This window comes from Microcella sp., assembly GCF_046293215.1.
In the GTDB taxonomy this organism is placed as follows: Bacteria; Actinomycetota; Actinomycetes; order Actinomycetales; family Microbacteriaceae; genus Microcella.
The window spans coordinates 169180-224702 of the sequence record NZ_JBKBPI010000002.1 but is presented as its reverse complement, the minus strand read 5'-3'; the positions used below and the strand labels follow the sequence as shown (position 1 = coordinate 224702).

At 67.9% G+C, this 55523-nt stretch carries 59 protein-coding genes, 2 tRNA genes and 1 riboswitch (2 of these 62 only partly in view); of the genes, 45 read left to right on the top strand and 16 right to left on the bottom strand.

The window, feature by feature from the left end; all coding sequences use genetic code 11:
• From ACK4SC_RS03105 to heR, 3 genes are all read left to right on the top strand, one after another.
• Window positions 1-107, top strand: the final stretch of a protein-coding gene (locus ACK4SC_RS03105; RefSeq protein WP_409614707.1) for a VOC family protein. It extends 277 nt beyond the left edge of the window; only the last 107 of its 384 coding nucleotides appear in the window; its start codon lies beyond the left edge, outside the window; the stop codon is at window positions 105-107.
• On the top strand, window positions 104-580 hold the full coding sequence (locus tag ACK4SC_RS03100; protein ID WP_409614705.1) for a luciferase family protein: 477 nt from the start codon (window positions 104-106) through the stop codon (window positions 578-580). Before ACK4SC_RS03105 ends, ACK4SC_RS03100 begins: the two co-directional genes overlap by 4 nt.
• Before the next feature lie 276 nt (window positions 581-856).
• Window positions 857-1678, top strand: coding sequence for a heliorhodopsin HeR (gene heR, locus ACK4SC_RS03095; protein WP_409614703.1), 822 nt, complete (start codon window positions 857-859; stop codon window positions 1676-1678).
• Window positions 1679-1690: 12 nt separating this feature from the next.
• Here the strand turns inward: heR and ACK4SC_RS03090 are convergent, their stop codons facing one another.
• Entirely contained in the window at window positions 1691-2452 is a 762-nt protein-coding gene (locus tag ACK4SC_RS03090; RefSeq protein WP_409614702.1) for a class I SAM-dependent methyltransferase, read from the bottom strand.
• 207 nt (window positions 2453-2659) lie between these two features.
• On the opposite strand from ACK4SC_RS03090, the gene ACK4SC_RS03085 reads away from it, so the two are divergent.
• The 3 genes from ACK4SC_RS03085 to ACK4SC_RS03075 are packed head-to-tail and all read left to right on the top strand — an operon-like array spanning window position 2660 to window position 4339.
• The gene (locus ACK4SC_RS03085; RefSeq protein ID WP_409614700.1) at window positions 2660-3088 is read left to right on the top strand and encodes a DUF1761 family protein; all 429 of its coding nucleotides are present in this window, start codon (window positions 2660-2662) and stop codon (window positions 3086-3088) included.
• A gap of 10 nt (window positions 3089-3098) precedes the next feature.
• Window positions 3099-3683 (top strand): hypothetical protein, encoded by a 585-nt coding sequence (locus ACK4SC_RS03080; RefSeq protein WP_409614698.1) that lies wholly within the window; start codon window positions 3099-3101, stop codon window positions 3681-3683.
• Window positions 3680-4339: a DUF2461 domain-containing protein gene (locus ACK4SC_RS03075; RefSeq protein ID WP_409614696.1), complete on the top strand. Its 660-nt coding sequence runs from the start codon at window positions 3680-3682 to the stop codon at window positions 4337-4339. Before ACK4SC_RS03080 ends, ACK4SC_RS03075 begins: the two co-directional genes overlap by 4 nt.
• Here the strand turns inward: ACK4SC_RS03075 and ACK4SC_RS03070 are convergent.
• Complete coding sequence (locus ACK4SC_RS03070; RefSeq protein ID WP_409614694.1) at window positions 4241-5224, bottom strand: EamA family transporter; 984 nt, start codon at window positions 5222-5224, stop codon at window positions 4241-4243. The two genes, ACK4SC_RS03075 and ACK4SC_RS03070, sit on opposite strands and share 99 nt — an antisense overlap.
• A gap of 40 nt (window positions 5225-5264) precedes the next feature.
• On the opposite strand from ACK4SC_RS03070, the gene ACK4SC_RS03065 reads away from it, so the two are divergent.
• Together ACK4SC_RS03065 and ACK4SC_RS03060 are read left to right on the top strand one after the other, a co-directional pair.
• The gene (locus tag ACK4SC_RS03065) at window positions 5265-5825 is read left to right on the top strand and encodes a MarR family winged helix-turn-helix transcriptional regulator (RefSeq protein WP_409614692.1); all 561 of its coding nucleotides are present in this window, start codon (window positions 5265-5267) and stop codon (window positions 5823-5825) included.
• Between the two features lie 67 nt (window positions 5826-5892).
• Window positions 5893-7014, top strand: a complete 1122-nt coding sequence (locus ACK4SC_RS03060) for a calcium/sodium antiporter (RefSeq protein WP_409614690.1) — start codon at window positions 5893-5895, stop codon at window positions 7012-7014.
• Here the strand turns inward: ACK4SC_RS03060 and ACK4SC_RS03055 are convergent.
• Both ACK4SC_RS03055 and ACK4SC_RS03050 read right to left on the bottom strand, forming a co-directional pair.
• The gene (locus tag ACK4SC_RS03055) at window positions 6980-7798 is read right to left on the bottom strand and encodes an SDR family NAD(P)-dependent oxidoreductase (RefSeq protein ID WP_409614689.1); all 819 of its coding nucleotides are present in this window, start codon (window positions 7796-7798) and stop codon (window positions 6980-6982) included. The two genes, ACK4SC_RS03060 and ACK4SC_RS03055, sit on opposite strands and share 35 nt — an antisense overlap.
• Window positions 7799-7869: 71 nt before the next feature.
• Entirely contained in the window at window positions 7870-8472 is a 603-nt protein-coding gene (locus ACK4SC_RS03050) for a DUF4395 domain-containing protein (RefSeq protein WP_409614687.1), read from the bottom strand.
• Window positions 8473-8626: 154 nt separating this feature from the next.
• Between ACK4SC_RS03050 and ACK4SC_RS03045 the strand changes: the two genes are divergently transcribed.
• Window positions 8627-9502 (top strand): Gmad2 immunoglobulin-like domain-containing protein, encoded by an 876-nt coding sequence (locus ACK4SC_RS03045; RefSeq protein ID WP_409614685.1) that lies wholly within the window; start codon window positions 8627-8629, stop codon window positions 9500-9502.
• Here the strand turns inward: ACK4SC_RS03045 and ACK4SC_RS03040 are convergent.
• Window positions 9486-10094, bottom strand: a complete 609-nt coding sequence (locus ACK4SC_RS03040; RefSeq protein WP_409614683.1) for a hypothetical protein — start codon at window positions 10092-10094, stop codon at window positions 9486-9488. The genes ACK4SC_RS03045 and ACK4SC_RS03040 overlap by 17 nt on opposite strands.
• Window positions 10095-10147: 53 nt before the next feature.
• Between ACK4SC_RS03040 and ACK4SC_RS03035 the strand changes: the two genes are divergently transcribed.
• The 6 genes from ACK4SC_RS03035 to gcvP all read left to right on the top strand — a co-directional run bounded on the left by ACK4SC_RS03035 (window position 10148) and on the right by gcvP (window position 16290).
• Window positions 10148-10777, top strand: coding sequence for an LON peptidase substrate-binding domain-containing protein (locus ACK4SC_RS03035; RefSeq protein ID WP_409614681.1), 630 nt, complete (start codon window positions 10148-10150; stop codon window positions 10775-10777).
• 12 nt (window positions 10778-10789) lie between these two features.
• A complete protein-coding gene (locus ACK4SC_RS03030; RefSeq protein ID WP_409614680.1) occupies window positions 10790-11359 on the top strand; it encodes a GNAT family N-acetyltransferase in 570 nt (189 codons plus the stop codon).
• Window positions 11356-11508, top strand: coding sequence for a hypothetical protein (locus ACK4SC_RS03025; protein ID WP_409614678.1), 153 nt, complete (start codon window positions 11356-11358; stop codon window positions 11506-11508). The genes ACK4SC_RS03030 and ACK4SC_RS03025 overlap by 4 nt, the downstream gene beginning before the upstream one ends.
• A gap of 53 nt (window positions 11509-11561) precedes the next feature.
• Window positions 11562-11654, top strand: a riboswitch (glycine riboswitch).
• Window positions 11655-11812: 158 nt separating this feature from the next.
• Window positions 11813-12952 (top strand): glycine cleavage system aminomethyltransferase GcvT, encoded by a 1140-nt coding sequence (gene gcvT / locus ACK4SC_RS03020; protein WP_409614676.1) that lies wholly within the window; start codon window positions 11813-11815, stop codon window positions 12950-12952.
• Between the two features lie 3 nt (window positions 12953-12955).
• Window positions 12956-13327, top strand: a complete 372-nt coding sequence (gene gcvH / locus ACK4SC_RS03015; RefSeq protein WP_096420965.1) for a glycine cleavage system protein GcvH — start codon at window positions 12956-12958, stop codon at window positions 13325-13327.
• Window positions 13328-13353: 26 nt separating this feature from the next.
• Window positions 13354-16290, top strand: coding sequence for an aminomethyl-transferring glycine dehydrogenase (gcvP, locus tag ACK4SC_RS03010; protein WP_409614674.1), 2937 nt, complete (start codon window positions 13354-13356; stop codon window positions 16288-16290).
• A 22-nt stretch (window positions 16291-16312) separates the two neighbouring features.
• On the opposite strand, the gene ACK4SC_RS03005 is transcribed toward gcvP, so the two are convergent.
• Together ACK4SC_RS03005 and ACK4SC_RS03000 are read right to left on the bottom strand one after the other, a co-directional pair.
• Window positions 16313-16831: a peroxiredoxin gene (locus ACK4SC_RS03005; protein WP_409614673.1), complete on the bottom strand. Its 519-nt coding sequence runs from the start codon at window positions 16829-16831 to the stop codon at window positions 16313-16315.
• 10 nt (window positions 16832-16841) lie between these two features.
• Window positions 16842-17621 carry a CPBP family intramembrane glutamic endopeptidase gene (locus tag ACK4SC_RS03000; protein ID WP_409614671.1) on the bottom strand — a complete coding sequence of 260 codons (780 nt, stop codon included), beginning with the start codon at window positions 17619-17621 and terminating at the stop codon, window positions 16842-16844.
• 370 nt (window positions 17622-17991) lie between these two features.
• Here ACK4SC_RS03000 and ACK4SC_RS02995 point away from each other — a divergent pair, with 370 nt between their 5' ends.
• The 3 genes from ACK4SC_RS02995 (at window position 17992) to ACK4SC_RS02985 (ending at window position 22499) form a co-directional block, all read left to right on the top strand.
• Window positions 17992-19767 (top strand): ABC transporter family substrate-binding protein, encoded by a 1776-nt coding sequence (locus ACK4SC_RS02995; protein WP_409614669.1) that lies wholly within the window; start codon window positions 17992-17994, stop codon window positions 19765-19767.
• A gap of 123 nt (window positions 19768-19890) precedes the next feature.
• Window positions 19891-21414: an ABC transporter permease gene (locus tag ACK4SC_RS02990; protein ID WP_409614667.1), complete on the top strand. Its 1524-nt coding sequence runs from the start codon at window positions 19891-19893 to the stop codon at window positions 21412-21414.
• A gap of 2 nt (window positions 21415-21416) precedes the next feature.
• Window positions 21417-22499, top strand: coding sequence for an ABC transporter permease (locus ACK4SC_RS02985; RefSeq protein WP_409614665.1), 1083 nt, complete (start codon window positions 21417-21419; stop codon window positions 22497-22499).
• A gap of 8 nt (window positions 22500-22507) precedes the next feature.
• Here ACK4SC_RS02985 and ACK4SC_RS02980 read toward each other — a convergent pair whose 3' ends face one another.
• A complete protein-coding gene (locus tag ACK4SC_RS02980; protein WP_409614663.1) occupies window positions 22508-23107 on the bottom strand; it encodes a PH domain-containing protein in 600 nt (199 codons plus the stop codon).
• 53 nt (window positions 23108-23160) lie between these two features.
• Between ACK4SC_RS02980 and ACK4SC_RS02975 the strand changes: the two genes are divergently transcribed.
• From ACK4SC_RS02975 to gltX, 6 genes are read left to right on the top strand one after another with little or no spacing between them, the layout of a single operon-like run.
• A complete protein-coding gene (locus tag ACK4SC_RS02975; protein ID WP_409614661.1) occupies window positions 23161-24840 on the top strand; it encodes a dipeptide ABC transporter ATP-binding protein in 1680 nt (559 codons plus the stop codon).
• A gap of 5 nt (window positions 24841-24845) precedes the next feature.
• Window positions 24846-26753 (top strand): translational GTPase TypA, encoded by a 1908-nt coding sequence (gene typA, locus ACK4SC_RS02970; protein WP_409614659.1) that lies wholly within the window; start codon window positions 24846-24848, stop codon window positions 26751-26753.
• Between the two features lie 34 nt (window positions 26754-26787).
• The gene (locus tag ACK4SC_RS02965; protein ID WP_409614657.1) at window positions 26788-27297 is read left to right on the top strand and encodes a hypothetical protein; all 510 of its coding nucleotides are present in this window, start codon (window positions 26788-26790) and stop codon (window positions 27295-27297) included.
• A 49-nt stretch (window positions 27298-27346) separates the two neighbouring features.
• Complete coding sequence (locus ACK4SC_RS02960; RefSeq protein WP_409614655.1) at window positions 27347-28135, top strand: fumarylacetoacetate hydrolase family protein; 789 nt, start codon at window positions 27347-27349, stop codon at window positions 28133-28135.
• Between the two features lie 48 nt (window positions 28136-28183).
• Complete coding sequence (locus tag ACK4SC_RS02955) at window positions 28184-29482, top strand: MFS transporter (protein WP_409614653.1); 1299 nt, start codon at window positions 28184-28186, stop codon at window positions 29480-29482.
• A complete protein-coding gene (gene gltX, locus ACK4SC_RS02950; protein ID WP_409614651.1) occupies window positions 29479-30978 on the top strand; it encodes a glutamate--tRNA ligase in 1500 nt (499 codons plus the stop codon). The genes ACK4SC_RS02955 and gltX overlap by 4 nt, the downstream gene beginning before the upstream one ends.
• A 9-nt stretch (window positions 30979-30987) precedes the next feature.
• Here gltX and ACK4SC_RS02945 read toward each other — a convergent pair whose 3' ends face one another.
• Entirely contained in the window at window positions 30988-31917 is a 930-nt protein-coding gene (locus tag ACK4SC_RS02945) for a hypothetical protein (protein ID WP_409614649.1), read from the bottom strand.
• A 72-nt stretch (window positions 31918-31989) separates the two neighbouring features.
• Between ACK4SC_RS02945 and ACK4SC_RS02940 the strand changes: the two genes are divergently transcribed.
• The 6 genes from ACK4SC_RS02940 (at window position 31990) to ACK4SC_RS02915 (ending at window position 36194) form a co-directional block, all read left to right on the top strand.
• Window positions 31990-32676, top strand: a complete 687-nt coding sequence (locus ACK4SC_RS02940; RefSeq protein WP_409614647.1) for a hypothetical protein — start codon at window positions 31990-31992, stop codon at window positions 32674-32676.
• A 58-nt stretch (window positions 32677-32734) separates the two neighbouring features.
• A tRNA-Gln gene (locus tag ACK4SC_RS02935) sits at window positions 32735-32806 on the top strand.
• Between the two features lie 68 nt (window positions 32807-32874).
• The gene (locus tag ACK4SC_RS02930) at window positions 32875-33822 is read left to right on the top strand and encodes a Ppx/GppA phosphatase family protein (protein ID WP_409614646.1); all 948 of its coding nucleotides are present in this window, start codon (window positions 32875-32877) and stop codon (window positions 33820-33822) included.
• Window positions 33819-34322: an ASCH domain-containing protein gene (locus ACK4SC_RS02925; RefSeq protein WP_409614644.1), complete on the top strand. Its 504-nt coding sequence runs from the start codon at window positions 33819-33821 to the stop codon at window positions 34320-34322. The genes ACK4SC_RS02930 and ACK4SC_RS02925 overlap by 4 nt, the downstream gene beginning before the upstream one ends.
• Window positions 34323-34392: 70 nt before the next feature.
• Complete coding sequence (locus ACK4SC_RS02920) at window positions 34393-35118, top strand: MerR family transcriptional regulator (RefSeq protein ID WP_409614642.1); 726 nt, start codon at window positions 34393-34395, stop codon at window positions 35116-35118.
• Complete coding sequence (locus tag ACK4SC_RS02915) at window positions 35112-36194, top strand: hypothetical protein (RefSeq protein ID WP_409614640.1); 1083 nt, start codon at window positions 35112-35114, stop codon at window positions 36192-36194. Before ACK4SC_RS02920 ends, ACK4SC_RS02915 begins: the two co-directional genes overlap by 7 nt.
• Here the strand turns inward: ACK4SC_RS02915 and ACK4SC_RS02910 are convergent.
• From ACK4SC_RS02910 to ACK4SC_RS02900, 3 genes are read right to left on the bottom strand one after another with little or no spacing between them, the layout of a single operon-like run.
• Entirely contained in the window at window positions 36088-36921 is an 834-nt protein-coding gene (locus tag ACK4SC_RS02910; RefSeq protein WP_409614638.1) for an NADPH-dependent oxidoreductase, read from the bottom strand. The two genes, ACK4SC_RS02915 and ACK4SC_RS02910, sit on opposite strands and share 107 nt — an antisense overlap.
• Before the next feature lie 25 nt (window positions 36922-36946).
• Complete coding sequence (locus tag ACK4SC_RS02905; RefSeq protein ID WP_409614637.1) at window positions 36947-37228, bottom strand: hypothetical protein; 282 nt, start codon at window positions 37226-37228, stop codon at window positions 36947-36949.
• Window positions 37225-37872 carry an MBL fold metallo-hydrolase gene (locus ACK4SC_RS02900; protein WP_409614635.1) on the bottom strand — a complete coding sequence of 216 codons (648 nt, stop codon included), beginning with the start codon at window positions 37870-37872 and terminating at the stop codon, window positions 37225-37227. The genes ACK4SC_RS02905 and ACK4SC_RS02900 overlap by 4 nt, the downstream gene beginning before the upstream one ends.
• Before the next feature lie 218 nt (window positions 37873-38090).
• Here ACK4SC_RS02900 and ACK4SC_RS02895 point away from each other — a divergent pair, with 218 nt between their 5' ends.
• The 5 genes from ACK4SC_RS02895 to ACK4SC_RS02875 all read left to right on the top strand — a co-directional run bounded on the left by ACK4SC_RS02895 (window position 38091) and on the right by ACK4SC_RS02875 (window position 41400).
• Window positions 38091-39086, top strand: coding sequence for a hypothetical protein (locus ACK4SC_RS02895; protein ID WP_409614633.1), 996 nt, complete (start codon window positions 38091-38093; stop codon window positions 39084-39086).
• Window positions 39087-39332: 246 nt separating this feature from the next.
• On the top strand, window positions 39333-39977 hold the full coding sequence (locus tag ACK4SC_RS02890; protein ID WP_409614631.1) for a L,D-transpeptidase: 645 nt from the start codon (window positions 39333-39335) through the stop codon (window positions 39975-39977).
• 55 nt (window positions 39978-40032) lie between these two features.
• Window positions 40033-40314: a metal-sensitive transcriptional regulator gene (locus ACK4SC_RS02885; RefSeq protein WP_130281523.1), complete on the top strand. Its 282-nt coding sequence runs from the start codon at window positions 40033-40035 to the stop codon at window positions 40312-40314.
• A gap of 4 nt (window positions 40315-40318) precedes the next feature.
• Window positions 40319-41227 (top strand): diacylglycerol/lipid kinase family protein, encoded by a 909-nt coding sequence (locus tag ACK4SC_RS02880; RefSeq protein ID WP_409614630.1) that lies wholly within the window; start codon window positions 40319-40321, stop codon window positions 41225-41227.
• 100 nt (window positions 41228-41327) lie between these two features.
• Window positions 41328-41400 (top strand) — tRNA-Glu (locus tag ACK4SC_RS02875).
• A 40-nt stretch (window positions 41401-41440) separates the two neighbouring features.
• Here ACK4SC_RS02875 and ACK4SC_RS02870 read toward each other — a convergent pair.
• Together ACK4SC_RS02870 and ACK4SC_RS02865 are read right to left on the bottom strand one after the other, a co-directional pair.
• Window positions 41441-42133, bottom strand: coding sequence for a hypothetical protein (locus ACK4SC_RS02870; RefSeq protein WP_409614628.1), 693 nt, complete (start codon window positions 42131-42133; stop codon window positions 41441-41443).
• The gene (locus ACK4SC_RS02865; protein ID WP_409614626.1) at window positions 42130-42471 is read right to left on the bottom strand and encodes a DUF2200 domain-containing protein; all 342 of its coding nucleotides are present in this window, start codon (window positions 42469-42471) and stop codon (window positions 42130-42132) included. Before ACK4SC_RS02865 ends, ACK4SC_RS02870 begins: the two co-directional genes overlap by 4 nt.
• Before the next feature lie 141 nt (window positions 42472-42612).
• Between ACK4SC_RS02865 and leuC the strand changes: the two genes are divergently transcribed.
• The 8 genes from leuC to ACK4SC_RS02825 all read left to right on the top strand — a co-directional run bounded on the left by leuC (window position 42613) and on the right by ACK4SC_RS02825 (window position 51576).
• Entirely contained in the window at window positions 42613-44097 is a 1485-nt protein-coding gene (leuC, locus tag ACK4SC_RS02860) for a 3-isopropylmalate dehydratase large subunit (protein ID WP_409614624.1), read from the top strand.
• The gene (gene leuD, locus ACK4SC_RS02855) at window positions 44097-44693 is read left to right on the top strand and encodes a 3-isopropylmalate dehydratase small subunit (protein WP_409614622.1); all 597 of its coding nucleotides are present in this window, start codon (window positions 44097-44099) and stop codon (window positions 44691-44693) included. Before leuC ends, leuD begins: the two co-directional genes overlap by 1 nt.
• A gap of 22 nt (window positions 44694-44715) precedes the next feature.
• On the top strand, window positions 44716-46092 hold the full coding sequence (murA, locus tag ACK4SC_RS02850; RefSeq protein ID WP_409614620.1) for a UDP-N-acetylglucosamine 1-carboxyvinyltransferase: 1377 nt from the start codon (window positions 44716-44718) through the stop codon (window positions 46090-46092).
• Between the two features lie 85 nt (window positions 46093-46177).
• Window positions 46178-46948 (top strand): lysophospholipid acyltransferase family protein, encoded by a 771-nt coding sequence (locus ACK4SC_RS02845; RefSeq protein WP_409614618.1) that lies wholly within the window; start codon window positions 46178-46180, stop codon window positions 46946-46948.
• A gap of 52 nt (window positions 46949-47000) precedes the next feature.
• Entirely contained in the window at window positions 47001-48029 is a 1029-nt protein-coding gene (locus ACK4SC_RS02840) for an NAD(P)H-dependent glycerol-3-phosphate dehydrogenase (RefSeq protein WP_409614852.1), read from the top strand.
• 47 nt (window positions 48030-48076) lie between these two features.
• Window positions 48077-48820: an alpha/beta fold hydrolase gene (locus tag ACK4SC_RS02835; protein ID WP_409614616.1), complete on the top strand. Its 744-nt coding sequence runs from the start codon at window positions 48077-48079 to the stop codon at window positions 48818-48820.
• Window positions 48817-50370 (top strand): Mur ligase family protein, encoded by a 1554-nt coding sequence (locus ACK4SC_RS02830; RefSeq protein ID WP_409614614.1) that lies wholly within the window; start codon window positions 48817-48819, stop codon window positions 50368-50370. Before ACK4SC_RS02835 ends, ACK4SC_RS02830 begins: the two co-directional genes overlap by 4 nt.
• 42 nt (window positions 50371-50412) lie before the next feature.
• Window positions 50413-51576 (top strand): hypothetical protein, encoded by a 1164-nt coding sequence (locus ACK4SC_RS02825; protein WP_409614613.1) that lies wholly within the window; start codon window positions 50413-50415, stop codon window positions 51574-51576.
• Between the two features lie 451 nt (window positions 51577-52027).
• Here the strand turns inward: ACK4SC_RS02825 and ACK4SC_RS02820 are convergent, their stop codons facing one another.
• Window positions 52028-52606 carry a DUF3515 family protein gene (locus ACK4SC_RS02820; RefSeq protein ID WP_409614611.1) on the bottom strand — a complete coding sequence of 193 codons (579 nt, stop codon included), beginning with the start codon at window positions 52604-52606 and terminating at the stop codon, window positions 52028-52030.
• 62 nt (window positions 52607-52668) lie between these two features.
• Between ACK4SC_RS02820 and thiL the strand changes: the two genes are divergently transcribed.
• The gene (gene thiL, locus ACK4SC_RS02815; protein WP_409614610.1) at window positions 52669-53703 is read left to right on the top strand and encodes a thiamine-phosphate kinase; all 1035 of its coding nucleotides are present in this window, start codon (window positions 52669-52671) and stop codon (window positions 53701-53703) included.
• Between the two features lie 34 nt (window positions 53704-53737).
• Here thiL and ACK4SC_RS02810 read toward each other — a convergent pair whose 3' ends face one another.
• Window positions 53738-54325 (bottom strand): RsmD family RNA methyltransferase, encoded by a 588-nt coding sequence (locus tag ACK4SC_RS02810; RefSeq protein ID WP_409614608.1) that lies wholly within the window; start codon window positions 54323-54325, stop codon window positions 53738-53740.
• A gap of 32 nt (window positions 54326-54357) precedes the next feature.
• On the opposite strand from ACK4SC_RS02810, the gene ACK4SC_RS02805 reads away from it, so the two are divergent.
• Window positions 54358-55523, top strand: the 5' portion of a protein-coding gene (locus tag ACK4SC_RS02805; RefSeq protein ID WP_409614606.1) for an ATP-dependent DNA helicase RecG. 1051 nt of this gene lie beyond the right edge of the window; only the first 1166 of its 2217 coding nucleotides appear in the window; the start codon lies at window positions 54358-54360; the stop codon falls past the right edge of the window.

Genomic DNA, 55523 nt, shown 5'->3' with positions numbered 1-55523 from the left:
AGCGCGAATACGGGCGAGGCCTCAGCATCGCGGTTCCCGGCATCGGACGAGTGATGCTCTACGAGCCGAGCTACGAGCCTGCGTGGGAGGGGGCAGCAAGGCGGTGACGCCGACGCCAGCGCGCCCGGGAACTCGCCCACGCGTCTCGACCGAGGGCCCGCAGCGGCAGCTGGAGCAGCACTCGCCACCCGCCATCTGGGGCGAATTCGTCGCGGCGGTGTTCGCGCTACCCGGCGTCGTCGAGGGGCACAGCGCGGTCTCTCCCGCGTCGAGCCGTGCGGTGCATGTCGATGGGGTCGACGCCCCCAGTGAACCTGGCCGCTCGCTGGCGCCGATGGGGGAGAGGTTCGAGCCGGTGCACCTCCACGGCGTCGAGGACACGTCGGTGCATCTTGTGTTGCCGCCTATCCGAGGCGCTGAACTGGTGGACCTCGGCTGGGCCGAACCGCATCAATATGAGGATCACGGCACGGAGTTCCTCATTTACGGCCCACGAGACGCGGCCGAGCTACGGATCATTGTCGACATCGTGAGGGAGTCGCTCGCCTGGAGCGTCAATCGCCTGGGCCGGGAGGCATGAGCGACATCCTTCGCGAGCCGGCGGAGGCGGACGTGGCGGCCATGACGCGCCTCGTCCACGCCGCCCATTCCAAACACGACACTGCGGCTCCTGCGCACCACCTTCGTGCGCTCTCTACGCGCGCTGGGGATCCCTCGACCGTAAAGCCGCGCACTGACCACGGAAGACCTACGACAGCGTCGTGATGGCGCGAGAACTCCGCAGTACGAATGACCGTCGCTTTCACGACCCGGACTGCTAGCGTTCGCCTCACCCACTGAACGAGGGAGATTCAGCATGGCCCGTGCATCCCGATCAGCGCCCGAACGCACCGCCGACCAGAAGATTGGCCGCCTGCGCATCTACAACGTCGTCGCCGGCAGCCTGCACCTCGTGCAGGCGATCGGCTTCGCGATTGTGCTGACCATGCTCAGCACGCAGGTGACCTTCGCGGTCACGGCTGACTACCTTGCCGGCCCTCCCGGGTTCCCGATCCCGCCCGAGCGGGTCGAGCTGTTCGACGTGAACGTTGGCGTCGGCGTCGTGGCCTTCCTCGCGCTCAGCGCCTTCTTCCACTTCCTCATCTCGTCGCCGGTGTTCTACGGCCGCTACAAGGCCGGGCTGATGCAGAACCGCAACTACTTCCGGTGGATCGAGTATTCGCTGAGCTCATCGATCATGATCTGGCTCATTCTCGCCATCAACGGCGTGACCGACATCGGCGCCCTCTTTGCGCTGTTCAGCGCGAATGCGGCGATGATTTTGTTCGGCGCGCTGCAGGAGAAGTATGAGCAGCCCGGATCCGGCGGCCTGCTGCCGTTCATCTTCGGGTCGATGGTCGGCATCGTTCCGTGGATCGTCGTCGTTATCTACTTCCTGCGCATCGGCAGCGAGTCCGACGTCGAGACCCCGGCCTTCGTCGTCGGCATCGTCATCTCACTGTTCGCCTTCTTCAACACCTTCGCTGTCAACCAGTGGCTGCAGTACAAGCAGGTCGGCAAGTGGAGGGACTACCTCGTCGGCGAGCGCGCCTACATCACGCTGAGCCTCGTCGCGAAGACGGCGTTGGCCTGGCAGGTGTTCTCGGGCGCGATCATTCCGGTGCTCACCGAGGGGTAGACGACTGCCGCACTAGCTCCTGCGGTAGATGAAGATTTCGGTTCGCTGGGGCAACGTCAGCGTCTCTAACCCTCTAATGGAGGGATTGGCGTCCAACATTGATTCGATGTCCGTGAGCATCGCTGAACGAGCCGACTCGTTGGCCGCAAGATACGTACTCACGGTCGTCCAACGTGCCATGTAGTCCGCTCGCGAGATCAGTTCCTGCCACGGGACGACATGCTGAGACTCGAACGCGAATCCGGGTAGCCGGGGCGGCTCGCGACCTACGGACTGCGAATCACCCTCCCGATCTCCATCGGCGTCGGACGCTTGACCGCTGTGCGCGATCTTGTAGGCCTCGACATCCCAGACGCAGGTGGGGTCGGGGGTGTTCCAGAGCAGACCGAGTCGACCACCGGGAATCAGAACGCGACGGAACTCTGCGCAGGCGGCGTCAGCGTCAAACCAATGAAACGCTTGTGCCACAGTGATGAGGTCGAAGACCTCATCCTCGATAGGCAGATCCTCGGCGCTTCCGCTTCTGCAGTCGACGCTCGGAAGGTTTTTCGCGAGCTCGCGCAACATGGAGGCAGACGGGTCAACAGCGACCACGGTCCGTGCGCGGTCGACAAGCAACCTCGTGAACTTTCCAGTGCCCGCGCCGACATCGAGAGCGCGTTTCAGGGGCACGGGTGCAAGCAGTGTCGCCGCCTCGGCTGGGAATCCTGGCCTGTGGGCGTCGTAGTTAGCGCCGCCGATTTCGAAACTTCGCGCAAGTTCGGACTCGGTCACCACGACACCGTAAAGGACGAGGTCGACCGGCGCGGAGCGGCCCGCGGCCTGGCGCGTATGTGCTGCCGGCGGCATGTGCCGTCAGGGGCACATACGCGAAACGCACACACCTCCTCCCGCGCGACCGTCAACGACCGTTGACGATCCGACCCCCACCGACCCCTCACCCCTCGCACAACCCACCCCCGCGGGTCTACGCTCACGCTCATGGAGCTCATCCCGATCAACTGGCTCGCCGTCGGCGTTGCCTTCGTCGTCGTCTTCATCGCCGGCGCCGTCTGGTTCGGTCCGAAGACTTTCTTTCCCGTGTGGTGGCGCGCGCTCGGCAAAGACCCCGACGACATGGGCAGCTCGGGCGCCAACATGGCCGTGATCTTCGGCGGAACCGCCGTTGCCGCGGCCGTGCAGGTCATCGGCATTGCCGTCGCCATCGGCGTTGCCACCCTCGCCTTTGGGCCGGTCGGTCCGCTAGGCGGGCTGCTCATCGGCCTCACCCTCGGCGTCGTCTTCACCGCAGCCGGGTCGCTCTCGCACCGGCTGTTCGGGCTGCAGGGCTTCCGGGTGTGGCTGATCGAGGTCGGCAGCGACGTGCTCAACTACGCCCTCGCCGGGCTGATCATCGGGCTGTTCGGCTAACCTGCCCGGCGTGACGCCGCAGCCACCCGCCGCCTCCGCCGATCCGGCCGAATGGATGCACGCTGACGACCGCGCGGCCGTCACCGACGCGATCGCGCGGCTCACCGCCGCCGCACACCCCCACGATTACTTCGGCACGACGATCGGCCCCCGCAAGACGCTGGGGATCATCCCGCGCCGCCAGACCTACCGACGGGCCGGGGTCGGCTGGCGTCTCGGCGTCGTCGCCGTCGACACCGCGGGTGGGCTGTACGCGGTTGGTCAGATCGTGCGCGCCACGCGCCAGGTGCTGCCCGGCCACCAGGCCGAGTCGGCGCGCGAGCGCCGCGCGCTGAAAGAGCAGCTCGTCGACGTGGGCTTCCCCGACGGCGCCACGGTGCTGCTCGACGCGACGCTGATCACCGGCGAGGCGCCGACCGCCCCCGGCCCGACCGTCGTGCGCGACGGCCGCGTCCTGGTGCGCTGGATGCCCACTGCCCCCGACAGCGCCCTGATGCCCTTGCCCACGTACCTGGCCGAGCGGACAACCCTCGCCCTCACACCGGGCGACCCCGACCGCGCCCAAGCCGCCGGCCACGAGACGGAGACCCCGTGACCTTCACCGGCTTCGACCCGGACGCGCCGCGCTTCTACGCTGAGCTCGCCCAGAACAACACGCGCGAGTGGTGGCAGCAGAACAGGGAGCGCTACGCCGAGACGGTGCGCGGCCCCGTTGAGCGACTCGCCGACGTGCTCGGCGCCGAATTCGGCCCGGTCAAGATCTTCCGACCGCACCGCGACGTGCGCTTCAGCGCCGACAAGCGACCCATCAAAGACCACATCGGCTTCGTGACCACGCCCGCCGACGGCACCGCCCACTACGGCCAGCTGAACGAGCACGGGTTGATGCTCGCCGGCGGTGTCTACCAGCCGAGCCGCGACCAGCTGCGCCGCTTCCGTGCCCTCGTCGACGACAACCGCCTCGTCGGCGACCTCGAAGCCACGCTCGACGAGCTCGAGGAGCACGGCTTCACGATCATGACCGACGGTGCCCTTGCGACCGCGCCCCGCGGCTACCCGCGCGACCACCCCAAGATCGAGCTGCTGCGCCTGACGAGTCTGGCGATCGCGCAGACGCACCCCATCGACGACTGGATGTTCGGTGACGACGCGCTACGCCGCATCCTTCAATCGTGGCGTCTCGTCTCGACGTGGAATGCGTGGCTGATCGACAACATCGGCCCCGCCGTCAACCCGGCGGCGGCGCGATAGCGGGCGACGCGCTCGGCGCAGACCGGCCACCACGGCGGCCCGCACGGGCGCCTGGCCGATCAGGATGCCCGCGAACACGAGTCCGATGCCGCCCAGCTGCAGCGCCGTGAGCGTCTCGCCCGCGAGGGCGACCCCGAGCAGCACCCCGGTGACGGGGTTCAGCAGTCCGATGAGCCCGACGGCCCCGGCGGGCAGCTTCCGCAGCCCGAGGTTCCAGCCGACGTAAGCGGCGAGCGTCGCCACGAGCGACAGGTAGGCGAAGGCGCCGACTTCGCTCGCCGTGACGGGCTGCGGCGCCCCCTCGACGATCAGGGCAACAGGGATGATCGCGACCGCTCCCATGGTCAACTGCCAGGCCGTCATCGGCAGCAGGGGAGCGCTGCCGCTCCAGCGCTTCGTGAAGATGAACCCAACCGACGACATCAGCATGGCGGCAAGCGACGCGAGCACGCCGCCGATGTTGACGCCGCCCGAGCCGGTGGCCAGCAGCGCGACGACCCCGGCGAAGCCGAGGCCGGCCCCAACGAGCGAGAACAGCTGGGGCTTTTCGCGAATGACGCCCCAGGCGACGAGCATCATCGCCACGGGCGCCATCGCCATGATCATCGACGCGATCGACGAGGGAAGCAGCTGCGCCGCGACGTAGATCAGTACGAAGAAGGCACCGATGTTGAGCACGCCGAGCACGAGCGACCGCCACCACCAGGCGCCGCGCGGCAGCACGCGCACGATGAGCAAGAGCAGCAGGCCGGCGGGCAGGGCGCGCCAGACGGCGCCCCAGAGCGGCGAGTCGGCGGGCAGCCACGTCGAGGTGACGACGTAGGTCGAGCCCCACGCGACGGGCGCGATCGCCGTGATGAGCATCCAGCGCCAAATATTTTCCATGGAAGACATAATATCTTCCGGGGAAGGTAATATTCCCGGGGTGAGCAAACTCCCAGCCACCGGCGCCCGGCCACACGACGATGCCCGCTCCCACGACCGCGTGGCGAGCATCCAGGCCGAGTGGCGCCGCGAGCGCCCCGACATTGATCCGAGCCCGCAGGGGCTGATCGGCCGACTTCACCGCCTCGCCGCGCACCTCACGGTCGAGCTCGACAGCGTCTACCGCGAGTTCGGGCTGTCGACCGGAGAGTTTGACGTGCTCGCCGCCCTTCGTCGTGCTGGCGAGCCGTATGAGCGCACCCCCGGCGAACTGGCCGAGCGAACGATGATCACCAGCGGCGGGCTCACGAAGCGCTGCGACCGGCTCGAGGTGGCCGGGCTCATCGAGCGTCGCGTCGCGGAAACCGACCGCCGCGGTCGCGTCGTTGCGCTCACTCCCGACGGGCTCGACCTCATCGACCGCGCCTACGAGGCGCACATGCGTAACGAGCACCGTCTCGTCGCCGCCCTCGACCCAGATGACCGAGACGCGCTCGCCGGGACCCTTGCGCACTGGCTCGCGCAGTTCGAGGCGCCCGAGTCCGGTACGCCGGAGCCGTGATGCGGGGGCGAGTGCGCCCCCTGTATTTCTGAGACACGCGCCCTGCCGCCACCCCTAGACTCCGGGCGTGGATCTTCTCGACGTTGGCCGAGTCGTGCTCGGTCTCGCCCTGCTGGTCGGTGGAGGCGAAGCGCTCGTGCGCGGCGCATCAACCCTCGCAACCCGGCTGGGCATCGCCCCCCTCATCGTTGGCCTGGTGATCGTGTCGGCGGCGACGAGCGCACCCGAACTCTCGGTGACGGTCGGGGCGGTTCTCGCCGGCGATCCCAGCCTGGCCGTCGGCAACGTCGTCGGGTCGAACATCGCCAACGTGCTGCTCATCCTCGGCATCTCGGCGCTGGTTTTGCCACTCATCGTCAAGCGGCAGCTCGTTCGCTTCGATCTGCCCGTCATGGTCGGCATCTCGATCCTCTTTCTCGCTCTCGTGATCGACGGCGAGATCAGTCAGCTCGACGGGGTGATTCTGTTCCTCGCGGCAGCGGTGCATGTCGGCGCGAGCTTCTGGTTCAGCAAGCGCGACCCTGAGCTGGCGGCAACCGTCGACGTGCCATCGGCGCCCTCGAAGCTCTCACCGCTCGCGCAGACCCTCGTGGCGATTGTTCTCGTGCTCGTCGGCATCGGACTGCTCGTGCTGGGGGCGCAATTCCTCGTCACGGGTGCGTCGAACATCGCGGCGAGCTTCGGCGTTTCCAGCCTCGTGATCGGCTTGACCGTCGTCGCCATCGGCACGTCGCTACCCGAATTGGCGACGTCCATCGTCGCGGTGCGTCGCGGTGAGCGCGACATCGCGGTCGGCAACATCGTGGGCAGCAACATCTTCAACATCGGCGTAGTGCTCGGGATCCCGGCCATGATTTTCCCGGCCGGAATCCCCGTCGCGCCGGCAGCAATCGCGCTCGACATTCCGCTCGCGCTCGCCGCCGCGATCGCTCTCGTACCGATCGCCTTCACGGGCTTCGCGATCGCCCGCTGGGAGGGCGGCGTCTTTCTCGCGCTCTACGTCGCGTACGTCGCCTACCTGGTGCTGGATGCTGTCGGTCACGATGCGCTGACCGGCTTCACCGCCGTCATGGTCTACTTCGTGCTGCCGCTGCTTGCCACAACCCTCGTGGCCGTCACGGCCTACGAACTCGGATTGCGGCGCGGCAGGCGCGCTAGCCCAACAGATTCTTCATCTGCGAGTAGATAAGGCCGGCGGCCCTCTTCGGGTTCAGCCGCGACAGGCGAGACATGATGCGCGCATCCTGGCCGATGAAGATCTCGTAGCTGCCCTTTTCGATCGCCTCGATGATCTGGCGACCCGCTTCGACGGGGGTGGTCGTCTTGCGCGCCTTGTCACCCGCGGCCGCCATCATCTTCTTCATCTCGTCTTCGGTCATCACGCCGGAGTTCATGCTGATGTTCGTGCCGATCGCGCCGGGGAAGACACCGGTCACACGCACCCCGGTCTCCATGAGTTCCGAGTGCAGGGCACGACTCAACTGCGCGACAGCGGCCTTGGTCGCGCCGTACACGCCCTGGCCGGGCACGGGTGCGTACGCCCCCATGCTCGCCACGTTGACGAGGGTCGCCTCGGGGCGGGCGATCAGGTGCGGCAAGAACGCCTTGACGGTGTTGAGAACCCCGTACAGGTTCACGTCGATGACGCGCTCGATCTGGTCCCACGCCAGGTCGTTGATGGGCACGAACTTCTGGATGATGCCGGCAATGTTCAGCAGACCATCGATGTGGTGGTGTTCGGCGATGATCGCCGCGGGCAGGGCGGCGACGGCGTCGCGGTCGGCGATGTTCACGACGTGCGTCGTCACGCGCCCGGGAAGCCCGACGGCGAGCGCAGCCGTCTGCTCGAGGCCCTCCTCGCTCACATCGAGGGCCGCGACGTGACCACCCTTCCGGGCGATGCCGAGCGCTACCTCGCGGGCGATGCCGTTGCCCGCGCCCGTGATGACGAAGACTTTGCCGCTGATCTGCATGATGCTCCTTGACGGTGAAGCGGCACGTGGTCGCGCCTACGAGTCAGGCTATGCGGCATTCGGTGACCGGGTCAGGGTCCAACGTCCCGACTGTGGAGCGTGGCGGAGGGGGCGCCGATTCGGTGCGGCTCACCGCGGCGCGGGGGGCTGTACGTGCAGGTGTCGCCCGAGCAGAGCGTCGGCTTCTCGCGAGCGAAGCGGCGAGCGAGCTCGCAACCGAGGCAGAATCCGAAGGCTGCCTCGGCGAAGAGCAGCGCAAGGCAGATCGCACAGATTGTCTGCGCAACGACCGGAGCGAGGCCCAGCCAGCCGAGCGCGACGCAGCCGCTGAGCGCCATCCCAAAGCCGAGCATCCACGCGACCGTCTTCGAACGCGCGTCGACCCATTCGGGGCGCTGTCGTCGTGTGATCAGACTGCCGATCGCCAGGGTTGGGGTCCAGCGGGTTCCGACGAACACGCGCAGGTACATCTCGAGCGCGAAGACGATCCCGAACGCCTGCAGGGACCGCAGGTCACCGGTGAGCACGCTGTAGTGCCACGCGCTGAATCCGGCGAGGAAGAGGATGCCCGCCGACGCGCGCACCGCGCGCTCGTTGACGACGGGAACATCGATTCCGATGACCCACTGGCCGATCACGGGGTGCGGGCGCCGGTCAGGGAGGGGTGTGGACACGCATCCAGTATACCCCTAGGGGTATAGGGCCGTGCGGGTTGCGCGCCGCACGGTCGGGACCTTTGACCCTGGATCCCGGCAGCGCGGCGGCGTACCGTCGGCGCCACAACCCGGCACGCCGGCCCCTGACCGGCGGTCGCGGAAGGAGGCCGACGTGTCGAACGCCCTGTTCCGTCTCCGCGGCGGAGCGCTCGCGATTGCCGTAGCGCTGCTGCTGGGGGCCTGCACGAATCCCGCAGCCCCGCCCGCGCCGCCCACCCCCTCGCCGAGCGAGAGCGTGACGCCGACGCCAACCGAGCCCAGTGCATCCCCGGTCACGGTCGAGACGTTCTTCGCCCACCTGCAGCCCACGCGCACAACGCTCACCTCCGAGCGGCACACGCTCACCGTCGGAGCCACCGACGACCCGGTCGCCGTCGCCGTGGCTGCGCTCGTCGACGGCAGCCTCCTGCCGGCTGACCCTGACTATGCGAACCTCTGGGCCGAGGGCAACGCTCGTCTGCTCTCGACCGCCCGTGACGGGGCGACCCTGCTGATCGATCTGGAACTCGGCGGACTACAGGTCGGGGCGGAGGCGGAATCCATCGCGATCGCACAGCTCGTGTGGACCGCGTGGGCGATCGATCCGACCATCGCCGACGTACAGTTCCTGGTCGACGGCGGTTCGGCCGAAACCCTTGCCGGTCATGTCGACATCACGATGCCGATCGGTCGTGAGCCAGCGGAGGCAGTGCTATCACCGCTGCAGATTCTGTCTCCCGCGGAGGGCACGTCGGTGATGAGTCCGGTGGTGGCTGACGGCGTGGCCTGCGTCTTCGAGGCCGCTTTCAGCTGGACGCTGGAGGGGCCAGACGGCTCGGTCGTCGACGGGTCGGCGATGGCGCGGGAGGCGTGCCCCGCCCGCGCGGCGTGGACGCTGGAGCTCGGCGCACTCGCTCCGGGCGACTACGTGCTCACCGTGATCGAACACTCGGCGATGGACGGCTCGATCGTCAGTACCGACAGTCGCGCGTTCACGGTCGTCGGCTGACCGCGCGCACCTGCCGAACGCCGTCGATGACGGCCGCAACGAGCGACACCGCAGCCACGGCGAACAGGTAATTCTGCGCCACGATGTGCTGAACGAGCAGCTCGTCGCTGCCCGCCGGAGTCGGAGCAAGGATCCCGATCGCCCACACCGCCATTGCCACTGCGGCAATGACCGGCGTTGTCCACCACGGCAGACGGAGGCGACGAATCGCCCCACCGACAAGCACGAAGAATCCGGATGCTCCCACCACGAATACGGGAATCGTCACCCCGCTCAGCGCCCCCGACATTCCCACCTCGGGCCAGACCGCAAGCACGACCTCAACGACCGTGAACAGACCGACGCCGACCGCGAGCAGGACGGCACCGATGCGTCCCATGAGCCCGAGAGGGCTCCACGCGACGAGCCCGAGAACCGCGAGGGCGCGCAGCGCCCAGCCCTGCGGCGCGAACCAGTCAAGTCCCTCGACGATGAATGCTGCCGCCAGCGTCAGCAGCACGATGATGCCCGCGAGCGCGAGGATCACGACGATGCGGCGCGATCGCGCAGGCACCGGGGGAGCGTCGGTCGAAGACAAGTCAGTGGTCGACATGGCGCGAGCCTAAGCCACCGGCCATTGCCAGGTACCGGTGCCACGCTTGCGCCATGGCTGTCATGCCCATGTTCCCGCTCGGGTCGGTGCTGTTCCCGTACATGCCGACGGCGCTGCGCATTTTCGAGGAGCGGTACATCGTGATGCTCTCGGAAATTCTCGGCGACGAGCCCGCCGAGTTCGGCATCGTCTTGATCGAGCGTGGCAGTGAGGTCGGCGGCGGCGAACAGCGCTTCCCCGTGGGAACGGTCGCTCGCATCACGCAGGTGCAGACGTCGGACGGCTTTATCGGGCTGGTCGCCCAAGGAGATCGCCGCATTGAGGTCACCGCGTGGCGTCCCGATGACCCGTACCCGCTGGCCGATGTTCGCGAGCTGCCGAGCGTGAGCGTTGACGATGAGGTGCTGCCTCTCATGGCGGAGGTTGAGAAGGTCGTTCGCGCGACAATCGCCCAGGCGAGCGAGTTCATGGAGGTGCCGTGGCCCGCCGATATTCAGCTCGACGACGACCCCCGTGCATCCATCTGGCAGTTGGCGGCGATCGCGCCCCTCGGCCCCCTCGATCAGCAGAAACTGCTGCGTAGCGAGACCGCGGAGCAACTGCTCACGGCAACCCGCGAGCTGACGCTGGAGGCGGCCGAAATGCTCACCCTGACCAGCGATTGGAACGACGAACTGCCCTGATAGGTTCTCGGGATGCCCGAGACCCGTGACCGCGTCCGTTTCGTTCCCGTCAACCTCGCCGCCGACCGCTCAGCGTTCATTGCGCACACAACCGACAACCACTGGCCCTTTCACGTCACGGCGCAGCCGACCGCAGAGCAGGTGGCGACGCGAATCGATTCCGGTGGCTATGACGACGACGATCACGCCGCGTTTTGGATCGATGTCGACGGCGACCGCGTCGGCACCGTGGTGCTCGAAGACCTCAGTGACGACGCCCCGCTGTTCGATCTTCGGCTCGCCGAACGACACCGTGGCCGGGGTCTTGCCGAACCGATCCTGCGCGCACTGACCGCGTTTGTCTTCGAGACGTACCCGGAGGTCGATCGTTTCGAGGGGCAGACGCGCGAGGACAACCGCGTCATGCGCCGGGTGTTTCGCAGCGCCGGCTTCGTCAAGGAGGCGCACTACCGCGATGGCTGGCCGGTCGACGGCGCAGCGCCCGTCGCGTCGGTCGCCTACGCGATTCTGCGTCGCGACTGGGTGAGCGGCGAGACAACCCCCGTGCCCTGGGACGACGACGCCGATATCCTCGCCGTGTGATGCCCGCTCTCGCGTTTCCGATTCCGACCGACCCGGCAACGGCCGCCTGGGCCGGTCCGGTCTTCGCCCTCATGGCGCTTGCCACGGTGGCGGTCCTGATCTGGCAGGCCGTGCGCTACTTCCGCGACAACGGCGACGACGAGTCGTAGTGCCCTCGTGTGACCGGCTTGCTACGCTGGTCGCACAACTTCACACCAGGCCGTCACAGCGTGCGGAAGAGCCCTCGGCCCAGCCGAGGCACCGAAGGAGCAAGCCTCCCCGCCAATCTCTCAGGTACCCGTACCGCGCGCCGCAGGCCACTCTGAAAAGCAGGGCGAGCATCCGTGTTCTCGATGCGCAGCCCTCGCCCACGGTGAAAGCGCGACCGGCCCTGGCCGGCCCGTGAAGCTCTCAGGCTCCATGACAGAGGGGGAGTTCCGATAGCCCCGCACCGTCGCGCCTCAAAGGAACTCCATGACCGAGTCCGTCACACCCCCGCCACAGACGTCGCCCCTGCACGGCGAGCACGAGGCGCTGGGCGCCTCGTTTACCGACTTCGGCGGCTGGCTCATGCCGGTGCGCTACACCTCTGACCTCGCCGAGCACCACGCCGTGCGCACGGCCGCTGGCCTGTTCGATATCTCGCACATGGCCGAGATCGCCGTCAGCGGTGCCGACGCTGGCGCCTACCTCGATGAGGCGCTCGCCGGCCGGCTCTCGACCCTGCCGCTGATGAAGGCGAAGTACTCACTGCTGCTGGCCGAGAACGGCGGCATCGTCGACGACCTCATCGTCTATCGCACGGGCGAGGCCGAGTGGCTCGTCGTCGCCAACGCCGGCAACCGCGGCGCCGTCGTCGAGGCGCTGCACGCACGCCGCGGTGCGCACGAGGTCGAACTCGTCGACCTCACCGAGCGGACGGCGCTCATCGCCCTGCAGGGCCCCGCCGCCCAGCGCATCCTCGAGCGGGTCGACGGGCTCACGACCACCGACGAACTGTCGGGCACCACCACCCTCGACACGCTGCGCTACTACGCCGCGATGGGCATGGCATGGCGCGGCGGCGCGGTGCTCGTTGCCCGCACCGGGTACACGGGCGAAGACGGTTTCGAGCTCTACGTCGACGTCGAGCACGCCGCCGAGCTGTGGCGCGCGATTCTCGCCGAGGGTGCGTCCGACGGGCTTGTGCCCTGCGGGCTCGCCGCCCGCGACACGCTGCGCCTCGAAGCGGGGATGCCCCTCTACGGCCACGAGATCGGTCGCGAGACCCTTCCCGTGCAGGCGGGGCTGGGCCGCGTGGTCGTCACCGACAAGCCCCACTTCGTCGGCAAGGCCGCCGTCGAGCAGGGTCCCGCCCCGGATGCGCCCGTGCTCGTGGGGCTCGTCGGCGAGGGCCGGCGCGCCGCCCGCGCCGACTATGTGGTCGTCGACGGCGACCGCGAGGTCGGCGTCGTGACGAGCGGTGCGCTGTCGCCGACGCTGGGCGTCCCGATCGCAATGGCCCACGTGCATCCCGATGTCGCCGCCCACGGTACGGCGCTCGCCGTCGACGTGCGCGGAACCCGCATTCCGTTCTTTGTTGTCCCCCTTCCCTTCTATCAGCGAGAGGCGTAAGCCATGAGTGTTCCGAGCGATCTGCAGTACACGGCCGAGCACGAGTGGGTGCGCGTCGAGGGTGACGTCGTCACCGTCGGCATCACCCAGTACGCGGCCGACGCCCTCGGCGACGTCGTCTACGTCGACCTGCCCGCCGTGGGTGCCGCCCTTACGCCGGGCGCCGTCGTCGGCGAGGTCGAGTCGACGAAGTCGGTCGGCGAGCTCTTCGCGCCCGTCTCGGGCGAGGTCGTCGAGGCCAACCAGGCCGTTGTCGACGCCCCCGAGACGATCAACGCCGACCCCTATGGCGACGGCTGGCTCGTGAAGGTGCGCGTCGCCGAGACGCCCGCCCTGATGAGCGCCGACGAGTACCGCGCCCTCATCGGCGAGTAGCGACCAGGAAAGAGACCCAGCACCGCATGTCCCGCGACTTCTCTGAGCGCCACATCGGCCTCGACTCCGACGCTCAGCGCCTCATGCTCGATGCGCTCGGTTACGACACCATCGAGGCGATGATGGATGCGGCGGTCCCGTCCGCGATCCGCCAGACCGCCGCTCTGCGCACCTTGCCCGCCCCCGCGACCGAGGCCGAGGTGATGGCCGAGCTGCGCGCCATCGCCTCGCACAACACGGTGCGCACGAGCCTCATTGGGCAGGGCTACTACGGCACGATCACGCCCGCCGTGATCCAGCGCAACGTGCTTGAGAACCCCAGCTGGTACACCGCCTACACGCCGTACCAGCCCGAGATTTCGCAGGGGCGCCTGGAGGCGCTTCTGAACTTCCAGACGATGGTCGCCGACCTGACGGGGCTCGGCACCGCGAACGCATCGATGCTGGACGAGGCGACGGCGGTTGTTGAGGGCATGCTGCTCGCGCGCCGGGCGTCGAAAGCCGCGTCGAACGTGTTCCTCGTCGACGACGACCTGTTCGCCCAGACTCGGGCCGTGCTCGACGGCCGCGCCGAGGCCCTCGGCCTCGAGCTCGTGTATCTGCCCCTCGCCGACATCGACCCGGCTGAATTGCCCGAGGCGTTCGGAGTGTTCGTGCAGTACCCGGCGGCGTCTGGCCGCATCTGGGACCCGTCGGCGGTCATCGCCCGCGTGCGCGACGCCGGCGGCCTCGCCGTCGTCGCCGCCGACCTGCTCGCGCTCACGCTCATCACGAGCCCTGGCGAGCTCGGCGCCGACGTCGCGGTCGGCACGACCCAGCGCTTCGGCGTGCCGATGGGCTTCGGCGGCCCGCACGCCGGCTACCTCGCCGTGCGCACGGGGCTCGAGCGGCAGATGCCCGGCCGCCTCGTCGGCGTCTCGAAAGATGCCGACGGCCGCCCCGCCTACCGGCTCACCCTGCAGACGCGTGAGCAGCACATCCGCCGCGACAAGGCCACGTCGAACATCTGCACCGCGCAGGTGCTGCTCGCCGTCATGGCGTCGATGTACGGCGTGTACCACGGCCCCGACGGGCTGCGCCGAATCGCCGAACGCGTTGCCCGCGTCACCCGCGATGTTGCCGACCGCCTCGCCGCAAACAGCGTCGAGGTTCAGGTTGACGCCTACTTCGACACGCTCACCGTGCGCGTTCCGGGCCGGGCCGATGACGTCATTGCCGCGGCGCGCGAGGCCGACCTGCTGCTGCACCGGCTTGACGGCGAAACCGTGCGCTTCAGCATCGACGAACCCGCGTCCGCGAGCCGCGACATCGTGGCGCGACTGCTCGGCGTCTTCGGGGCGACGCCGGGCTCAGGGCTGGCGCTTGCCGGCACCGAGACGCGATCGGGCGTCCCCGAGAACCTGCGCCGCGCATCCGAGTTCATGACGCACCCGGTGTTCCACACCCACCGAAGCGAGACGTCGATGATGCGCTATCTCAAGCGTCTGGCCGACCGCGACTACGCGCTCGACCGCGGCATGATCCCGCTCGGCTCGTGCACCATGAAGCTGAACGCGGCGACCGAGATGGCCGCCGTCAGTTGGCCCGAGTTCAACGGCCTGCACCCCTTCGCGCCGCTCGACGACGTGCAGGGCTCGCTCGTCATGATCGGGCACCTTGAGACGTGGCTCGCCGAGCTCACCGGCTACGACGCGGTCTCGCTGCAGCCCAACGCGGGCAGCCAGGGCGAGCTCGCGGGGCTGCTCGCGATTCGCGGCTACCACCGCTCGCGGGGCGACGAGCACCGCACCGTGTGCCTGATCCCATCGAGCGCGCACGGCACGAACGCCGCCAGCGCCGTGCTGGCCGGGATGCGCGTCGTCGTCGTGGGCACGACCGAGACCGGCGACGTCGATCTCGACGACCTCCGCGCCAAGATCGCCGAGCACCGCGACGAGCTCGCCGCCCTCATGATCACCTACCCGTCGACGCACGGCGTGTACGAGCACGACGTGATGGAGGTCACCGCCGCCGTGCACGAGGCCGGCGGCCAGGTGTACATCGACGGCGCCAACCTCAACGCGCTGCTCGGCTACGCCCGATACGGCGACATCGGCGGAGACGTCAGTCACCTGAACCTGCACAAGACCTTCTGCATCCCGCACGGCGGGGGAGGGCCGGGCGTGGGCCCGGTCGCCGCGAAGGCGCACCTGGCTGAATTCCTGCCCGGGCATCCGCTCGCGCAGATGCACCAGCACCCGCCATTCGACCTCGAGACCGGAGCTGTCGGCGTCGTCGAGCACCGCGGAGCCCCCGTATCGGCCGCCCCCTATGGCTCGGCGAGCATTCTGCCGATCTCGTGGGCGTACGCGCGACTCATGGGTGCGGACGGCCTGCGTGAGGCGACCGCCAACGCAGTGCTCGCCGCCAACTATGTGGCGCTGCGCCTGCGCGAGCACTACCCGGTTCTCTACGCGGGCGAGAACGGGCTCGTGGCGCACGAGTGCATCCTCGACCTGCGGCCGCTGCGCGAGCAGACGGGCATCACCGTCGACGACGTCGCGAAGCGGCTCATCGATTACGGGTTCCACGCGCCGACGATGTCGTTCCCCGTCGCGGGAACCCTCATGGTCGAGCCCACCGAGTCAGAAGACCTGGCTGAGCTTGAGCGCTTCGTGCAGGCCATGATCGCCATCCGGCACGAGGCCGACGCGGTTGCCCGCGGCGAGTGGCCGGCCGACGACAATCCGCTGGTGGGAGCCCCGCACACGGCGGAGAGCGCCATCGCGGGGGAGTGGACGCATCCCTACAGCCGCGAGGTTGCCGTCTACCCGGCGTCGCTCGCGGAGGGGGAAGCGGCCGCCTCCGGCGGGTTCGGAGCGACCCGAGCTGACAAGTACTGGCCGCCCGTGCGCCGGGTCGATCAGGCGTTCGGCGACCGCAACCTCGTGTGCGCCTGCCCGCCGATCGAGGCGTTCGCCTAGCGGTCGAGCGCGAGAGCGGGAGTCAGGAAGCGGCGTCGTCGCGGGCCGCGCCGTCGTCGGATGCTGAGTCGAGCATCCGCAGCTGCTCCCGGATGGTCCGTGCGCTCTGGAACGTCATGCCGACGAGCGCGACGTGCTTCCACCGCAGCACGCCGTCGGCGTCGATGATGAAGATCGAGCGACGCACGCCCATCCCGAACATGCTCACGCCGTAGCGCTCGACGACGTCGCCCTTCTCGTCGGCGAGGAGGGGGAAGGTGAGGCCCTGCCGCAGGGCGAATGCTTCGTGGCTCGCCGCGTCTTGCCGGCTGATTCCCCAGACCTGTGCTCCGAGTTCCTCGAAGCCGGCCAGCTCCGACTGGTACGAGCACAGCTGCGCCGTGCACCCTGGCGAGTTGTCGGCGGGGTAGAAGGCCAGCACGACGGGGGCGCCGCGCATGTCGCGCAGTGAGAAGTGTCGCTGCTGGGCGCGCCCGTCGGTCACGGTCACCCCGGGCAGGGTGAAGTTGGGGGCCTGCTGGCCGATCTCGAGTGAGGGCATATGCCCAGAGTCACCCGGGTAGCCCGAAGAGGGCTGGGAACGCGGCGGCCGCCCAGGGGTATCCCACAAAAATCACAGCATCGAGCGCGGTATGGGCGATGACGAGGGGCAGCAGGCGCCCGAAGCGCTGATACAGCCAGCCGAAGATCACCCCCATCAGGAAGTTGCCGACGAACGCCCCGAGCCCCTGATAGAGGTGGTACGCGCCGCGCAAGACAGAACTGGTGAGGATGATCGCCCACGGCCCCCAGCCCAGTTCACGCAGGCGCGCAAACAGGTACCCGACGGCGATCACCTCCTCCACAACTCCCGCGCGGAGGGCAGCGAGAAGGAGCACGGGCACGGTCCACCAGTACGCGCCCAGGTCGGTCGGGACCACGGTGACGGTCAGACCGAGCTCGCGCCCGCCCAGGTAGACGAATAGTCCCGGAATGCCGATGAGGGCCGCAAGCGCGATCCCATCGCGGGCATCGCGCCAGGGCCGCTTCGCATCGATACCTAGGCGCCCGAGGTGCGGACGATGCGGTTGCCACAGCAGGAAAACGACCAGGGCGACCGGCACGAGCGCGGCCGTGATGCCCAAGAGTTGGTACAGCAGGTCGAAGACTTCCCGCTGGTCGCGGGAGATGTTGATCGACGCGGTCTGCTGATTCAGCGGCACATCGCGCGTCGCCCGGTTGATGATGTTGACGATGGCATAGAGCGCGCTCATGCCAAGCGATAGACCCAGCACGATAAGGATCTCCGCGCGGATTCGTCGAGGGCTCGAAAACGCGGCGGGCGAGGTCATGGGTCCATTGTGGAGGACCGCAATCTTATGGGCGCTGTGACCGTGCTCATGTGAGCATTCGAACAACATGTGCGGGGTGTGATTCGCAACCCCATTGCTTGCATGTTTCGCGCTCTGCGTCATGATGCCGCGCGTGTGCACAATTCGTGCGCCAATAGCCAGAGCTGCGCATCAAATCGCCGTTTTCCCCAGGCGCGGCTCAATCGCGTTACCGGTGTGTAACGAATGGGCCTAGGGTTTGGCCTGGGTGTGCCCCCCTATCTAGGGTCATATCCAACAGGCGTAAGGGTGCGCTCGGAACGTGCCCTTGCGATCCACTTGCACAGGAGGAAAATTGCGTATCAGCAAATTCGGGGCCCTGACGGCCACCGTGGCGGCTAGCGCTCTCGTTCTCTCCGCATGTTCGGCTCCTGAGCCGGGCGCGGAGATCGTTGAGGGCTCGTCGATCACCATCGCGTGGAACCAGGCGTTCTACTCGTACAACGCCGACACCTCGTTCGGTAACGCCACCGCCAACGCGAACATCATTTACATGACGAACGCCGGCTTCAACTACTACAACAACGAGCCGGCACTCGTTCGTGACGAGTCGTTCGGCACCTACGAGGTCATCAACGAAGACCCGCTCACCGTTCAGTACACGATCAACGACGACGTCGTCTGGTCGGACGGCACCCCGGTCGACGCAGCTGACATGCTGTTGACCTGGGCCGCCAACTCGGGCAACGTCAACACGCCTGAGTTCGACCCGAGCGAGTTCATCGACCCCGAGACCGGTGACTACACCGACGACTTCCCGCAGGACGTGGTGTTCTTCGACACCGCTGGCGGCGTTGGCCTGCCTCTCGTTACGCAGGTTCCCGAGGTCGACGGCAAGACCATCACGCTGACATACGACGAGATCTTTGTTGACTGGGAGCTCGTCTTCGGTGTGGGCGTTCCCGCGCACGTCACCGTGGGCAAGGCTCTCGGCATCGAAGACCCGGCCGAGGCGAAGCAGACCTTCATCGAGGCCGTTCAGAACAACGACACCGAGGTTCTCGCCGCGGTCTCGCGCTTCTGGAACTCGGGCTACAACTTCAGCGAGATGCCGGCCGACACCGACCTGGTGATCGGCTCGGGCCCCTACCTGATCACCGACTTCGTCGCTGACCAGTTCATCACGCTGACCGCCAACGAGAACTACGTGGGCGACCGCCAGCCGCAGATCGAAGAGGTCACGGTTCGCTTCATCAGCGACCCGCTGGCCGCCGTTCAGGCCCTCGCCAACGGTGAGGTCGACGTCATCTCGCCCCAGGCTACGGCCGACGTTGCCGACGCGCTCGCCGCGCTCGACGGCATCACCGTGCTCGGTGGCGAAGAGGCTGTCTACGAGCACATCGACCTGACCTTCGCCAACGGCAAGAACGACACGTTCGAGAACCCGCTGCTGCGCGAGGCCTTCCTGCTCACGATCCCGCGTCAGCAGATCGTCGAGACCCTCATCCAGCCGCTCAACCCGAACGCCGAGGTGCGCAACTCGCAGCTCATCGTTCCGGGCGCCCCCGGCTACGACGAGACGGTCGCCAACAACGGCATGGCCGAGCGCTTCGGCGAAGTTGACATCGAGCGTGCCCAGGAGCTCATCGCCGAAGCTGGCGTCGAGAACCCGCCCGTGTGCATCCTCTACGCGAACAACAACCCGCGTCGTGTCGACGAGTTTGCTCTCATCCAGCAGTCGGCCACGCAGGCTGGCTTCGACGTCGAAGACTGCGGCAGCCCCGAGTGGGGTGGCCTGCTCGGTACGCCGGGTGGCTACGACGCCGTGTTCTTCGGCTGGCAGTCGACGAGCCTCGGTGTGACCAACTCGTCGTCGACGTTCCTCAGCACCGGTGGTAACAACCTGAACTTCTACAGCAACGACCAGGTTGACGCTCTGCTGAACGAGCTTGACACGACGCTTGATGAGGACCGTCAGATCGAGATCCTGATCGAGATCGACAAGCTCCTGATGGACGACTTCTACGGTCTGACCATCTTCCAGTTCCCGGCAGTGACGGCGTTCAGCGACCGCGTCGAGGGTGTCAGCCCCGGCCCGCTCTCGCCGACCATCTTCTGGAACATCTGGGATTGGACGCCGACCGAGACGAACATCGTCGAGGAGTAAACCTCCCCTGACGACTGACTTTCTCGTCAGTTTCCAGTAAGAGCGCTGGGGTCGCTACAAGCGGCCCCAGCGCTCCCCCCTGGTAGGCACCCTCCTCCCATCCCAGATAGGCACACCACCCCTATGCTCACGTTCGTCATCCGACGCCTGATTGCGTCGGTCTTTGTCTTGCTGGCCGCAACGTTTCTCATGTACAACCTGGTTGCCTTTTCTGGTGACCCGCTTGAAGAGTTTCGCGCCAGCCAAGCTCCCAACCGGGAGCAACTCATTGAGGCCCGAGTTCGCCAGCTGAATCTGGACGTGATTCCGCCTCTTCGCTACTTCATATGGTTCGGCGGCATTATTCGCGGTGACTTCGGCGTCAGCGTCGAAGGCCGAGACGTCAACGCGATGCTTGCCCAGGCCATCGGCTCGACCATCCAGCTCGTCACGATCGCGACGATCGTCGCGATCATCCTGGGCCTGATCGTCGGCATCACGACGGCCCTTCGCCAGTACTCCGGCTACGACTACGCGGTCACCTTCATCGCGTTCCTGTTCTTCTCGCTGCCGATCTTCTGGGTCGCGGTCCTGCTCAAGCAGTTCGTGGCCATCGGGTTCAACGATTTCCTCGAGCGAAATCCGGTCGTCCCGACCAACGTGATCATCGGCATAGCCGTGGTGTCGGCGATCCTGTGGTCGTCGATCATTCCGGGCAAGTTCCGGCGGAAAGCACTCACCGCGGTGGTTGCCGGCTCCGCGGCGACGATCACGCTGTTCTACATGAACGCCGTCGACTGGTTCAGCGTTCCTCAGATCGGCATCGTTGGGGTGATCCTCACCGGCGTCGGCGCGGCATTCGCCATGACCGCGATTATCACTGGCTTGGGCAACCGCCGCGCGCTCATCGCCGCGCTCGTGACGGCCGCAATCGGTGTTGCCTTCTACTTCCCGTTCATGACGTACATCTCGTTCTTCATCACGGAGTGGTGGATGCTGCTGGGCCTGGCACTCGCAGCGGTCGCGGTGAGCGTCGCAGTCGGCTACTTCCTCGGAGGGCACGATCGCGGCTCGGTGATGCGCGTTACCGGCTTCACCGGCTTCATCACGGCGTTCGTCATCGCACTTGACCGCTTCATGCAGGTGTGGCCCGCTTACGCCAACTCCGGCCGCATCCGCGGGCGCCCCATCGCCACGATCGGTTCGTCGACTCCGAATCTCCAGGGCTCGCTGTGGGTGCAGGGTGTCGACATCTACACGCACCTGCTCCTCCCGACGATCGCGCTCGTGCTCATCTCGTTTGCCACCTACACGCGCTACTCGCGCGCGAGCATGCTCGAGGTGATGAACCAGGACTACATCCGCACGGCACGGGCCAAGGGCCTCGCCGAGCGAACAGTCGTGGTTCGCCACGGATTCCGCAATGCGCTCATTCCGATCGCCACGATCGTCGCCTTCGACATCGGCGGACTTGTCGGCGGTGCGGTCATTACCGAGACCGTGTTCGGCTGGACGGGTATGGGCCAGTTGTTCGTCAACGGCCTCAACCGGGTTGATCCGAACCCCGTCATGGCCTTCTTCGTCGTCGTGGGCGGTCTAGCGATCTTGTTCAACATGATCGCCGACATCGTCTACGCCATCCTCGACCCGCGAATCCGAGTGTCGTAATCATGACTACTACGCCCATTAACGAGCCCGGCCACAACGACCCCGGCAAGGTTGAATCTGCTGAGAACGCGATCGAGATGAAGGAGGTCGAGGGCCTCAGCCAGTCTCAGATCGTCCGCCGCCGGTTCTTCCGGCACAAGGGCGCGATGGTCTCGCTGGCCGTGCTGGTCTTCATCGTCGTGCTTGCGTTCTCAAGCGTGGGTATTGACTTCCAAATCTTCGAGCTCACCGTCAAGACAGCCGGATGGTGGCAGTGGACGTGGACCGAGATCCCCGTCTCACAGAACCGCGGACGTCCGACGTTGAGCCTCATCCCCGAATTCCTCGGCGGCGACGGTATCCGACTCGGTGACCACCCCTTCGGCCAAGACACGGTCGGGCGCGACATCTTCGCGGTCGTCATGCGCGGAACGCAGCAGTCGATCACGATCATGGTGATCGTCGGTCTGCTTGCGACCCTGATCGGCACCGTCATCGGGGCCGTGTCGGCGTACTACCGCGGCTGGGTCGACTCGGTGCTGATGCGCTTCACCGACATCATCATCACGATCCCCGTGCTCGTCGTCGGTGCCGTCGTGGGTCGCGCGATCGGCGGCCAGGGCGCGTTCTTCCTCGCCCTGGTGCTCGGCTTCTTCGTCTGGACGGGACTCGCTCGTCTCGTACGAGCCGAGGTGTTGAGCTTGCGCGAGCGCGAATTCGTTGATGCGGCCCGCGTCGCCGGCGCGAGTGACAGCCGAATCGTGTTCAAGCACATCCTGCCGAACGCGATCGGCGTCATCATCGTCAACACGACGCTTCTCATGGCCGCGGCGATCCTGCTCGAGACGGGCCTCAGCTTCCTCGGCTTCGGTGTGACGTCGCCCGACACCTCGCTTGGCAAGATCATCAGTGACAATCAGGCGGCGTTCAACACGCGGCCGTGGCTGTTCTGGTGGCCGGGTGTGTTCATCATCGCCATCGCCCTGACGATCAACTTCATCGGTGACGGCCTGCGCGACGCCTTCGACCCGCGCCAGAAGCGCCTGCCCAGTGAGCGCGCGCTGAAGAAGGCCGAAGCGGCTCGCGCCGCCGCCCAGGCACGCTGATGCAGGCTCTAGAGCGCGGCGCCCAGGATGCCGGCGAGCGTGAGACCCGCGAGCGCCAGCAGGGTGGCGACGTGCCAGTCGCGCGTCACGGGGCGCGTGTCGGCATCCAGCAGGTTGTCGTCGCGCAAGAGTTCCCAGTGGCGACGAATGTAGTCGGCGGCCTGGCCGCTCTCGCTCGCGAGGCTGTCGCCGGGGCGAATCGCCCCGGCGACCTTCGCCGATTCGCTGACCTTGGTGTCGTCAGGTCCGAGACGGAACACCGTGTAGCGACCCGACGCCGGGGCGGCCCACGCCTCGATGCGGGCGCGCTCGGTGAAGAGCGTCAGGGCGAACTTCGTGTCGATGCGCTGAATGGCGCCCCACGGCACGTGCCAGGTCGCGAGCGGGTTCTGCACCGTCACCTCGTCCTCGGTCACCAGAACGCTGGGCGACCAGTACATGGCAATGACGGCCGCGGCGCCGAGAACGTACCACCAGCCGTAGCGCGCGAGACCCTCCAGGTCTCCGGCAAACAGGTAGCCCGACAGGGCACTGGCCGCGATGAGCGCGACCACCACACTCAAGACTCGACCGAACACGGGGCGAAAACGCACAGGCTGCAACCGCATGCCACCAGCTTTTCAGATGACAGCCCCACCACCCTCCCCACAAAGGACGCATCGTGAGCACCACCACTTCCACCCCGACGGCCGTCGAGACGGTTCTCGACGTGCAGGGCCTTGGCGTCGACTTCTGGGTCGACGGCGAGTACTACCCGGCAGCCATCGACCTGAACTACCGCGTCAAGCGCGGTGAAGTTCTCGCCATCGTTGGCGAGTCTGGCTCCGGAAAGAGCTCGAGCTCGATGGCGCTGCTCGGCCTGCTGCCGCCCACCGCCCGCGTCACCGGCTCGATCGAGCTGCTGGGTCGCCAGATCGCCGGCCTCGACCAGCGCGAGCTGCGTCGGGTGCGCGGAAACCAGATTGCCGTGATCTTCCAGGAGCCGATGACGGCCCTGAACCCCGTGTACACCGTCGGCTTCCAGCTGGTCGAAACGCTCCGCACGCACTTCAGCATGACGCCTGCCGAGGCCAAAGAGCGTGCGATCGAGCTGCTGACAAAGGTCGAGATGCCCGAGCCGGCGATCGCCTTCAACAAGTACCCGCACCAGCTCTCGGGGGGTCAGCGCCAGCGTGCCATGATCGCCCAGGCGATCTCGTGCGACCCGGTGCTGCTCATCGCGGACGAGCCGACCACCGCACTCGACGTGACCGTGCAGGCTGAAATCCTTGAGCTGTTGCGCAGTCTGCGGACTCGCCTCGACTCGGCGATCCTTCTGATCACGCACGACATGGGCGTCGTCGCCGACCTCGCCGACTCGATGATGGTCATGAAAGATGGGCGCGTCGTCGAGCAGGGCACCGCGCTCGACATCTTCACCAAGCCGCAACACCCGTACACCCAGTCGCTGCTGAGCTCAGTGCCGCACCTCGGCCAGCACTCCACTGACGAGGGCTCCGCGGTCGCCGAGCGCACCGGGCAAGACCCGATCCTCTCCTTCAAGGATGTGGCGATTGAGTACCCGAAGCGTGGCCGCGTCCCCGCCTTCCGCGCCGCCGATGGCATCAACCTCGACGTCTACCCCGGCGAGATCGTCGGACTCGTCGGCGAGTCCGGTTCGGGCAAGACCACGCTCGGACGGGCCGCGGTGGGCCTCCTTCCCATCAAGGAGGGCACCCTCATCTCGGCGGGCATCGACATCTCGAAGGCGAACGCCAAAGATCTCCGCCCGCTGCGCCGCAAGGCCGGCATCGTCTTCCAGGACCCGGGCTCAAGCCTGAACCCGCGCATGCCGATCGGTGAGTCGATCGGTGAGCCCCTGTTCCTCGCGGGCGAGGCGAAGGGTGAGGCGCTGTCGAAGCGCGTCGAAGAGTTGCTGACGTCGGTCGAACTGCCGAAGAGCTACCGCAACCGCTATCCCCACGAGCTATCGGGCGGTCAACGTCAGCGTGTCGGCATCGCACGCGCCCTCGCACTCGCCCCCGACCTGCTCATCGCCGACGAGCCAACGAGCGCGCTCGACGTCTCGGTGCAGGCCCGATTCCTTGACCTGCTGCAAGATCTGCAGCAGAAGCTGCAGTTCGCCTGCCTGTTCATCAGCCACGACCTCGCGGTCGTTGACATGCTCGCGCACCGCATCGCGGTCATGCACCGGGGTAAGCTGGTCGAGCAGGGCCCGCGCGACCAGATTCTGCGCAACCCGCAAGACCCATACACTCAGCGCCTCATCGCCGCCGTGCCGCTTCCCGACCCGGTAGCGCAGCGCGAGCGTCGTGAGAGCCGCCAAGCCCCCAAGGACTAACTTTTATGGCGCTCGCCACCCGCTCCGACCTGCGTAACGTGGCGATTGTTGCCCACGTCGACCACGGCAAGACCACTCTGGTCGACGCCATGCTTCGCCAAACCGATTCGTTCGCCGCGCACGCGCACGTCGAAGACCGCGCGATGGACTCGAACGACCTCGAGCGCGAAAAGGGCATTACGATCCTCGCCAAGAACACGGCCGTGACCTACACCGGCAAGCACTCGGGCGGGCAGGAAATCACGATCAACGTGATCGACACGCCCGGCCACGCCGACTTCGGTGGCGAGGTCGAGCGCGGCCTGAGCATGGTCGACGGCGTCGTCTTGCTCGTCGATGCCAGTGAGGGCCCACTGCCCCAGACGCGCTTTGTGTTGCGCAAGGCTCTCGCGGCGAAGCTTCCGGTCATCCTGCTGGTCAACAAGACCGACCGGCCGGATGCACGCATCGAGGCCGTCGAGGAAGAAACGCACGACTTGTTGCTGGGTCTCGCCGGTGACCTGCAGGACGAGGTGCCCGACCTCGACGTCGACGCCATTCTCGATCTCCCGGTCATCTACGCGTCGGGCCGTGCCGGCGCGGCGAGCCGCACGCGTCCCGCCGACGGCCAGCTGCCCGACAACGATGACCTCGAGCCGCTGTTCGAGGCGATCCTTCAGCACATCCCCGCGCCGACGTACGACGACGAGCATCCCCTCCAGGCGCACGTGACCAACCTCGATGCCTCGCCGTTCCTCGGTCGTATCGCGCTGCTGCGCATCTTCAACGGCACGCTGAAGAAGGGCCAGCAGGTTGCGTGGGTGCGCCACGACGGCAGCCACCAGAACATGCGCATCACTGAGTTACTGAAGACGAAGGCGCTCGAGCGCTTCCCCGCTGAATCGGCAACCGCCGGCGACATCGTGGCCATCGCGGGCATTGAAGACATCACCATCGGTGAGACCATCGCCGACCCCGAAGACATTCGCTCACTTCCGGCCATCACGGTCGACGAGCCGGCCATCTCGATGACGATTGGCACGAACACGAGCCCGCTCGTCGGCAAGGTCAAGGGCCACAAGCTCACCGCGCGCATGGTGAAAGATCGCCTCGATCGCGAGCTGATCGGTAACGTCTCGATCCGCGTTGTCGACATCGGCCGCCCCGACGCGTGGGAGGTGCAGGGCCGCGGTGAGCTTGCTCTCGCGATCCTCGTCGAGAACATGCGCCGCGAGGGCTTCGAACTCACCGTCGGTAAGCCCCAGGTGGTCACGAAGACCATTGACGGCGCTCTGCACGAACCGTTTGAGGCGCTGACGATCGACGCGCCCGAAGAGTATCTCGGAGCCATCACCCAGCTGCTCGCCGCCCGCCGGGGCCGCATGGAGGGCATGACGAACCACGGAACCGGGTGGGTGCGCATGGAGTTCCTCGTGCCGAGCCGCGGTCTGATCGGCTTCCGCACCGAGTTCCTCACCACGACTCGCGGAACGGGCATCGCCAACGCGATCGCTCACGGGTACGAGCCGTGGGCGGGTTCGATCACGACCCGCATCAACGGTTCGATCGTGGCCGACCGGGCGGGGGTTGCGACGACCAACGCGATGATGGCGCTGCAGGAGCGCATGACGTTCTTCGTCAAGCCCACGGAAGAGGTCTACGAAGGCATGGTCGTGGGCGAGAACTCGCGCGGTGAAGACATGGACGTCAACATCACGAAGGAGAAGAAGCTCAACAACATCCGCTCGTCGACGGCGGAAGAGCTTGAGCGTCTCACACCGCCGCGCCAGCTGACTCTCGAGGAATGTCTAGAGTTCGCGCGCGAGGATGAGTGCGTTGAGGTGACCCCCGAGGTGGTGCGCATCCGCAAGGTGGTTCTCGACCAGACGGAACGCGCTCGGGCGACCAGCCGCCTCAAGCGCCAGAACGCCTGATTCCTCGCCCCATTTGCCCGAAGGAGCACACACGATGACACAGCGTCGTCGTCCCGTCGTTGTCGCCGCGCTGGCGACGACGATCGCGCTCAGCGCGAGCGCCTGCAGCACCGGAACGCCCATCGACAACATCGTCGAGGGTCTCGTCAACCAGGGTGTCGAGCAGATCACAACAGGACTCGACGAGCAGATCCAGGGCCTCGTCGGAGACGTGCTGGGTGGTGTTGAGGTGACCACCGACGGCTCGCTCCCCTCGAGCTTCCCCGCGGAGATCCCGCTTGTTGGCGAGGTGCTCGGTGGCGGCGCGGGGCCCGACGGTTCCGGCTGGGTTGTGCGCACGCGCCTCCAGGATGCTGGCGCCTTCAGCGAGGCGCGTGGCGCCCTGGAGGGCGCCGGATTCACGTCCAGCGGAGTGTCGAGCGACGCGACGAGCGGGTACGGCGCGTTCACGTCGAGCGCCTATCGAGTCGACGTGTCCGTATCGACCGATGGGCAAGGGCAGGTCACCGCGACGTACGTGGTGACCCCTCGCTCGTCACGATGATTCCATGCGTGTGCATCGAGCATCCGGGAGCGAGCGGTAGGCTCTCGCCGTGAAGATCGCGCGTTTCGCTACGGCCGAGGTGGCCGACCCCCGGTACGGAATCGTTGACGACGACGAGTTGGTCGTTCTGACCGGCGACCCGATGTTCCACGGGTATGACACGACGGGTGAGCGTGTTCCGCTGAAGGACGCGCGCATCCTCGCTCCGGTGATCCCGCGATCGAAGGTGATCTGTGTCGGCATGAACTATGCCGCCCACGCCAAAGAGATGGGCCACGACGGCCTCAAGAACCCCCTTATCTTCTTGAAGCCGAACACGGCGGTGGTGGGCCCCGGCGACCCGATCATCCTGCCGCCCGTCGAGGGTCGCATCGTGCACGAGGGTGAACTCGCGATCGTCATCGGTTCGGTCGCCAAGCGTGTGAAGCGTGACGACTGGCAGAGCGTCGTGTTTGGGTACACCATCGCCAACGACGTGTCCGCTCGTGACGTGATGTTTGCTGATGGCCAGTGGGCGCGGGCGAAGGGCTACGACACGTTTTGCCCGCTTGGCCCGTTCATCGAAACCGATATCGACCCGACGAACCTCGAGATCGAGACGTTTGTCGACGGCGAGTTGCGCCGCAAAGGAAACACCGCAGACCTCGTCTTCGGAATCCCCGAGCTCATCGAGTTCATCTCCGACGTGTGGACCCTGCTACCCGGCGACGTGATTCTCACGGGCACGCCCGACGGACTGGGCGGATTCGTCGACGGCCAGACGGTCGAGATCCAGATCGACGGGCTCGGCACGCTGTCGAACCCGGCGAAGAACCGCGACGACCGCGTCGACGCCTAGTCGGGCAGATACCCCACCGGGTATAAAAATCGGCGTAGACTGCGGCGCATGACCGCGCACGCCGCCGCCGACTCCGTGCTGACGGCTGCCGGCATCGCGCTCCTCCAACGCCGTGTGCGCGGCACCCTCATGGCCGGGCAGGTGCTTGCCGGGCTCGGCATGGGGTCGACGCTCTCACTCGGGGCGCTGCTGGCTGCCGAAGTGTCGGGTACGCCGGCGCTCAGCGGTATGGCCGCCACGATGGCGACCCTCGGCGCCGCGCTCGCCGCCGTTCCGCTCGCCCGCCTCGCGGCCCGGGCGGGACGCGCTCCGGCGCTCGCAACGGGTGCAGCGGTCGCGGCCACCGGCGGGATGCTCGCCATCGTCTCCGCGGGGATCGGCGCGTTTTGGCTGTTGCTGGTCGCGCTCGCCGCCATCGGTGTCGGCACCGCCGTCAACCTGCAGTCGCGGTTCGCCGCGGCTGACCTGGCAGCCGACGCCACCCGCGGGCGCGACCTGTCACTCGTCGTGTGGGCCACGACGATCGGCGCGGTGAGCGGGCCGAATCTCATCGGGCCGGGGGAGACCCTCGGTTCCTGGCTGGGGCTTCCCGCGCTGTCTGGAGCGTTCGTGTTCACCGCCGTCGCGCAGCTGAGCGCGGCGGTGCTCTACGTGCTGCTCTTGCGGCCCGACCCCCTGCGGGTCGCCGCGCGCTGGGAGGTGCAGCGCGCCGATGAAGCGGCGCGCGCATCCGGATCGACCGCGTCGCCGACGATCGCGACCGGCGACGCGGGAGGGGTGCGTCTCGCCTTCGTGGCGATCGCGCTGAGCCACGCGACGATGGTGGCCGTCATGGCGATGACGCCCGTACACCTCGTCGACCATGGCGCGAGCCTCGTCATCGTCGGTTTCACGATCAGCCTGCACATCGCCGGCATGTATGCGCTCGCGCCCGTGTTCGGCATTCTGAGCGACCGAATCGGCCGGTGGGCGACGATCCTCATCGGGCAGGTGCTGCTGGTCGCGAGCCTGCTCTCGACGGCCCTCGGCAGTGAGAGTGAGGCGTGGGTCGTCGTTGGCCTGATTCTGCTCGGTCTCGGCTGGAGCGCCGCGACCGTCGCCGGTTCCGCGCTGCTCACCGAGTCGGCGCCACCCGCCCGCCGCACGATCTTGCAGGGCCGTAGCGACCTCGTCATGAGCGCGAGCGGGGCGGCCGCCGGAGCCGCATCCGGTCTCGTGCTGACCGCCATCGGCTACTCAGGACTCTCGTTCGCGGTGCTCGGCCTCGTGGCGGTCGTGGCGGTGCTGCTCATGCTCACCCCGCGCGCCGGGGCGCGGCCGCCCGCCGGTACGCTTGACTCCCGATGACCACCCCCGCCTTCACCACCGCTTCCGGCGCCGACGTGCGCGTCCGCTTCTGCCCCTCGCCGACCGGCACGCCCCACGTCGGGCTGATCCGCACCGCGCTGTTCAACTGGGCGTACGCCCGCCACACGGGCGGCACGTTCGTCTTCCGCATCGAAGACACCGACGCGGCGCGCGACAGCGAAGAGAGCTACCACCAGGTGCTCGACGCGCTGCGCTGGCTCGGCCTCGACTGGGACGAGGGCGTTGAGACCGGTGGGCCGCACGGCCCGTACCGTCAGTCGCAGCGCGGCGACATCTATCGCGGCATCATCGACCAGCTGCTCGAGGCGGGGCACCTCTACGAGAGCTTCCTGACGGGCGAAGAGATCGAGCAGAAGAACATCGAGCTCGGCCGCGACCCCAAGCAGGGCTACGACAACTGGGAGCGCGAGCTCACGGACGAGCAGAAGGCCGCCTACCGCGCCGAGGGGCGTGAGCCCGCCCTGCGCCTGCGCGTTCCCGACTCCGACCTGAGCTTCGAGGACCTGGTGCGCGGCGAGATCACCTTCCCCGCCGGCAGCTTCGTCGACTTCGTGGTCGTGCGCCCGAACGGCGCCCCGCTCTACACCTTCGTGAACCCCGTCGACGACGCGCTCATGGGCATCACGCACGTGCTGCGCGGCGAAGACCTCCTGTCGTCGACCCCGCGCCAGATCGCGCTGTACCACGCGCTCATCGACATCGGGGTCGCCACCGCGATCCCGCGCTTCGGCCACCTGCCCTATGTCACGGGCGAGGGCAACAAGAAGCTGTCGAAGCGCGACCCCGAGTCGAACCTGTTCCACCACCGCGACCGCGGCTTCATCCGCGAGGGCCTGCTCAACTACCTGTCGCTGCTCGGCTGGTCGCTCACCCACGACCGCGACGTCTTCACGATGGACGAGATGGTCGCGGCCTTTGACGTTGCGAACGTGAATCCCAACCCCGCCCGCTTCGACGTGAAGAAGGCGGAGGCGATCAACGGCGACCACGTGCGGAAGCTGGAGATCGACGACTTCGTCGAGCGCAGCATCCCGTATTGCAGCGGAGCCGGCCTGTTCAACGACGTGCCGCGGCCGAGCGAGCGCGCGCTGCTGACCCGCATCGCACCGCTCGTGCAGGAGCGCGTGACGCTGCTCGGTGAGGTGCCAGGGCTCGTCGCCTTCCTCTTCACCGACGACGCCGACCTCGAGATCGAAGCGGATGCTCGTGCCTCGCTCGGTGCGGATGCTGCGGCCGTTCTCGACGCCGGAATCACCGCGCTCGAGTCGCTCGACGACTTCACCCCCGAGCCGATCGAGGCCGCGCTGCGCGCCGCCCTCATCGACGGGCTCGGGCTCAAGCCGCGCCTCGCCTTCGGGCCGCTGCGCGTCGCCGTGTCGGGACGCCGGGTGAGCCCTCCGTTGTTCGAGTCCATGGAGCTGCTCGGCAAAGAGTCGACACTCACTCGACTGCGGGCGCTGCGGGCCTCGCTGTAGGTTCCTGCCTTAGCGAGGGGCGGGCATCCGGCGCACGTCTCCCGTGCGTTCCGCGATGGCGACCTGTGCTGGCGGCCGCAGCAGCACCCACGCCGCCGCCATGACGGCCACAGACGCGGCGAAGAGTATCCAGCCGAGGGGGGACGCATCGTCGTTGATGCCGGCGTACATCGTGTTGAGGTTTCGCGTGGCGCCCGTGCCGAGCACGAGTCCGGTGTGCACGATCGTGAAGGCGATGTAGAACCACAGCACGAAGCGGTGAGCCTGGCGGGCCCAGGTGTCTGACAGCGGGCCGTGGGCGCGCATCCATTTTTCCGGCCAGACGGGCGACAGTCGCAGCCCGGTCGCGAGCGCGAGTGGGGCCGCAAGGAGCACTGTCGCGGCGTAGGCGAGCTGCTGCAGCGCGTTGTACGCCACCCAGCTGTCGTAGCGCGGTGGCTCAAGCGACGCGTACTGGAGCGCACCGGACAGTGCGTTCGGCACGACAGCCCAGTCGGTGGGAATCAGACGCATCCAGTGCCCACTGACCGCGAGCATGACGACGTAGACGAGACCGACCGCGAGCCAGCCGACGACAACGACCAGGTGCCACCAGGTGTGGATGCTCAGCCGCGTCGGGCGCACCGCGTCACCCTCGCGCACGCGGCGCGTCCAGAACGCGATCGGTCGCGTCTTCGAGCGAATGTGCAGGCCCGAGCTCACGATGAACAGCAGGAAGAAGCCGTTCAGGAAGTGGGTCCAGCTGAGCCAGCCGGGGTAGCCCTCGGGAGTGCCGGGCGGGGGAGCGTAGGTGCCGGGGTAGGTCGCGATGAAGTGCGCGACAGTAGGGTCGAGTCGCAGCCAGCGGGCGAAGGCGACGATCGCGATGCCGGTGATGAGCGCCGTCGGAATGAGCCAGACCAGCGTGCGACGTCGCGGACGGGCGGGGGCGGTGCTCACGGTTCCACCGTACTGCCGCAAGGTGGGGAGGCGTGGCGCTGGTTCTGAGCCGTGTCTGGCAGAGTTGAGCGAGTGTCCGACCTGAAACCGCATCGCCGCTGGCCGTGGCTCGCCTGGGTGCCCGCTGTCGTGCTGTCGTTCGCAATTCTCGGGGCGATCGTGATGGCGCTGGTCTACGTGCCGCCGTTTGCTGAGGGGCCGCCCCCGCCTGAGCCCGGTCAGGTTGATGACCGCAATTACTCCCTGTTCACTGAGGAGGGGCTCGAGTTCATTGAGCGCGAGCGTGCCCCGCGCATCAACCTCGCCGACCCACCGGTCAGGGCTGCAGCCCTCGGCTTGCCCGATGATGGTTCGCTCACGATCGGCCCGCACCCGCAGAATCTCTTTTACCGGCTCGCCCTGCTCGTGCCCGGCGAGGAGGCGCAGGGCGTTCGTTTCAGCACCGATCGGTTCACACTCGTGACCGAGGGGGGAGCCCTGAGTCGAATTGAGGTGCAGCCTGCCTCGTTTGACCCGTGGATCGGGTTGTATCGCGATGTGCAGGGTTTCGTCGAGGAGCGCGGTTCACGATACGGCTACGCCGCGCCCACCCAGCAAGACCTACTCGACCTTGTTCTCGAGGCGCAGGAGACAGGAACCGACGTCGTCATCGTGACCGAGCCGGGTACGGCGCTCGGCGTGCCGATCAGCGCCGAGATCGGCTGCGGAGGCACGGGCACGTGTTACGCGACGTTCATCGTGACGCCAGCGGTAGGGTAAACTCGCTACTCGGTTCGCCTCCGGGCGAGCCCTCTGGCCCCGTCTCTGGCGTGGCTGGTGGGGTATGGTGTAATTGGCAACACGGCTGATTCTGGTTCAGTTGTTCTTGGTTCGAGTCCAGGTACCCCAGCTTCTCAAAACCCCCGCGCTGACCGGGGGTTTTGTCTTGTGCGGCCCCGCTCCGCGTACGCTCGAGGCATGCGCCTCGGAGTGATCGACGTCGGATCCAACACCGTTCACCTGCTCGTCGTCGACGCCCACCCTGGCGCGAGCCCGGTGCCGCACCACTCGGAGCGCTCGGTGCTACGGCTCATGCGCTTCATCGACGACGACGGCGCGATCACCGACGAGGGCCAAAGGATGCTCGTCGAGGCAATCGGGGGAGCGGCACGCACGGTCGCCGAGATCGGCGTCGACGACGTCATGGCGACCGCGACCTCCGCGATCCGCGAGGCCGCGAACGGCGAGGAGGTGCTCGCCCGAATCACGCGGGAGACGGGCGTTGAGTTGCGCGTGCTCACCGGCGACGACGAGGCCCGCATCACGATGCTCGCCGTGCGCCGCTGGTTCGGCTGGTCGGCCGGCGAGATCTTGCTGTTTGACATCGGCGGCGGCTCGTTCGAGATCGCGCAGGGAGCCGACGAGTATCCCGACGCGCAGGTGTCGCTGCCGCTCGGCGCGGGCCGCGCCACCATCAACTTTCTGCGCGACGACCCGCCGCCACGTGAGGCGGTGTCGCGCCTGCGGGCGCACGCCCGGGCCGCCTTCACGGAGGCGCGCGACACGATCTTCGCCGACCGGCCGGCACCCACCCGCGTGGTGGGAACATCCAAGACCATTCGCTCCATCGGGCGACTGGTAGGCGGTCCGGCGGACCCGGTGACGGGGGCGCCCGCCCCGATTCACTACGCGGGCCTCAAGGAGTGGGAGCCGACGATGCGCGAGATGCCGTCGGATGTGCGCCAGTACCTGCCCGGCATCACCCCCGAACGCAGCTACCAGATCCTCGCCGGTGCGATTCTGTTGCGCACCGCGATGAAGGTGTTCGATGTATCGACGCTGACGGTGTCGCCCTGGGCGCTGCGCGAGGGGCTCGTGCTGCGCTACATCGACGGCCTCGACGGCACCTCGGGCGGTGCCGCGTGAGCTCACACCTGCCCGAGCCCGACCGCGCCGCGGCTGAGGTGATGTGGCGGACATACGTCGAAGCGCATCCCGATGAGACGGCTGCGACCGACGAGTGGACGCTCGAGTACTTCGGTGACTCGCCCGCGATGGCGAACGAACTGCTCGGTCTCGTGCTGGAGGGCACCAAGCGGGCGACCGCCGCGCTCCTGGTGGAGTTCGCCGTCTGGGGAGAGCAGCCGCCCCGCATCGGTTCGCACTGGATCGCCTGTGACGGCACGGGCGCCCCACGAGTCGTGGTGCGCTCACGGGAGCTTCGGCTGGCGACCTTCGACGAGGTGGATGAACGGTTCGCCTTCGACGAGGGAGAGGACGACCGCACGCTGGCCTCCTGGCGCGACGCCCATCGCCGGTACTGGGAGCGCACGGCGGCCGCGCGCGGCGACACCTGGTCACCCGATCAGCAGATCGTCCTCGAGCGCTTCGCCGTGGTGTGGCCACCGGAGTACCGCGATAGGTGACGCCGCCAGCCGCCGGCTGACTCCGCTATAGACAGTTGCACTATCGATAGTTACACTCTCCATTATGCGGATGGGTGAGTTGAGTGACGCGACGGGCGTGGCCGTGCCGACCCTCAAGTACTACCTGCGCGAGGGTCTCCTGCATGCGGGCGAGCGGACGAGCCCCAACCAGGCGCGATACGACCGCAGCCACGTCGATCGCGTGCGCCTCGTGCGCGCCCTCATCGAGGTCGGCGGGTTGCCGATTGCTCGCGCCGCAGAGGTCGTTGCGGCGATGCAGCGCGATGGGCTCGGCCTGAGCTCGGTCTTCGGCATCGCTCAGCGCGCGGTGAGCGAGCGCGCACTTCCCGACGAGGTGCGCGACGGCGACCCCGTTGACCCGTTCGGCCCCGTCCCGGCCCGAACCGAAGGAGAGCGGCTGGTCGCCGAGCTGTGCGCTACGCGCGGCTGGAACGTACACGCCGCCAACCCCGGGCTCGCGATGGCGGCGCGCGTACTCGACACTTACGCGAATCTCGGCCAGCGGCGCTTGCACGGTGTGCTCGCTGACTATGCCGACGCGGCCGACCGCATCGCCTCCGCCGACCTCGCCGCCGTCGAGCGTGCGGGCGAGGAGACCCACGGAGACACCACCACCATGACCGACGTCGTCATCGTCGGCACCGTCCTGGGCGACGCCCTGATCGCCGGGCTCCGGCGCATCGCCCAGGAGGCGGAGTCGTTCCGCCGCTTCCCCGCCCCCGAGACCTCGGCTGCACAACACGCGGCCACCCGCGAACAGGACCCGCCATGCTGACCGAGCCCCGAGCATCCACCGACCGCGTCGAGAGCACGCCAGCCTGGCGACTCGACCTGCCCCGCCACGAGTGGCACCGACCACTCGCCGTGCTCGCCGTCGCGCTCACCGCACTCAGCGTCGTCGCGCTCGTCGGCTACCTCGTCGACCCGCGCGAACTCCTCGGACGGCCGCTGTGGGAGAAGCCGCTCAAGTTCGCGATCTCGGGTGCGCTGTACGCCCTCACCTGGGCGTGGATCATCGGCCACTTCACCCGCTGGCGCCGCGTCGCGTGGTGGGCCGGCACCGTCATCACGGTGACCCTCGCGATCGAGCTCGTCATCATCGTCGGCTTCGCCGCCGCGGGGATGCGCAGCCACTTCATGGTCGACACCCCACTCGCGACGACGGCGTGGTCGATCATGGCCGCAGCCATCACGACGCTGTGGGTCGCCACCTTCGTCGCGGGAATCGCGCTCTGGCGCAACCCCGGCGGCGACCCCGCGCGACGCGCCGCCATCCGCGCCGCCGTCGTGATTTCGCTCATCGGCATGGGGCTCGGCTTCCTCATGACCGGGCCGACCGCCGAGCAGCTGAGCGACTTCCAGGGCGTCGCGGGCGCCCACACCGTTGGCGTCGCCGACGGCGGACCGGGTCTGCCGCTGCTCGGGTGGAGCACCGAGGCGGGCGACCTGCGCATTCCGCATTTCGTCGGCATGCACGCCCTGCAGGCGATCCTGCTGCTCGCCTTGGCGCTCGAACTCGCCGCTCGCCGCGTACCGGTGCTGCGCGACGCGGAGACGCGCCGCCGCCTGGTCATCGTCGGCAGCGCGGCCCTCCTCGCCGTCGTCGCGATCGTCACGCAGCAGGCGCTGCGCGGCCAGTCGATCGTCAGCCCGGATGCCCTCACCCTGTCGCTGGGGATCGCCACCGCCGGCCTCGCGGTCGCCGCGGCGATCGCGGTGCTCACCGCGGCGGCGCGCTCCCTTGCTACTCGGACGGCAGGCCTCGACGGCGAAGCGCCGCACGCAGGTGCTCGCGACCCGAAAGGTTCGCGAAGTCGCGTAGCCGCCGAAGCACCGTCTGACGCCAGCTGACGCGGCGACCCTGGGTCGCGTTGTAGGCGTCGAGCGTGCGCTCCTGGACGTCGAGGTGCTCGGCCACCCGGCTGCCGTCATAGCGCTCGTGGTGCAGCACCGCCGCCTGCGGCAGGCGCGGCTTGACGTCCGCCCGATCGGCGGGGTCGGGGTGCCCCAGCGCGAGCCCGAACACCGCGAAGGTGCGAGGCGGCAGCTCGAGCAGCTCGGCGACCTCGTCCGGCCGATTCCGCATCGCGCCGATGTACACGCCGCCGAGACCGAGCGATTCGGCGGCGATCAGCGCGTTCTGGGCGGCGAGGGCAGCATCCACCACCCCGACGATCGTGCTCTCGACGAGCTCGGCCGCCGCGAGCGGCGCGCCCTCGTCGTCGGCGATGCGCTGCGCGCGCGAGAAGTCGGCAAGCCAGACGAGCACGACCGGCGCTGCCTCGATGAAGGCCTGATCGGCTGCCAGTGCCCGCAGCTGCCGCTTGCGGGCCGGGTCGCGCACGGCGACAACGCTCCACGACTGCAGGTTCGACGACGTCGAGGCCGATTGGGCCGCGGCGATCAGCATCGACAGCGTGTCGTCGTCGACGTCACCCGCGGCAAATCGGCGCACCGATCGGTGGGCAAGCATCGTCGCGATCGTGTCGTTCCACGGGCCGCGCCAGCGGGCATCCTGCTCGCCGTAGCGCGCGCGCAGCGCCGCGTCCGTCAGCTGTTCGCTGTCATCGACTGCCATGGAGCCAGTCTGCCGCGGCGACCTGTCAGCGCCGTCGGCGCCCTCTCAGCCGACCCTGCAGGTAGGCGCTCGCGAGGCCGCCTGCGACCGCCAGCACGACGCCAGCGGCGGCGACCGGGTGGAGAAGAATCACGGTGGGCGTGAGAACGATCTCTTGACCGGCGGGCGCCCATCCGAACCAGCCGAACGAGATCGGCTGGGCGGCGCCGATGATGGCGATCACGACGCCGATGGTCGTGACCGCCCAGGCGATGCGGCGCACCGCGCGCTCGCGAGGCGACTCGACGTCGGCGCCGTTGTCGCTCACGCCGCACCCCCGTCGAGGTCGATCGTGTCGCCGGGCTCGAGCGCGGTGAATACCCCGCCGTGCAGCTCCGTCACGTGGCGGATGCGCGCGTTCGCCATCGCCTGCCCCGCCTCCGAGTTGACGCGCTCGTGGGTGGGGAACGAGCGCCGCGGTCGCACCGAGTCGAGGTAATCCATGACCTCGCCGATCTTCAGCCACGGAGCGCTTGACGGTACCGCCAGCGTGTCGACGGGGCGGTCAGGCACCGTGAACGAGTCGCCCGGATAGTACAGCGTCTCGTTCACCATCACGCCGACGTTGTCGACCAGCGGAATCGAGCGGTGAATCAGGGCGTGGCGCCCGCCGAAGAACGCGAGCTCGAAGGGGGCTGCATCGACGACGTCGCCTCCGTCGACGACGTGCCACGAGAATCCGGGATGCGCGTCGGCGACTCCCCGAGGTGCGAACAGCGGCGTCTCGGGTCGCCCCGCAAGTAGCCGCTCGAGGTGCTCGGGAGTCACGTGGTCGGCGTGCTCGTGCGTGATGACGATCGCCGCCAGGGCGTCGACCGCGAACGGGGCGGTAAACGACCCGGGGTCGATGACGAGCGACGCACCGGCGTGCTCGATGACGAGGCAGGCGTGCTCGCGTTTGGTCACCTTCATAGTCGCCACCCTAGGCCCCGGCCTGCGGACAGTTGGTGGACGTCCCTGAGAATAAGACAGCGAATTCTGTTCGCTTTTCGAATGCGACGCCACGCTGGCTTTTGAGTCGCGGTCGCTCGGGGCAAGAGACTTCCCGTACCCGTACCCGTACCCGTACCCGTACCCGTACCCGTACCCGTACCCGTACCCATCCCTACCCAAGGAATTAGGACTTACGCATGAAGATCCTCTCTACGTCGACGCTCGCTCCTGCGAGCGCTCTCGGTTTGGCCGTTGTCCTGGTCGCGGCTGGAAGCTCCCTCGCCAGTGGGCACGGAGTGTCAACGCCACTGACTCACTACGTCACCTTTGACAACTCTGGCACCCCGCCCCAGTCCTGGGAGTGGACCGTTGAGAACAACGGTTCCGATGGCTTTGGCCTTGACGAAGCAGAGTTCGACGGCGGCACCGGCGACGCGTTCGATGACTTCGGTGGATTCTTGGTGGACGGGGATCCGTACATTTCGATGCATCCCGAAGAAGATGCGGATGCGGCTCTGCTGAGCGAAGACGAAAACGGTGACATCCACCTCGAGGGGTATGTCGCACAGCTTTCCGGGCTCGACGTGTCGAGCACGTGGACCTTCTTCAGTGAAACGCCGATTGCGCGCAGCGTTGCAACCTTCACCAACCCGGGCGATGACGACGTTGAGGTCGTCGTTGACTACATCGGAAACCTCGGCTCAGACGGGCGCACCCAGATCGTTCCCGGTTCGCACGATGGACTCTTCGTTACGCATGACAACGATGCGGGTGACCCGGTGATCACCCACGCAGTGGCGGGGCCGGAATACCCCGCGGTTGTCGAATGGGAGGCCGGCCAAGACGACATCAGCGCTCGGTACCCGATCACCGTTCCCGCGGGCGCCACGGTGCACCTCCTGTGGTTCGTGGAGATTCGCGACTGGGAAAGCGCAAACGCTGACATCTCGTTCGAGGACGCCTTGGAGGTGGCCATTGCCGGCGCAGAGGAACGGTACCTTGCTCCGAGTGCCGCGCTGACGGCAGGCGACTTCGATCTCGATGCTGTTCTGAACTGGAGCGTGCAGGGCGACGGCGACGGCGACGGCGGCGACGGTGGAGGTGACGGCGGAGACGACGATGACGACGTCGACGACGTCGATGACACTCGCTCTGACATCGAGACGATCATCCGACCGGGCTACACCGGCTAAGCATCCTCTCTATTGATTACCTTCCACGCGAGGTGATCACGGGGGCGCCCCTGCCATGCAGGGTCGCCCCCGTCTCGTCTTCATCAAGGAGTAGTACGACAGATGCATCACCCTCCTGCCCGGACTCGCTTGTCAGCTCGAGTTGCCGTTCTCGTTGTGGCGGGTGGGGTCGCCGTCGCGCTGGGCGGCGCGGTTTTCGCGATCGCCATGGGTTCGCCACCGCCGGTCCGCGAGGTGGCGGCCTCTATGGAAAGCAAGAAGCCGGTGGCCTCCGCGGCGCCCTCATCAATCGAGCGACTGCGTTCGGTCCAGGCCCTTGAGGCCGAGCTATACGTGCATGACGCGCCGGACGGCCAACCGCGGTGGCTGCTCGGCAATCCAGGACCGTTTGACGGGGTACTGACGCTGGAAGCGACGGGGAACCGCGAGGGAGACTGGGTGGAGGTCGTTGTGCCCGTTCAGCCGAACGGCACAACCGGATGGGTCGAGCTGGGGGCAGTGCGCCCGATCTCGGTCAACAGTGTCATCAGAATCGACCTTTCTGACCGCTGGGCGCAGCTGTATGTCGACGACTCCCTTGTTGCAGAAGCCCCCGTTGCGGTGGGGGCCGCTGAGACCCCCACCCCTGCCCTCTCGGCAATGGTTGACCATGTGCAGCGCAATTCTGACCCTTCCGGGCTGTACGGTTCGTGGCTCTTTGGCACCAATCAGCACTCGGAGGTGCTCTCGGAGTTCGACGGGGGTCGGCCCGCCATCGCCTTGCATGGCACGAACGCTCCTGAGCTGATCGGTCAGGAGGTGTCCAACGGCTGCATTCGATTCACGAACGACGACATCGAGCTATTCGCTCCCCACATCGAGCTGGGCACACGCGTGGAGATGCGACCGTGATCCGCGTTCGGGCCATTGCTCTCGGTCTACCCCCAGGGGGTATAGAGTCTCGAGCATGATCGACGACATCAAGAAGCGGGCCCTGCACCGCGCGAAGATCCTTCAGGGGCAGATGCGTGGGCTCGAGAAGATGATCGATGCCGACGAGTACTGCGTCGACATCATCACCCAGTCGCTGGCTATTCAGAAGAGCCTGTCGAGCCTCAACAAGCTGCTCGTCGAAAACCACCTGCGCACGCATGTGACCGACATGTTCGATGCTGGGGGAGACGAGCGCGAGAAGGCCGTCGCCGAGCTGCTGGCCGTATACGAGCTGCAGAACAACCGGGGCAGCTGACACCATGGCTGCGCGCAAGCGCGTCGTCGTCGCGATCAACCCGAACGCCTCGTTCGGCCGCGGACGCGAGGTAGGTCCCGCGGTCGTCACTACCCTGCGTGCGCTCGGTCACGAGGTGACGAGTCTCACCGAACTCGACTTCCCGCAACTGCTCGAGGCGACCCGCCGAGAACTCGCCGACAAGCCTGACGCGCTCGTCGTCGTTGGCGGAGACGGCATGGTCGCGCTCGGCGTCATGGCGCTCGCCGGCAGCCGCATTCCGCTGGGAATCGTGCCGAGCGGCACCGGCAACGACGTCTGCCGTGGTCTCGGAATCCCCGTCGACGACACCGAAGCGGCCATCGAGTTGCTCGCCACCCACCTGCTGCTGCCGCCTCGCGTCATCGACGCGGGCACGATCGCGCACGCCGGCGGCGAGACACGCTTCGCATGCATCCTGTCCGCCGGATTCGACGCACTGGTCAACGAGCGCGCCAACCGCATGCGGTTTCCGCGCGGGCGCAGCCGCTACACGGTCGCGCTCCTCGTCGAACTCGCCAAGCTGCGCCCGATCGAGTACACGCTCGAGCTGGACGGCGAGAAGCGGGTCGAGAAGGCCCTCCTCGTGGCCGTGGCCAACAATCTGTCGTTCGGCGGCGGTATGAAGGTCGCCCCCGATGCGCGGCTTGACGATGGGCTCTTCGATGTGGTGCTCGTCAAGCCGCTGTCGCGCCTCGCCTTCCTGCGCATTTACCCGCGGGTGTTTGCGGGCACACACGTGGGCGACCCGCGCGTGATCGTCGAGCGTGCGTCGCGTGTCTCGATCGCCGCGCGAGGGGTCGTTGCCTACGCCGATGGCGAGCGCGTCGCGCCGCTTCCGATTACCGCGACGGTTGATGCTCGTTCTCTTCGCGTCCTCGCGCCAACGCCCTGAATCGGCGCGTTCGCGGGCCGGGATGCTCGTCTCGCCCACCAGCGCCCGCCCGGTTTGGTCGGCGCCCCGGCGCTGTGGCATACTCGACGGGTTGCAATGCGGCCCCATCGTATAGCGGCCTAGTACGCCGCCCTCTCACGGCGGTAACGCGGGTTCGAATCCCGCTGGGGTCACAACCGCAAAACCCCCGGCTGACGCCGGGGGTTTTGTCGTTTAGTCGGGCACGCCGACGAGGTTGCGCACCATGTCGGCGGTGTAGCCGCTGACGCCCAGGTCGAGCCAGGCTGTGGCGAACCAATAACCGCCGACCACGATGTGGGACTCGCCGTACGCGCCGCCGAAATCTTCGTCGGTGACGCTCCAGAAGTAGCGGGTGCTGCCGAGCTCGTCGACAGCCGAGTAGCCGAGGCCGATGAGGCGTTCAGTGACGAGCGCCTCCTCCTCCGCAATGAGCGGCACGACGTGCGTTTCGAGCCCGATTCCGCTGCCGCCGCCCTCCGTCGTCCAGATGCACTGTCGGCTATCCCACTCGACGGCCCACGTTTCGAGCAGGTCGTCGGCGAACCGCAGGCCCGCGTCCGGATCCGTCGCGGTCCATGCCGGGTTGAGGACGACGCCGTAGCTCTGCAACTCCGCGGTCATGGCGGCGCTGTAGAGGCTCGCGCAGTCAGCGGGCACAGCGGCGCGGCCGGGTTCTGGCGGCGTGGTCGGGTCGGCCGAGGCGGTGTTTGACGGCACGGGTCGGGGGCTCGTGTCGACCGGAGCGGTGGCGGTCGGATCCGGTGACGGCCCGGCGTCGGAGGGCGAGCTTGCCATTGACATTCCGAGCCAAACAGCGAGGGTGCCGAGGCCGAGTAACAGGGCGATGATGCCCGTGACGAGCCATGCTTTTCGCTCGGGGCTCATGACCGCTTCACCTTCTCTAGGGCCTTGCCTCGGGCCAACTCGTCAACCAGCTTGTCGAGGTAGCGCACCTGTTGATCGATCGGATCGGTGATCTCTTCGACGCGGATGCCGCAGATGACCCCCGTGATCGCCGAGGCGTTGGGGTTCAGCGTCGCGGCGTCGAAGAACTGCTCGAAACTGCTCTCGTGTGCGAGGTGATGGCGAAGTTGCTCGCGGTCGAACCCGGTCAGCCACTCGATCACGTCGTCGAGTTCGGCCTGCGTTCGGCCTTTGCGCTCAAGCTTCTGCACGTACAGCGGGTATACCCGGGCGAGGCTCATTTCCGACAGGCGGCTCATGGCCCCGATGGTAGTCTGGGCGGATGCTTCACGGTCGACTCCTCCTTCGTCGCCGCGGCGAGTCCTGATCATCCAGGCCACTCTCGTCGCGGAGTTCGTCGTCGGCCGGAAAACAGACTCGAAGAAGGACACTAACGCGTCATGACCGTTGACACCGCAGGCTCGCACCGGCCCAAGACCCTCGCTGAGAAGGTCTGGGAATCGCACCTCGTCGCCAAGGGCGAGAACGGCGAGCCCGATCTGCTGTACATCGATTTGCACCTCGTGCACGAGGTCACCAGCCCGCAGGCGTTTGACGGACTGCGGATGGCGGGCCGCCCTGTGCGGCGCCCCGACCTCACGATCGCGACGGAAGACCACAACACCCCGACGCTCGACATCGACAAGCCCATCGCCGAGCCGACGAGCCGCACGCAGATCGAGACGCTGCGCAAGAACGCTGCCGAGTTTGGGATTCGCCTGCACTCGCTCGGCGATGTTGAGCAGGGAATCGTGCACGTTGTTGGCCCGCAGTTGGGCCTGACGATGCCGGGCATCACGGTCGTCTGTGGTGACTCCCACACCTCGACCCACGGAGCCTTCGGCGCGCTGGCGATGGGCATCGGCACGAGCGAGGTCGAGCATGTGCTCGCCACGCAGACGTTGCCGCTGAAGCCGTTCAAGACGATGGCGATCACGGTCGAGGGCGAGCTGAAGCCCGGGGTGACCGCGAAAGACATCATTCTGGCCGTGATCGCCAAGATCGGCACCGGTGGCGGCCAGGGCTACGTGCTCGAATACCGCGGCAGCGCGATCCGTTCGCTGTCGATGGATGGCCGCATGACGATTTGCAACATGTCGATCGAGGCGGGCGCGCGCGCCGGAATGGTCGCTCCCGACCAGACCACATACGACTACCTGAAGGGTCGCCCGCACGCCCCGACCGGCGCCGACTGGGATGCAGCGATCGCCCACTGGGAGACCCTGAAGACCGATGACGATGCCGTGTTCGACGCCGAGGTGTTTCTCGACGCGAACGAGCTCGAGCCGTTCGTCACCTGGGGAACCAACCCCGGTCAGGGTGTGTCGCTCAGTCAGAGCGTTCCCGATCCGTCCACGATCATCGACCCGAACGAGCGTGCGGCGGCTGAGCGGGCACTCGAGTACATGGACCTCGAAGCCGGAACCCCGATGAAGGACATCGCGGTTGACGCCGTGTTCATGGGCTCGTGCACGAACAGTCGCCTCGATGACCTGCGCGCTTTCGCGTCGATCATCAAAGGCCAGAAGAAGGCTGACGGTGTGCGCGTCATGGTCGTCCCGGGGTCGGCACGAGTGCGCCTCGAGGCCGAGGCCGAGGGCCTGCACCACATCATCGAGGAGTTCGGCGCCGAGTGGCGCTTCGCGGGCTGCTCGATGTGCCTCGGTATGAACCCCGACCAACTCGCTCCCGGTGAACGCTGCGCGTCGACGAGCAATCGCAACTTCGAAGGCCGTCAGGGCAAGGGCGGGCGTACGCACCTCGTGTCGCCGCTCGTCGCCGCCGCAACGGCGATTCGCGGCACCCTGTCGAGCCCCGCCGATCTCATCGCGATGGGCATCGACGTCGACCCCGCCTACACCGGCATCGAGGGAGTGAGCGCGTAATGGAAAAGATCACCCAGGTCACCGGCATCGCCGTGCCGTTCCGCCGCTCGAACGTCGACACCGACCAGATCATCCCTGCCGTGTACCTGAAGCGCGTGACCAAGACGGGCTACGACGACGGACTGTTTTCGTCGTGGCGGCAGGACCCGGAGTTCATCCTCAACCAGCCCGCGTACCAGGGGGCGCGCATTCTGATCGCCGGTCCCGACTTCGGAACCGGTTCCAGTCGCGAGCACGCCGTGTGGGCGTTGCGCGACTTCGGTTTCCGTGCGGTGATCAGCCCGAAGTTCGCCGACATTTTCCGCGGCAACGCCGGAAAGCAGGGGCTACTGACGGGCGTCGTCGATGAGGCGACGGTCGAGCGGCTGTGGACCGAGCTGGAAGCCGCGCCCGGCATGGAGGCGACCGTCGACTTGGTCGCGCGCACCGTCACCGTGGGGAATATCACCGTCGAGTTCGAGATTGACGACTACACCCGGTGGCGACTGCTGGAGGGGCTCGACGACATCGGGCTCACCCTCCGTAACGAGCAGGCGATCACCGACTTCGAAGCGCGCCGCGAAGCATGGCGCCCTACCACCCTGCCCGCCCGGTGACCCCGGGCAAGGAACGAGTTACATGAACTCCCTCACGAAGGACTCGCTCATGTCTGCTGCCCGCGTCGGCCTCGGCGGAGACACCCTGCGCATTCACGGCGGCAAGCCGCTCACGGGGCGTATCGAGGTGCGCGGCGCCAAGAACCTCGTCACGAAGGCGATGGTCGCGGCGCTGCTCGGCGACAGCCCGAGCACGTTGAAGGGCGTTCCCGAGATCAGCGATGTGCACGTCGTGCGCGGGCTGCTTGAGGCCCACGGCGTCGTCATCGACAGTCCCGAGCCGGGCGTGCTCACCCTCGACCCGTCGAACGTCGTGAGCGCGCACTTCGCCGAGATCAACGCTCACGCCGGATCCAGTCGCATCCCGATTCTGTTCTGCGGACCACTGCTGCACCAGCTGGGCGAGGCGTTCATCCCCGACCTTGGCGGCTGCAAGATCGGCGACCGGCCGATCGACTTCCACCTCGACGCACTGCGCGCCCTGGGTGCGAACGTCAAGAAGCTCGACGACGGAATTCACCTGACGGCCCCCGACGGATTGACCGGCGCCCACATCGAGCTGCCCTTCCCGAGCGTCGGAGCGACCGAGCAGGTGCTGCTCTCGGCCGTGCGTGCCCGCGGAACCACCGAGTTGAAGAACGCGGCGATCGAGCCCGAGATCATGGACCTCATCGCGATCCTGCAGAAGATGGGTGCCATCATCTCGGTAGAGCCGAACCGGGTCATTGTGATCGAAGGCGTCGAAAAACTGCGGGGCTACCTGCACACGGCGATCTTCGACCGCAACGAGGCCGCGAGCTGGGCCGCGGCCGCTCTCGCCACGCGAGGCGACATCACCGTCGGTGGCGCCGAGCAGCAAGAGCTCATGACGTTCTTGAACGTCTACCGCAAGGTGGGCGGCGAATTCGAGGTGCTCGAAGACGGCATTCGCTTCTGGCACCCTGGCTGCGCGCTCAAGCCCGTGCAGGTCGAAACGGACGTGCACCCGGGGTTCATGACCGACTGGCAGCAGCCCATGGTCGTGGCGCTCACGCAGGCCGACGGCGTCTCGGTCGTGCATGAGACCGTGTACGAAAACCGCTTCGGATTCACGGAAGCGCTCAACGAGATGGGTGCCGACATTGTCGTGCACAAAGACGGCATCGCCTCGATCACCCGACGGGTTCCCCGCCGCAAGCTCGAGCAGGCCGCGGTGATTACCGGCCCGACCCCGCTGCACGGCGCCGACGTCCGCGTTCCCGATCTCCGCGGCGGTTTCAGCCATCTCATCGCCGCGCTCGCCGCCTCCGGCACATCGACCATCAGCAACGTGGGCATCATCGCTCGCGGCTATGAGCTGTTCCTCGACAAGCTGCAACAGCTCGGGGCAGAGTTCGAGGTCGTCGCAACAGAGGCGTGATCGCGCCACTCGCCGCCCTGCACCGGGCGCGGGGATGGGAGAGCCATTCCCGGCCGGGGATGCGTCTGGGTCTAACCTGTACGCCGTGACTTCCGCACCCTCCACCGCTCCTGGGCGCCGTCGTGGACCCGAGCGAACGCCGCTGTGGTGGCTCATCGCTGCCATCCTGCTGCCCCCGCTGACGCTGATGGCCCGCTACGACGTGATCGACGGTCACAAGCTGCCCAAACGGGGTGCGTTCATCCTCGCCCCCAACCACTACAGCGAGATCGACCCGGTCATCATGGGCCGCTTCATGTGGAAGCTGAAGCGAGTGCCGCGGTTTTTGGCCAAGGCGAGCCTGTTCGGAAACAAGTTCCTCGGGGCGGTGCTGCGGGCATCCGGCCAGATACCCGTCGAGCGTGAGGGTCGGGGGCGGTCCGACGCGCCGCTCAAGGCCGCACAGCAGCTGGTCGACCGCGAGCTCGCCGTGATCATCTACCCCGAAGGCACTCTCACCCGCGACCCCGAGCTGTGGCCGATGCGGGGTAAGTCAGGGGCCGTGCGCATGGCGCTTGCAGCCGGCGTACCGATCATCCCCGCCGCGCACTGGGGAACCCAGCAGATCATGGGCCGCTACTCGAAGAAGATCAGCTTCTTCCCGCGCAAGCGCATTGTGTGCAAGATCGGTGATCCGGTCGACTTGAGCGACCTGGCTGGCCGCCCGTTGGATGCGGCGACCCTGTCAGAAGGAACCGCACGCGTCATGGACGCCATCGCCGCGTTGTTGGGTGATCTCCGTAACGAGGAGCCGCCTGCCGAGCGGTGGGACCCGGCCAAGCACGGCCAGAAAGAAACGGGCCGTTTTGAGCAGTGACAGCGCGTTCGGTGCGCGAGCCGAGCATCCGACTCTGACCGAGGCGATTCGCCTGCCCCTTCCCGACCTTGACGGCGGGGCCCGTCGCATCGCCGTGCTCGGGGCGGGGTCGTGGGGCACAACGTTTGCCAAGGTGCTCGCCGACGCGGGCTCGGACGTCATGCTCTGGGCGCGGCGCCGCGAGGTAGCGCAAGAGATCACCGAGTCGCACCGCAACAGTGACTACCTGCCCGGCATCAACCTGCCGCGAACGCTCCGCGCGCACGATTCGCTCGAGAAGGTGCTCGACGGCGCTGACCAGGTCTACCTCTCGGTGCCCAGCCAATCGCTGCGATCGAACCTGCATTCCATTCGCGACATCGTGCCGGCCGACGTTCCCGTCGTCAGTCTCATGAAGGGTGTCGAGCGCGGTACCGGACTGCGCATGAGCGAGGTTATTCGTACCGAACTCGGCATCGACGATAAGCGAATTGCCGTGATCAGCGGACCGAACCTCGCGCTCGAAATCGCCAAGCGCGAGCCGACCGCCGCCGTCGTCTCGAGCGTGAACGCCGACACGGCACGTCAGGTCGCTGCCGCCGCGAGCAACGAGTACTTCAAGTCATTCGTCAACTCTGATGTCATCGGCACCGAGTTCGGAGGAGTGCTGAAGAACCTCATTGCGGTCGCGGTCGGGATTGCAGATGGTGTGGGCTATGGCGAGAACACCAAGGCGTCCATCATCACGCGAGGCCTCGTCGAACTCACCCATTTCGCCGTTGCCTTCGGCGCACGACCCGAAACGATGAGCGGCCTTGCGGGGCTGGGAGACCTCATCGCCACCTGTGAGTCGCCGCTGTCGCGCAACAACACCGCGGGGCGTTTGCTCGGGCAGGGGTACGCATTCACCGAGGTGATCGCGCAGATGAATCAGACCGCCGAGGGCCTCGCCTCGGTCGGTCCGATTCTCGAGCTCGCTGCGCAGCGGGGGGTCTCCATGCCGATCGTGTCCCAGGTGGCCCAAGTGCTCGACGGAACCCTCGACCCGCGCGAGTTGGCGCCCCACCTGGCCACCGACAGCGACGAGCCGCAGGGAGAGTAGGGCGGCATGGCCCCCAGACGGGGCACAGCCCGCGTTAGGCTGATGCAGTGATTACGTCACTCGCCGGCGGCCGCGTTCTGGCCGAGAAGCACGGGTCCACGCCGCCGCGCGTCGTCGCGCTGCACGGCTGGGGGCGTGACGGCACCGACTTCGAAACGGTGCTGTCCGGGCTGGATGCGGTGAGCATCCACCTGCCCGGATTCGGCCCGGCACCTGCTCCCGAGAGCGCGTGGGGCACCGAGCAGTACGCCGAGCTCGTCGCCGACGCGATCGCCGCCTTCGCACCGGTCGTGCTGGTCGGGCACTCCTTCGGTGGGCGCGTGGCCGTTCGCGTCGCCGCCTCCCGGCCAGAGTTGGTTTCGGGCCTCGTGCTGACCGGCGTACCCCTCGTGCGCTTGACCGCGCCGGCAGCGCCGCCCCTCAGTTACCGACTCGCTCGGTGGGCGAACCAGCGCGGCATCATCAGTGACCGCCGCATGGAGGCCATCCGTCGCCGTCGCGGCTCGAGCGACTACCGGGCCGCTCAGGGCGTCATGCGCGACATCCTCGTGCGGGTGGTCGGCGAGAACTATGACGACGCCCTCGGCGCGCTGCGCTGCCCCGTGCGGATGGTCTGGGGTCAGAACGACACGGATGCTCCGACCGACGCGGGTCGGGTTGCGTCAGAGCGCATCGGCGGCGCGCGGTTCCGCGTCGTGGACGGTACGGCACACTTGATGACCGGCGACCTCGAGCTCGCCGTGCGTGAAGAGTTGCTGACCCTCCTCGACGAACTGGACCAGCCCCAATGATCGACCTGCTTACCGCCCCCGCGACCCTCGTGGCGTTTGCGGCCGGGCTACTCGTTGCCGTGCCCATCGCGGCACGGTGGCTGCGTGTTGCTCAGCGCGAGCACTACGTGCCCGGCTGGACCACGCGGATGGCCTGGTTGTGGGTCACCCGCGAGCCCGTCACGGCCGCGCTGCTGGTCGTCGCCATCGGGGCGACGTTTGTCGCCGTGCTCGGCGGGGTGCCGCCGCTCGGTGACTACTGGGCGCTCGTCGCGCTGGCCGCGCTTGCGTTTGTGCCGCTCGGCCTGCCCCTGCGCGGCCGCTCGGCGAAGTTCGCCATCACCGACCGAGTGAAGCGGCTCATGATCGCCTGGGTCATCCTGCACGTGGCTGTCGCTGTTGTTCTCGCCGTGCTGCTCGGCGCGGCGGGCGTCGCCGTGACCCTCCTCGTCAGTGCCCCGCTCACCGACCTCGCGCTCGCGATCATGGCGCCCATCGAGAAGGCCGGGTCAAAGAAGTTCGTCGTGCAGGCGCAGAAGCGCCTCCAGCAGGTGGAGCCGCGCGTCGTCGCGATCACCGGCTCGTACGGCAAGACGAGCACCAAAAACTATGTCGCGCACCTCGTGAGCGCGACGTTCCCGACGGTCGCGAGCCCCGCATCCTTCAATAACCGGCTGGGGTTGTCGCGTGCCGTCAACGACAAGCTCGTTCCCGGCACCGAGATCTTCGTGGCCGAGATGGGCATCTTCGGCGCGGGCGAGATTCGCGAGTTGTGCGGGTACTTTCCCCCCGACATCGCCGCGATCACGGTTGTGGGCGAAGCCCACCTTGAGCGCATGCGCTCGACCGATGTGATCTTCCGAGCGAAGGCCGAGATCACCGAACACGCGTCGACCGTGGTGTTGCCGATCGACGACGAGCGGCTCGCCCAGCACGCCGCCCTGTGCGCCGAGCAGGGCAAGACCGTCGTCACCGTGTCGACGGCGGGCGCCGATGCCGACGTCGTGCTGGATGCACGCGCCGGCCTCATCAGGATCGGTCGCGCCACTGAACCGGTCGCCGTCACCGTGTCGGGAACGGGGCACGCCGTCAACGTCGCCGTCGCGGCGGGCATCGCGCTGGCCGCCGGGGTGCCGGTCGACACCATCGCGGGGCGCCTTGGCGACCTGCCGGGCTCGGCCCACCGCGCCGAGGTGCAGGTGGCACCGAGCGGCGCGCGCATCATCGACGACACATACAACTCCAACCCGGTGGGGGCGCACCGTGCGCTCGACGGAGCGCGCGCACTCGCGGCCGAAACCGGGGGGCCGCTCGTTGTCGTGACCCCCGGGATGGTTGAGCTCGGCCCCGTGCAAGCGGAACGCAACAGGGCGTTCGGTGCGGCGATCAAGGCCGCCGGCGGAGCCCTGTACGCGGTGGGTCGCACGAACCGCTCGGCGCTCGTCTCCGGTTACGGCGAGGGCGCCGTCGCGGTCGCCACGCGCGACCAGGCCGTGAAGGCCGCGGTCGAGGCCGCGGGTGATCGGGGCGTTATCCTCTACGAGAACGACCTGCCCGATCACTATCCGTGAGTTCTGGCGGGTGATCTCGCCCGAAACGAACGATAGGTGTCCATGACGCAGCACGCTTCGGCTCAGACCCACCCGTGGGCGGTCGTCTTCGGCGGCCCCAGCCCCGAGCACGAGATTTCGATCCTGACGGGCCTACAGGCCGAGCGGGTGCTGACCGCAGCCGGGCAGTCGGTCGTGCCGGTGTACTGGTCGCCGACGGGCGAGTGGTTCCGCGTGCCGGACGGCACCGAGGCGAAGGACTACCTCGAAGGCGCCCCGCGCGACTCGCAGCCGCTCGAGGTGCGACTGTCGGGCGAGCCGGGCCTCTACCGCCGCAAGCGCCTGGGCGCCGAGCGCATCGAGCTCGACGCGGCGCTGTTGTGCCTGCACGGCGGAGCCGGCGAGGGCGGCGGTGCCGCGGCCCTGTTCTCGTTCCTCGGCGTGCCCGCGACCGGGTCGACGCTCTTTGCAGGTGCTGTCGGCATGGACAAGCTGGCGTTCGGCGGCCTCATGGCCTCGGCGGGCATTCCGTCGCTGCCGCGCGAGGCGGTCTCGACGCTGCGTGAGCCATCGTTCGCGGGCCCGTACATCGTGAAGCCCCGCTTCGGAGGCTCGTCGATCGGCATCGAGATCGCCGACGACATCGAGGCGGCCAGGGCGCTCGCCGCCTCCAGCGTGCACCTGCGCACGGGCGCTGTGCTCGAGCCGTACCGTCCCGAGCTGGTTGACCTCAACATCAGCTTCCGCACCTACCCGCAGCTTGAGATCACCGAGCTCGAGAAGCCGCTCCGTGGTGAGGGCGGCAGCGCCCTGTACTCGTACGCCGAGAAGTATCTGGCGGGCGGCTCCGGCTCGGAGGCGGGGCTGACGAGCGCGCCGCGCGAGTTTCCTGCGAACGTCGATGCGAGCATCCACGCGGCCGCGCGAGAACTCGCCGAGCGCGTCGCCGACGTCACCCGACTCACCGGGGTGGTGCGGGTCGACCTGCTGCTCGACGAGGCCGCCGGCGAGGTGTTCGTGAACGAGGTCAATTCGATCCCCGGGGCGATGTCGCTGTACCTCTGGGCGCCGACGCAACCGGCGGCCACGGTGCTCATCGACGCGCTCGTCGAGGCGCGTGATAAGCGCGTGGTGTTCCCGCAGGCCGGGTTCGGCGGGGGAGCAGCCCTGCGCGCCGCCGGCGGAATCGCCGGCAAGTTGGTCGGGCTCGACGGCCCGCGCGCGTAGAGCCCGTTCTGCCCGGGCGCCCTCGCGCCTGCGCGGTGCCGCGCCTGTCGCCGGCCTGCCCGCTCGCGCTTGCGAGTGCCGCGCCTATCGCCGCCCTGACTTGAGAGCAGGTGCCCCCTGCAGCGCCGTCCACTCACGTGGATGGCCGCACCGGTTTCGCGAGTGCGTCGCGTGACGTTTCTCAGGAGTTCAGGGTGCGCCGCCCCTCCGCTCCCGCGAGTTTCCGGGAACTCGTGACCGGAACTCCTGAGAAACGACACGGCACGGATCAACGTCGACACTGCGCCGACACTGCGCCGACACTGCGCCGACGCGGACGGGACGCCCGGCCCCACCCAGAATCTGTGACGCCGCTTCACCCGTTCCGCTGTTGTGGAAGTGGCTGCAGGTGGGAGGCGCCTCCGCGCAGAGCCGACGGCCGTTGGCGTTTCTGCGCCTCGGCGTCGGGCTGTTACTCGTCGGTCGGCTGCTCGCCCTCGCTCGGCGTCGGCTCGTCGCCGTCGCTGGGTGCCGGCGCACCGTCCTCGCTCGGCGGCGCGATCTGGCCCCCCGTGAACACGTCGGTCGCGGCGAGGCACTGCTGCGTCGCCTCCACCGCCGACACGGCGGGGCTGAGGGCTCGCAGCACGTCCACTCCGGCGACTCCGGCGAGGTCGGGGTCGACGATGATCTCGGTGACGGGTGCTCGCCCGTAGGTCAGGAACACGAACTGCGGCGCGTTCGACTCGTCAAGCAGCCAGTCGACACCCTCAACGGTGAAGCAGGGCAGGTCGGTGGCGCCGATCGGCGGTAGCCCACAGCGGTAGATCACGGCGGCGGGGTTACCCCACGCCGCGGTGGCCTGCGCGTTGGTGGTGCGGCGCTCAAGCCCCAGCATCTCGTCGGGTAGGCGCACGCTGATCTCGGCGCAGGCCACGGCGTTCGCGTCGTCGGCGGGCTCGAGCGCGACGGTGGGCGCGCACGCGGTGAGCGCGGCGAGCAGCGAGGCCGCGGCGAGGGCTCCTGCGGCACGGACGGGTCGGCGTGTCATCGCCTTTACGCTACTGCCCGCGGCTCGCTGCCCGCTGTGCGCGTCGCGCTAGCGTGGACCTCGTGACCCACAGCCCGGATGCTCATGCCGACACCCTGCGCACGGTCGGTGAGATCGCGGCGCTCGCCCGCATCATCCCCCGACTGCCGCGCGGCGAACACACCGTGCTCGGGCCCGGCGACGACGCCGCCGTCGTCGCCGCCGCCGACGGTCGCTTCGTGGTCACCACCGACGTGATGGTCGACGGCCCCGACTTTCGCCGCGCCTGGTCGACCCCGCACGACCTGGGCTGGAAGGCCGCCGCCACCAACCTCAGCGACATCGCCGCGATGGGCGCCCGCCCGACCGGTCTGGTCGTCGCCCTCATCGCCCCCGCCGATACCGCGGTTGCCGAGCTCGAGCAGCTAGCTGACGGGTTCGCCGACGCCTGCGCTGCCCTCGCCCCCGGGTGCGGGGTCGTGGGCGGCGACCTCAGCGTCGGATCGACCCTCACCATCGCGGTCACGGCGTTCGGCGATCTGGAGGGTCGCCCGCCGATCACACGGGCGGGCGCGCAGCCGGGTGACGTGGTCGCGGTCTCCGGCGGCGTCGGCGTCGCCGCCCGCGGCCTGCGGATGCTCTTCGACGAGGGCGTTGACGACGCCGGAGTCCCCGACGCCGAGAAGGCCGCCGCTCTGCGCGCCGACGAGCACCGCATCATCGAGGCGCAGCTCGCCCCCCGCCCCCCGATCATCGACGGCCCCGCGGCGGCCATCGCGGGCGCCACCGCCATGCTCGACCTCAGCGACGGGCTCGCGCTCGACGCCCGCCGCATCGCCCGCGCGAGCGGTGTCGTTCTTGACCTCGATGCCGCGGCCGTGTGCATCGCGGCGGGCGTCGACGCGATGTTCCTGCCGCTCATGCTCACGGGCGGCGAAGACCACAGCCTCCTGGCGACGTTCCCCGCGGCTCTCGTCGCCGACGGCGGCCCCGGACTGCCGGGTGGATTTCGCGTCATCGGGCGGGTCGTCGAGGCAAGCGACGACGGCCCTGAGCTACGGGTCTCGGGTCGCCCGTTCGACCAGCGCGGCGGGTGGGATTCGTTCGACGACGCCTAACGTCGCCTGACCACGCCTGACGGCACTGTTGGCCTCAGTCGCCGTTGGCGACCCGACTCAGCCAATGCACGACCGTCTCGCCGTAGCGGGCCGTGCGATCGTGCACGATGCCGCCGCTCGTGGTCGGGGGAGCGCTCCGCGACGATCGCTCGAGCGCGATCACCGCACCTGGCGCGAGGCGCGGTTCGAGCGCCTCGAGCAGTTCGTCGACCTCGTCAGCGCTCACCTCGTACGGCGGATCGATGAACACGAGGTCGATCGGCCCGTCGAGGGTCTCGACCGCGGAGCGCGCGGCGCGCGTCACCACTCGGATGCGCGGGGCCGGCTCGACCCCGAATCTGGCCGCCTGCTGCTCCACCAGGCGCGCGTTCGCCTGGCACACGCGGGCGGCCGACGCCGCCTTCTCGACAAGGACGACAGACGACGCCCCTCGGCTGGCGGCCTCGAGCCCGAGCGCTCCCGACCCGGCGTACAGGTCGACGACGTGGGCGCCGTCGATGAGGTCGCGCGCGTCGAGCGCTGAGAAGATCGCCTCACGCACACGGTCGCTCGTGGGTCGCGTGCCGCTTTTCGGCACGCTGAGCGTGAGCGAGCCGGCGAATCCGGCGATCAGGCGAGTCACGTTCTCCACGCTACCGGGCGCATCCCGATTGGATGCGCGGGGCAGCGTCGGCAGCCACAGGTAGCGTTGACGCCGTGACCGGCCCGCTCGACCAGCAGCTGGTGCGGGTGCTCGGCGACCGCACCGCGAAGGCGCTCACGCGCGCCTTCGGCATGCAGACGGTCGGCGACCTCGTCGCCCACTACCCGCGGCGCTACGCGAAGCGCGGCGAGCTGACGGCGCTCACCGAGCTGACCGTCGGCGAGGAGGTCACGATCGTCGCCGAGGTGCTGCGGGTCACCGAGCGGTCGATGAAGAACCGCAAGGGCTCGATTCTCGAGGTGCAGATCACCGACGGTCGCGGCATCGTGACGCTCACGTTCTTCAATCAGGCGTGGCGCAAGGACACTCTGAAGCCGGGCGTGCGCGGCATCTTCGCCGGCAAGGTCGGCGAGTACCGGGGAGCCCGCCAGCTGGCCCACCCCGACTACCAACTGTTCGACGACCTCGAACTTGTGCCGGGCGCGCCCGACCCCGAGGCGCAGAAGTGGGCGCTCGCTCCGATTCCGATCTACCCGGCCACGTCGACCGTCTCGAGCTGGCAGCTGCAGAAGGCGATGGGCGTCGCCCTCGACAGTCTGGGCGACCTCGATGACCCGGTGCCGCTGGACGTGCGTGCCGAGCGGCAACTCCTCGACCTCGCGCGGGCCCTGCGCTTCACCCACCAGCCGGAAGACGATCAGCAGTGGCGCCGCGGCCGCGACACCCTGCGCTTCCACGAGGCGTTCCTCCTCCAGGCAGCGCTCCTGCAACAGCGTGCCGTTCTTCGCTCGTCGCCCGCCGAGCCGCGCCTGCCCGGCGCCGAGCTCGCGGGCTTCGACGCCGGGTTGCCCTTCACCCTGACGCCCGACCAGCGCGCCGTCGGAGACGAGATCGCCCGCGACCTGGCCGCCGCCGTCCCCATGAACCGGCTCGTGCAGGGGGAGGTCGGCTCGGGCAAGACGCTCGTCGCTGTGCGCGCGATGCTCACGGTCGCCGAGAACGGCGGCCAGAGCGCCCTGCTCGCTCCGACCGAGGTGCTGGCCGCGCAACACTTCCGTTCCATCGTTGCCACCCTGGGTCCCGACCGCGCGGCGCGGCTGCGGCCGGTGCTGCTGACCGGGCAGCTCGGTGCGGCGGAACGACGTAAGGCGCTACTCGCGATCGCGAGCGGCTCGGC

Coding starts and splice junctions, on each gene's coding strand:
- gcvH (WP_096420965.1), top strand. CDS start 12,956: ATGAGTGTTCCGAGCGATCTGCAGTACACGGCCGAGCACGAGTGGGTG.
- ACK4SC_RS02930 (WP_409614646.1), top strand. CDS start 32,875: ATGCGCCTCGGAGTGATCGACGTCGGATCCAACACCGTTCACCTGCTC.
- ACK4SC_RS02885 (WP_130281523.1), top strand. CDS start 40,033: ATGATCGACGACATCAAGAAGCGGGCCCTGCACCGCGCGAAGATCCTT.
- ACK4SC_RS03005 (WP_409614673.1), bottom strand. CDS start 16,831: ATGCCCTCACTCGAGATCGGCCAGCAGGCCCCCAACTTCACCCTGCCC.
- ACK4SC_RS02965 (WP_409614657.1), top strand. CDS start 26,788: ATGACACAGCGTCGTCGTCCCGTCGTTGTCGCCGCGCTGGCGACGACG.
- gltX (WP_409614651.1), top strand. CDS start 29,479: ATGACCACCCCCGCCTTCACCACCGCTTCCGGCGCCGACGTGCGCGTC.
- typA (WP_409614659.1), top strand. CDS start 24,846: ATGGCGCTCGCCACCCGCTCCGACCTGCGTAACGTGGCGATTGTTGCC.
- ACK4SC_RS03030 (WP_409614680.1), top strand. CDS start 10,790: ATGCCCGAGACCCGTGACCGCGTCCGTTTCGTTCCCGTCAACCTCGCC.
- ACK4SC_RS03040 (WP_409614683.1), bottom strand. CDS start 10,094: ATGTCGACCACTGACTTGTCTTCGACCGACGCTCCCCCGGTGCCTGCG.
- ACK4SC_RS02825 (WP_409614613.1), top strand. CDS start 50,413: ATGACGCAGCACGCTTCGGCTCAGACCCACCCGTGGGCGGTCGTCTTC.
- ACK4SC_RS02910 (WP_409614638.1), bottom strand. CDS start 36,921: ATGGCAGTCGATGACAGCGAACAGCTGACGGACGCGGCGCTGCGCGCG.
- gcvP (WP_409614674.1), top strand. CDS start 13,354: ATGTCCCGCGACTTCTCTGAGCGCCACATCGGCCTCGACTCCGACGCT.
- murA (WP_409614620.1), top strand. CDS start 44,716: ATGAACTCCCTCACGAAGGACTCGCTCATGTCTGCTGCCCGCGTCGGC.
- ACK4SC_RS02830 (WP_409614614.1), top strand. CDS start 48,817: ATGATCGACCTGCTTACCGCCCCCGCGACCCTCGTGGCGTTTGCGGCC.
- ACK4SC_RS02985 (WP_409614665.1), top strand. CDS start 21,417: ATGACTACTACGCCCATTAACGAGCCCGGCCACAACGACCCCGGCAAG.
- ACK4SC_RS02955 (WP_409614653.1), top strand. CDS start 28,184: ATGACCGCGCACGCCGCCGCCGACTCCGTGCTGACGGCTGCCGGCATC.
- ACK4SC_RS02920 (WP_409614642.1), top strand. CDS start 34,393: ATGGGTGAGTTGAGTGACGCGACGGGCGTGGCCGTGCCGACCCTCAAG.
- ACK4SC_RS02980 (WP_409614663.1), bottom strand. CDS start 23,107: ATGCGGTTGCAGCCTGTGCGTTTTCGCCCCGTGTTCGGTCGAGTCTTG.
- ACK4SC_RS02900 (WP_409614635.1), bottom strand. CDS start 37,872: ATGAAGGTGACCAAACGCGAGCACGCCTGCCTCGTCATCGAGCACGCC.
- ACK4SC_RS02895 (WP_409614633.1), top strand. CDS start 38,091: ATGAAGATCCTCTCTACGTCGACGCTCGCTCCTGCGAGCGCTCTCGGT.
- ACK4SC_RS02870 (WP_409614628.1), bottom strand. CDS start 42,133: ATGAGCCCCGAGCGAAAAGCATGGCTCGTCACGGGCATCATCGCCCTG.
- ACK4SC_RS02990 (WP_409614667.1), top strand. CDS start 19,891: ATGCTCACGTTCGTCATCCGACGCCTGATTGCGTCGGTCTTTGTCTTG.
- ACK4SC_RS03035 (WP_409614681.1), top strand. CDS start 10,148: ATGGCTGTCATGCCCATGTTCCCGCTCGGGTCGGTGCTGTTCCCGTAC.
- ACK4SC_RS02880 (WP_409614630.1), top strand. CDS start 40,319: ATGGCTGCGCGCAAGCGCGTCGTCGTCGCGATCAACCCGAACGCCTCG.
- ACK4SC_RS03055 (WP_409614689.1), bottom strand. CDS start 7,798: ATGCAGATCAGCGGCAAAGTCTTCGTCATCACGGGCGCGGGCAACGGC.
- gcvT (WP_409614676.1), top strand. CDS start 11,813: ATGACCGAGTCCGTCACACCCCCGCCACAGACGTCGCCCCTGCACGGC.
- ACK4SC_RS03000 (WP_409614671.1), bottom strand. CDS start 17,621: ATGACCTCGCCCGCCGCGTTTTCGAGCCCTCGACGAATCCGCGCGGAG.
- ACK4SC_RS02820 (WP_409614611.1), bottom strand. CDS start 52,606: ATGACACGCCGACCCGTCCGTGCCGCAGGAGCCCTCGCCGCGGCCTCG.
- ACK4SC_RS03070 (WP_409614694.1), bottom strand. CDS start 5,224: ATGGAAAATATTTGGCGCTGGATGCTCATCACGGCGATCGCGCCCGTC.
- leuC (WP_409614624.1), top strand. CDS start 42,613: ATGACCGTTGACACCGCAGGCTCGCACCGGCCCAAGACCCTCGCTGAG.
- ACK4SC_RS02890 (WP_409614631.1), top strand. CDS start 39,333: ATGGAAAGCAAGAAGCCGGTGGCCTCCGCGGCGCCCTCATCAATCGAG.
- ACK4SC_RS03085 (WP_409614700.1), top strand. CDS start 2,660: ATGGAGCTCATCCCGATCAACTGGCTCGCCGTCGGCGTTGCCTTCGTC.
- ACK4SC_RS02865 (WP_409614626.1), bottom strand. CDS start 42,471: ATGAGCCGCCTGTCGGAAATGAGCCTCGCCCGGGTATACCCGCTGTAC.
- heR (WP_409614703.1), top strand. CDS start 857: ATGGCCCGTGCATCCCGATCAGCGCCCGAACGCACCGCCGACCAGAAG.
- ACK4SC_RS02915 (WP_409614640.1), top strand. CDS start 35,112: ATGCTGACCGAGCCCCGAGCATCCACCGACCGCGTCGAGAGCACGCCA.
- leuD (WP_409614622.1), top strand. CDS start 44,097: ATGGAAAAGATCACCCAGGTCACCGGCATCGCCGTGCCGTTCCGCCGC.